The following is a 57671-nucleotide window of genomic DNA, read 5'->3' as shown; positions in this document are numbered from 1 at the left end:
CGCCGACCTGGCAACGCTGGTCGCGGCGGTCGAGGAGTCCGGGGACGTACCCGATGTGGTGCTGGACCTGCGCTCCGGCGCGGAGACGGACCCGCAGCGGGCCGGCGCGGCCGCCCACGACGCGGCCCGCGACGCGCTCGCGCTGGTGCAGCAGTGGTTGGGCGAGCCCCGGCTGGAGCGGTCCCGGCTGGTGCTGCACACCCGGGGCGCGGTCGGCGCGGCCCCGGGCGAGGCCTCGCGCGACCTGGCCCGGGCGAGCCTGTGGGGGCTGGTGCGCTCCGCGCAGTCCGAGCACCCCGGCCGGTTCACGCTGCTCGACACCGACGACGCCGCCGCCTCCCTGGCGGCCGTCCCGGCGGCCGTCGCCTCCGGCGAGCCGCAGCTCGCGCTGCGCGACGGCGTGTCGCTGGTGCCCCGGCTGGCCCGGGCCCGCGACGCCGGGGTGCTGCCGCTGCCCGCCGACGAGGTGCCGTGGCGCCTCGACGTCACCGAGAAGGGCACGCTGGAGAACCTGGCCCTGCTGCCCGCCCCCGAGGTTTCCGGGGAGCTGCCGGCGGGCCACGTCCTGGTGGGGATGCGCGCCTCCGGGCTGAACTTCCGCGACGTGGTGCTGGCCCTCGGCATGGTCCCCGACCAGGAGGTGCTGGGCAACGAGGGCGCCGGTGTGGTGCTCGGCGTGGGGCCGGGGGTCACCGACCTCGCCCCCGGCGACCGGGTGATGGGCATCTTCTCCGGCTCGTTCTCCTCGGCGGCGGTCACCGACCGCCGGCTGCTCACCCGCATCCCCGACGGCTGGTCCTACACCGACGCCGCCGCCGTGCCCGTGGTCTTCCTGACCGCCTGGTACGGCCTGGTGGAGCTGGCCCGGCTGCGCGCCGGGGAGTCCGTGCTCGTCCACGCGGCGGCCGGCGGCGTCGGCATGGCCGCCGTGCAGATCGCCCGCCACCTCGGCGCGGAGGTCTACGGCACGGCCAGCCCCGGCAAGTGGCCGGCGCTGCGCGCCACCGGCTTCGACGACGCGCACCTCGCCTCCTCCCGCAGCCTCGACTTCGCCGACGAGTTCGCCCACCGCACCGGCGGGCGGGGCGTCGACGTGGTGCTCAACGCGCTCAGCGGCGAGTACGTCGACGCGTCGCTGCGGCTGCTCGCCGACGGCGGCCGGTTCGTCGAGATGGGCAAGACCGACAAGCGGGACCCGCAGCGGGTCGCCGCCGACCACCCGGGGGTCAGCTACCAGGTCTTCGACCTCATCGAGGCCGGCCCGGCGAAGATCGGCGCGATGCTGGCCGAGCTGATGGCGCTCTTCGCCGCCGGTGCGCTGCGGCCCCTGCCCCGGCGCACCTGGGACGTCCGGCGCGCCCCCGAGGCGTTCCGCTTCCTCAGCCAGGCCCGGCACGTCGGCAAGCTCGCCCTGAGCGTCCCGCAGGCGCCGCGGCTCGACGGCACGGTCCTGGTCTCCGGGGCGACCGGCACCCTCGGCGCGCTGCTCTGCCGGCACCTGGTCACCGCGCACGACGCCCGGCAGTTGCTGCTGGTCAGCCGACGCGGCCCGGACGCCGAGGGCGCCGACGAACTGCTCGCCGACCTCAAGGCGCTCGGCGCGGACGTGTCGATCGTCGCCGCCGACCTGGCCGACCCGGACGCCGTGGCGGACGTGCTCTCCATGGTGGACCGGCGGCACCCGCTGCGCGCCGTCGTGCACGCCGCCGGCGTCCTCGACGACGCCACCGTCGAGTCGCTCACCCCGGACCGCCTCGACGCGGTGCTGCGGCCCAAGGTCGACGTGGCCTGGAACCTGCACCGGGCGACCCTCGGCCACGAGCTGAGCGCGTTCGTGCTCTTCTCCGCCGCCGCCGGCGTGTTCGGCGGCCCCGGCCAGGGCAACTACGCCGCCGGCAACGCGTTCCTCGACGCCCTCGCCGAGCACCGGCGGGCCCTCGGCCTGCCGGCGGTCGCGCTGGCCTGGGGCCGCTGGGCGCAGGCCAGCGGCATGACCGGGCACCTCGACTCGGCCGACATCCGCCGGCTCGACCGGGGCGGCATGGCGGCGCTCTCCAACGAGGAGGGCCTCGCCCTGTTCGACGCGGCCTGGCGCTCCGAGCGGGCGACGCTGATGCCCGCCAAGATCATCACCGGGGTGGCCGCGCCCGGTGCGCCCGTGCATCCGCTGCTGGCGAACCTGGTGCGCGCCGCCGGCCGCCGGGCCGCGGCCGGCGAGGCCGCCGACGGGCAGGCGTACGCGGAGACGCTGCGCGCCCTGCCCGCCGACAAGCGGGTACGCGCCCTGCGCGACCTGGTGCTGGCGCACGTGGCGGTCGTCCTCGGCCACGGCGACCCGGCCGGCATCGAACCGACCCGGGCGTTCCGGGAACTCGGCTTCGATTCGCTCACCGCCGTCGAGCTGCGCAACCGGCTCGGCGCGGCCACCGGGCTGCGGCTGCCGGCGACGCTGGTCTTCGACAACCCGACGCCCGAGGCACTCGCCACCCACCTGGCCGGTCAGTTCGCCCCGGCGACCCCGGCGGGCGAGGCGTCGACGGCCGGCCGGGAACTGGACCGGCTGGAGGCGGCGCTCGTCGGGCTCGACCCCACCGACGACGAGTTCCGCAAGATCACCGACCGGCTGCACGGCCTGCTGGGCCGGCTGACCGAACGGCAGGCGGACGCGGACGGTGACGACGACCTGGAGTCGGCCACCGCCGAGAACATCTTCGACCTGATCGACCGCGAGCTGGAGACGTCGTGACCACCAGCCGCAACGACATCAGCCGCAACGACATCGGCATGCCGAGTGAGGTAGGTCCACGGTGAGCAACGAGGACGAGAAGTACGTCGAGTACCTGAAGCGTACGACCTCGGAGCTGCGGCGTACCCGGCGGCGGCTGCGCGAGCTGGAGACCCGGGACTCCGAGCCCATCGCCATCGTCGCGATGAGCTGCCGCTACCCGGGCGGGGTCGACAGTCCCGAGGCGCTGTGGCAGCTCGTGCACGACGGCGGCGACGGGATCGGGCCGTTCCCCGCCGACCGGGGCTGGGACCTGGAGAACCTCTTCCACCCCGACCCCGACCACCCGGGCACCAGCTACGTGCGCGAGGGCGGCTTCGTCTACTCCGCCGCCGACTTCGACGCCGACCTGTTCGGCATCTCGCCCCGCGAGGCCGTCGCCATGGACCCGCAGCAGCGGCTGCTGCTGGAGACCTCCTGGGAGGCGTTCGAGCGGGCCGGGCTGCCACTGCCGGCGGTACGGGGCAGCCGTACCGGCGTCTTCGTCGGGGCGTCCTCGCACGGCTACGACGGCATGATGGCGCAGGCCGAGAACGGCGAGGGGCACCTGCTCACCGGCAACGCCACGAGCGTCATCTCCGGCCGCGTCGCGTACACCCTCGGGCTGGAGGGGCCGGCGGTCACCGTCGACACCGCCTGCTCGTCCTCGCTGGTCGCCGTGCACCTGGCCGCCCAGGCACTGCGCAACGGCGACTGCGAGCTGGCCCTGGCCGGCGGCGTGACGGTGATGCCCACCCCGGCGGTCTTCGTCGGCTTCAGCCGGCAGCGCGGCCTCGCCGCCGACGGCCGGTGCAAGGCGTTCGCCGCCGGCGCGGACGGCACCTCGTGGTCCGAGGGCATCGGCATGCTGCTGCTCACCCGGCTCTCCGACGCGCAGCGGCACGGCTACCCGGTGCTGGCCGTGGTGCGGGGCAGCGCGGTCAACCAGGACGGCGCGTCCAACGGGCTCAGCGCCCCGCACGGCCCGTCCCAGGTCCGCGTGATCCGCCAGGCCCTCGCCAACGCCCGGCTCACGCCCGAGCAGGTGGACGTGGTCGAGGCGCACGGCACCGGCACCCGGCTCGGCGACCCGATCGAGGCGCAGGCCCTGCTCACCACGTACGGGCAGGACCGCGACGAGGCCGCGCCGCTGCTGCTCGGGTCGGTCAAGTCGAACATCGGGCACACCCAGGCCGCCGCCGGTGTCGCCGGTGTCATCAAGATGGTGATGGCGATGCGGCACGGCGTCGTGCCGCCGACCCTGCACGTCGACGAGCCGTCCCCGCACATCGACTGGACCGCCGGGGCGGTCACCCTCGCCACCGCCGCCACGCCGTGGCCGGCCGTGGACCGGCCGCGCCGGGCCGCCGTGTCGTCGTTCGGGGTCTCCGGCACCAACGCGCACACCATCATCGAGCAGGCCCCGGCTCCCGCTGAGGTCGAGGCCGAGACCGAGGCCGAGCCGACCGCGCCGGCGGCCCGCACCGTGGCCCCCGTGCTGCTCTCCGCCCGCTCCGACGCCGCGCTCGCCGCGCAGGCCGGCCGCTGGGCCGCCCGCCTCGCCGCCGACGACACCCTGCGCCCACTCGACGTGGCCTTCTCGTCGGTCACCTCCCGCTCCACCCTGGACCGGCGCGCCGTCGTCTCGGCGACCGGCCGCGACGACCTGCTCGCGGGGCTGCGCGCCCTCGCCGCCGGGGAACCGGCCGGCACCGTCGTGCTCGGCGCCGGGTCGCCGCGCGGCCAGCTCGCGGTGCTCTTCTCCGGCCAGGGCGCGCAGCGCGCCGGCATGGGCCGGGAGCTGTACGCCGAGTTCCCCGTCTTCGCCGCCGCCCTCGACGAGGTGTGCGGGTACCTGGACCGGGCCCTGCCGCGCCCCCTGCGCGAGGTGCTCTTCGCCGCCGAGGGCTCGGCCGACGCCGAACTGCTGGACCGGACGGTGTTCACGCAGGCCGGCCTGTTCGCCGTCGAGGTGGCGCTGTTCCGCCTCGTCGAGTCGTTCGGCATCGCCCCCGACCTGGTCGCCGGCCACTCGATCGGCGAGGTCACGGCCGCGCACGTGGCCGGGGTGCTGTCGCTGGAGCACGCGTGCGCGCTGGTGGCGGCGCGGGGCCGGTTGATGGAGGCGCTGCCCACCGGCGGTGGGATGCTGGCCGTCGCGGCCACCGAGGTCGACGTCCTCGCCACGCTGGACGGCCTGGCCGACGTGGGGATCGCGGCGGTCAACGGGCCGACGTCGGTCGTGGTCTCCGGTGCCGTCGAGGCCTTGGACGAGGTGGAGCGGGTCTGGCGGGAGCGGGGCGTACGCACGCGCCGGCTCACGGTCAGCCACGCGTTCCACAGCCCGCTGATGGAGCCGATGCTCGCCAGGTTCCGCGCGGTGCTCGACAAGCTCACCTTCGCCGCGCCGGCGCTGCCGGTCGTGTCGAACGTGACCGGCGGGCTCGCCGACGCCGACGAGATCCGCACCGCCGACTACTGGGTGCGCCACGTGCGGGAGGCCGTCCGCTTCGCCGACGGGGTCGCCGCGCTGCGCGCCGCCGGGGCGGACACGTTCCTGGAGATCGGGCCGCGCAGCGTACTGACCGCGATGGTCGGCGACGCCCTGCCGGACGGGGACGGCGTGCTCGCCGTGCCGGCGCAGCGCGGGGACCGGCCCGAGGCGCACGGGCTGCTGGCCGGGCTTGCCGAGCTGCACGCGCGCGGGGTGGCCGTGGACTGGCAGCCGTGGTTCGCCGACACCGGCGCCCGGCGGGTGGACCTGCCCACGTACGCGTTCCAGCACCAGCGCTACTGGCCCGAGATCGGCGGCACCGCCGCAGCGGCCGCGCCGACCGACACGGCCGAGGGGGACTTCTGGGCGGCCGTGGAGCGCGGCGACCTGACCGGGGTCGCCGCCCACCTGGCCGTGCAGGACGACCCCGCGGCGGTCGAGGCCCTCGCCCCGGCCGTACCCGTGCTGTCGTCGTGGCGACGGGCCCGGCAGCGCGACGCCGTGGTGGACGGCTGGACGTACCGGGTCGAGTGGGAGCCCGTCCGCCCCGCCGCCGCGCCGGCGCTGACCGGCCGCTGGCTGGTCGTCACCGCCGACGCCGACGACGCCGGGGTGGCCGGCACGCTGACCGGCGCCGGCGCCCACGTCGACACCCTCACCGTCGCCCCGGGCGTCGACCGCGCCGAGCTGACCGGCCTGCTGCGCGGCCACGGCGACCAGGGCTGGGCCGGCGTGCTCTGCGTGCTGCCCGCGGCCGACCGGGCGCTGCCGGACGCCCCGGCCGTCTCCGTCGGCGCCGCGCTGCTGCTCACCCTCACCCAGGCGCTCGCCGACGCCGGCCTGCCCGGCCGGCTCTGGTGCCTCACCCGGGGCGCCGTCCGCGTCGGCGGCGACACCTCCGCCGACCCGTGGCCCGCCCTGGCCTGGGGCCTGGGCCGGGTCGTCGCCCTCGAACAGCCGGACCGCTGGGGCGGCCTGGTCGACCTGCCCGCCCGCGCCGACCGGACCGCCGCCGACGCGCTGCTCGCCGTCCTCGCCGACGCCGGCCACGACCAGGTGGCGATCCGCCCGCAGGGCATCCTCGGCCGGCGGCTGGTGCCGGCCGCGCCGCCCGCCGGGTCGGGTTGGCGGCCCGCCGGGACGGTGCTGGTGACCGGCGGTACGGGTGCCCTCGGTCGGCACGTGGCCCGCTGGTTGCTGGCCAACGGGGCGGCCGAGGTGGTCCTCGCCTCGCGGCGGGGTCCGGCCGCGCCGGGCGCGGCCGAGCTGGTCGACGCGCTGGGCGCGGTGCGGGTCGTGGCGTGCGACGTCACCGACCGGGCTGCGGTCGACGCCCTCGTGGCGGACCTGCCCGGGCTGACCGCCGTCGTGCACACCGCCGGCGTGGTCGACGACGGCGTCCTCGACGGGCTCGACCTGACCCGGATGCAGGCCGTCCTCGACGGCAAGGTCCGCGCCGCCCGGGTGCTGCACGAGGCCACCGCCGACCGGAACCTCGACGCGTTCGTGCTCTTCTCCTCCCTCGCCGGGGTCATCGGCAGCGCCGGACAGGGCAACTACGCGGCGGCCAACGCCTACCTCGACGCGTTCGCGGCCTGGCGACGCGAGCAGGGCCTGCCTGCCACCGCCATCGCCTGGGGTGCCTGGGCCGAGGACGGCATGGCCGCCGCCCTGACCGCCCGGCTCGCCCGGGGCGGGGTCGACGCGCTCCCCGCCGCCGAGGCCGTCACCGCCCTCGGCCGGCTGGTCAACACCGCCGAGCCGGCCGTCACCGTCGCCGACGTCGACTGGGGACGCCTCGCCGCCTCCTGGGGCCGCCCGACGCCACTGATCGCCGCCCTGCCCGGCGTGCCCGCCGTGCCCACCGGCCCCGCCCGCGCCGTGGTGGTCGGCCGGTCCCTGCCGCAGCTCGCCGACCTCGTACGCACCCAGGCCGCCGTCGTGCTCGGCTACCCGGCCGGCCAGCCGCTGCCCGAGCGCACCTTCCGCGACCTCGGCTTCGACTCGCTCACCGCCGTCGAGCTGCGCAACCGGCTCACCGCCGAGACCGGCATGACCCTGCCCGCCACGTTGGTCTTCGACCACCCCACGGTCGCCGAACTCGCCGCGCACCTGCACGGCCTCACCGCCGGGCACACCACCGGCGAGGTGGTCGCCGACGGCACCGGCCGCGACCGCGAGCCGATCGCCATCGTCGCGATGAGCTGCCGCTTCCCCGGCGGCGTCACCTCGCCGGAGCAGCTCTGGGACCTGCTGGCCACCGGCACCGACGCGCTGAGCCTCATGCCCGGCGAGCGCGGCTGGAACCTCGCCGAGCTGTACCACCCCGACCCCGAGCACCTCGGCACCAGCTACGTCCGCGAGGGCGGCTTCGTCGCCGGGGCCGGCGAGTTCGACCCGGCGTTCTTCGGCATCAGCCCCCGCGAGGCCCTCGCCATGGACCCGCAGCAGCGGCTGCTGCTGGAGGCCACCTGGGAGGCGTTCGAGCGGGCCCGGATCGACCCGACCGCCCTGCGTGGCAGCCGCACCGGCGTGTACGTCGGCACCAACGGCCAGGACTACGGCTCGCTGCTGATGGCCGCCGGGGACGTCGACGAGAACTACCTCGCCACCGGCACCTCCGCCAGCGTCATCTCCGGCCGGCTGGCGTACACCTTCGGGCTGCACGGCCCGGCCGTCACCGTCGACACCGCCTGCTCGTCGTCGCTTGTCGCGATGCACCTGGCCGCGCAGGCGCTCCGGACGGGCGAGTGCGACCTCGCCCTGGCCGGCGGCGCCACCGTGATGGCCACCCCCGGCATCTTCGTCGGCTTCTCCCGCCAGCGCGGCCTCGCCGCCGACGGCCGGTGCAAGCCGTTCGCCGGGGCCGCCGACGGCACCGGCTGGGGCGAGGGCGTCGGCCTGCTGGTGCTCCAGCGCCTCTCCGACGCCCGCCGCGACGGCAACCCGGTCCTCGCCGTGCTGCGCGGCAGCGCCGTCAACCAGGACGGCGCCTCCAACGGCCTCACCGCCCCCAACGGCCCCGCCCAGCAGCGGGTGATCCGGCAGGCCCTCGCCAACGCCGGGCTCACCGCCGACCAGGTGGACGCCGTCGAGGCGCACGGCACCGGCACCACCCTCGGCGACCCGATCGAGGCGCAGGCGCTCATCGCCACCTACGGCCAGGACCGGCCCGCCGACCGGCCACTCTGGCTCGGCTCGATCAAGTCGAACATCGGGCACACCCAGGCCGCCGCCGGCGTCGCCGGGGTGATGAAGATGGTCCTGGCCATGCGGCACGGGGTGCTGCCGCCCACCCTGCACGTGGACGAGCCCACCCCGCACGTCGACTGGAGCGCCGGCAGCGTCGAGCTGCTCACCTCCGCCCGCCCGTGGGAGCCGGCCGACGGCGTACGCCGCGCCGCCGTCTCCTCGTTCGGCATCAGCGGCACCAACGTGCACACCATCCTCGAACAGGCCCCCGCCGACGAGCCGGAGCCCGAGCCCGAGCCGGCGGCCGACGGGCCGACCGGGGAGCTGCCCTGGGTGCTCTCCGGGCGCACCGTCGACGCCCTCACCGCCCGCACGCGGGACCTGCTCGACCACCTCGACACCGTCGACGACGGCGTCCTCGCCGACGTCGGCTGGTCGCTGGCCGCCACCCGCGCCGCCCACGACCACCGGGCCGTCGTTTTCGCCGCCGACCGCGACGACCTTGCCGCGTCCCTCGACGCGCTCGCCGCCGGCCGGCCCACCCCGCAGACCGTCACCCGCGCCCCCGGCACGCCGGGCGAGGTCGCCTTCGTCTTCCCGGGCCAGGGCTCCCAGTGGGTCGGGATGGCCGCCGAACTGCTCGACACCGCCCCGGTCTTCGCGGAGAAGTTCGCCGCCTGCGCCGAGGCGCTGCGTCCGTACGTCGACTGGTCGCCGACCGACGTGGTGCGCGGCGCGCCCGACGCCCCGTCGCTGGAGCGCGTCGACGTCGTGCAGCCCACCCTGTTCGCGGTAAGCGTCTCGCTCGCCGCGCTCTGGGAGTCGTACGGGGTGCGCCCCTCCGCCGTCGTCGGCCACTCGCAGGGCGAGATCGCCGCCGCGCACGTCGCCGGCGGCCTCACCCTGGACGACGCGGCGGCCGTGGTGGCCCTGCGCAGCCGCATCATCGCCGGCATCGCCGGGGACGGCGGCATGGTCTCGGTCGCCACCACCGCCGACGAGGCCACCGCGACGATCACCCGCTGGGCCGGCCGGGTCGCCCTGGCCGCCGTCAACGGACCCACCTCCGTCGTGGTCTCCGGCGACAGCGCCGCCCTCGACGAGCTGGTCGCCCACTACGAGTCCCGCGAGGTGCGGGTGCGTCGCGTCCCCGTGGACTACGCCTCCCACTCCGCCCACGTCGAGCAGCTGCGCGAGCAGCTCCTGGAACTGCTCGCCGGGCTGCGGCCCCGCACCGGCGAGGTCCGGTTCCGCTCCACCGTCGAGGGGGACTGGCTCGACACCGCCGCCCTCGACGCCGACTACTGGTACCGCAACCTGCGCCAGACCGTCCGCTTCGACGACGCGGTGCGCAGCCTCGTCGCCGCCGGCTACCAGACCTTCGTCGAGGTCAGCGCCCACCCGGTGCTGACCATGGCCGTGCAGGAGAGCGTCGAGCTGGCCGCCGCCGACCCGGACGCGGTCACCGTCACCGGCAGCCTGCGCCGGGGCGAGGGTGGCCTCGGCCGCTTCCTGCGCGCCCTGGCCGAGGTCTGGACCGGGGGTACGGCGGTGGACTGGCGGCCCGCGTTCACCGGCCTCGCCGGACGCCGCCTCGACCTGCCCACGTACCCGTTCCAGCGGCAGCTCTTCTGGCCGCAGCCGTCCACCGCGCCCGCCCCGGCCGCCGGCGTCGCCGGCCCGGCGCAGGACGACGAGGTCGACGCCCGGTTCTGGGCGGCCGTCGAGGCGGAGGACCTGGCCGCGCTCACCGCCGAACTCGCCACCGCGACCGAGTCGGAGCCCGTGCCGGACGCCGCGTTCGCGGACGTGCTGCCGGTCCTCGCCGCCTGGCGCCGCCGCCACCGCGACCAGGCCACCGTGGACTCCTGGCGGTACCGGGACAGCTGGACGCCGATCGCGGCCGACGCCGCCGGCGAGCCCGCCGTCACCGGCACCTGGTGGCTGCTCACCGGCCCCGACGACACCGGCGCTGCCGAGGCCGCCTTCTGCGCCGAGGCGTTGCGGCGGCACGGTGGCACCGTCGTACCGCTGGAGCTGGACGCCGACCGCACGGACCGCGCTGCGCTCGCCGCCCGGCTGCGCGACCTCGCCGACGGTGGCACGCCCGCCGGGATCCTGTCGCTGCTGCCGCTCGACGAGACGCCCGCCCCGGCGCACCCGTCGGTGCCGGTCGGCTTCGCCGGCACCGTGACCCTGGTGCAGGCGCTCGGCGACGCCGGCGTCCGCGCGCCGCTGTGGTGCCTCACCCGGGGTGCCGTGGCCACCGGCCCGGCCGACCCGCTGCCGCACCCGCTCCAGCAGCTCACCTGGGGCTTCGGCCGGGTCGCCGCGCTCGAGCACCCGGACCGCTGGGGCGGCCTCGTCGACCTCCCCGACGAGCTCGACGACGCGGCCGGCCGCCGGCTGGTCCGCGTCCTCGCCGGCGCCGACGGCGAGGACCAGGTCGCGCTGCGGTGGGCCGGCGCCTTCGGCCGGCGCCTGTTGCACGCCCCGCTCGGCGACGCCCCCGCCCCGCGCTCCTGGCGGCCCTCCGGCACCGCCCTGGTCACCGGCGGCACCGGCGCGCTCGGCGGACACATGGCCCGCTGGCTCGCCGCCAACGGCGCCGCGCACCTGGTGCTGGTCAGCCGGCGCGGCCGGCAGGCCGAGGGCATCGCCGACCTCGAGGCCGAACTGGTCGCACTGGGCGCCCGGGTCACCGTCGCCGCCTGCGACGCCGCCGACCGCTCGGCGCTCGCCGCCGTCCTCGCCGACCTGCCGCCCGAGCACCCGCTGACCACCGTCGTGCACACCGCCGCCGTGCTCGACGACTCGGTGATCAACTCGCTGACCCTGGAGCAGGTCGACTACGCGCTCAGCGCGAAGGTCACCACCGCGCTGAACCTGCACGAGCTGACCCGCGAGCTGGACCTCGACGCGTTCATCCTGTTCTCCTCGATGGCCGGCACCGTCGGCAGCTCCGGCGTGGGCAACTACGCCCCCGGCAACGCATTCCTCAACGCCCTCGCCGAGCACCGGCGGGCCCTCGGCCTGCCCGCCACCTCCATCGGCTGGGGCGCCTGGGGCGGCGGCGGCATGGCCGACGGCGAGTTCGGCCAGATGCTGCACCGCCACGGCGCACCCGAGATGCCCCCGCGGCTCGCCGTCGCGGCCCTGCACCAGGCCGTCGAGCACGACGAGACCTTCCTGACCATCTCGAACATCGCCTGGGACCGGTTCTTCGTCGCGTTCACCGCCACCCGGCCCGGTCCGCTGATCTCGGAGATCCCCGAGGCGCAGCGGTTGCAGGCCACCAAGGGCCTCGCCGAGACGAAGGAGACCGACGAGGCCGGTCCCGCCGGCGCGTTCACCCGGATGAGCGCCGCCGAGCGCCAGCAGGCGCTGCTCGACCTGGTCCGCGACCAGGCGGCCATGGTCCTCAAGTACGCCGACGGCCAGGCCGTCGACCCGCACCACGCGTTCCGGGACCTCGGCTTCGACTCGGTGACGGCGGTGGAGCTGCGCAACCGGCTGGCCACCGCCACCTCGCTGCGGCTGCCGGTGACCCTGGTCTTCGACTACCCGTCGCCGACCGCGCTCGCCCGGCACCTGCACGAGGAGCTGGGCGGCGAGGCCGCCGTGGCCGTCGAGGCCGCCCCGGTGACGCTCAGCGACGACGAGCCGGTGGCCATCGTCGCCATGTCCTGCCGCTTCCCCGGCGGGGCGAACGACCCGGAGCGGTTCTGGCAGATGCTGCACGCCGGCCGTGACGCCGTGTCCGACCTACCCGGCGATCGGGGTTGGGACGTCGAGAAGCTCTACGACCCCGACCCCTATTCCACCGGCACCTCCTACGTCCGCAGTGGCGCCTTCCTCTACGAGGCGGCGGAGTTTGATGCCGGTTTCTTCGGGATTTCCCCCCGCGAGGCGTTGGCCATGGATCCGCAGCAGCGGTTGCTGCTGGAGGTTTCGTGGGAGGCGGTCGAGCGGGCAGGGGTTGAGCCTGGGGTCCTTCGGGGTTCGCGAACAGGGGTGTTCGTGGGCACGAATGGTCAGGACTATGGGGCCCTGCTGATGGTGGCGGGGGACGAGGTGGAGGGCTTCGCGGGCACGGGCAACGCCGCGAGTGTGGTGTCGGGTCGGGTGGCGTACGCGTTGGGGTTGGAGGGGCCGGCGGTGTCGGTGGACACGGCGTGTTCGTCGTCGTTGGTGGCGTTGCACCTGGCGGTGCAGTCGCTGCGGCGCGGCGAGTGCGACCTCGCCCTCGCCGGCGGCGTGACCGTGATGTCGACCCCCGGGCTGTTCGTGGAGTTCTCCCGGCAGCGCGGCCTGGCCGCCGACGGCCGGTGCAAGGCGTTCGCCGCGGGCGCGGACGGCACCGGCTGGGGCGAAGGCGTCGGCATGCTGCTCGTCGAGCGGCTGTCGGACGCCCGGCGCAACGGCCACGAGGTGCTGGCGATCGTGCGGGGCAGCGCCGTCAACCAGGACGGTGCCTCCAACGGTCTGACCGCCCCGAACGGCCCCTCGCAGCAGCGGGTGATCCGGCAGGCCCTCGCGTCGGCGCGGCTCTCCACGGCCGACGTGGACGTGGTCGAGGCGCACGGTACGGGCACGACGCTTGGCGACCCGATCGAGGCGCAGGCCCTGCTGGCCACGTACGGGCAGGAGCGCGACGCGCCGCTGCTGCTCGGCTCGGTCAAGTCGAACATCGGCCACACCCAGGCCGCCGCCGGCGTCGCCGGCGTGATCAAGATGGTGCTGGCGATGCGCGAGGGCGTGGTCCCCGCGACGCTGCACGTGGACGAGCCGTCCCCGCACATCGACTGGAACTCCGGGGCCGTCGAGTTGGCGATCGAGTCGCGGCCGTGGCCGGCCGTGGGCCGGGCGCGCCGGTCGGCGGTGTCCTCGTTCGGCATCTCCGGCACCAACGCCCACGTCATCATCGAACTGCCCGAGGACCTCCCCGCCGAGAGCGTGGAGCCCGACGGCGAGGCCGCCGAGGGTCGCAGCCCGGGGCTCGTGGCCTCCGACGTCGTCGTCTGGACGGTGTCGGGGCGGTCGAAGGGCGCGCTGGCCGGTCAGGCAGCCCGCCTGGCCCAGCACGTCCGCGCGCACGCCGACCTCGATGCGGCGGCGGTGGGCTGGTCCCTCGCCGCCACCCGGTCGACGTTCGACCAGCGGGCCGCCGTCGTCGGGGCCACCGTGGCCGAGCTGCTGGCGGGGCTCGACGCCCTGTCCGCCGGCGCGCCGGCGGGGAACCTCGTCACGGGTACGGCCTCCGGAACCGGTGCGGTGTTCGTGTTCCCGGGCCAGGGTGCGCAGTCGGCGCGGATGGCGGCCGGTCTGGTGGGTCGTACGCCGGTGTTCGACGCGCGGCTTGCGGAGTGCCAGCGGGCCCTCGCCCCGTTTCTGGACGTCGATCTCGTGTCGGTGTTGACCGGTGACGACGAGTCGTGGTTGGCGCGGGTCGAGGTCGTGCAGCCGGTGCTGTGGGCCGTTGGCATGGCGCTCGCGGCGGTGTGGCAGCACGCGGGTGTGACCCCGGCGGCGGTGGTCGGTCACTCGCAGGGCGAGATCGGTGCGGCCTGTGTCGCCGGCATCCTCAGCATCGAGGACGCGGCGAAGGCCGTGGCGTTGCGGTCGCGGGCGCTGACGGTCCTGCGGGGCACCGGCACGATGGCGTCGATCGATCTCTCCGCCGAGGCGGTCGCCGAGCGGCTGCCGGCGTTCCCGGGTGTCGGGGTGGCGGCCGTCAACGGCCCGTCCACCGTCGTGGTGTCGGGTCCGCCGCAGCCGGTTGCCGACCTGGTGGAGTCCTGCCAGGCCGACGGGGTGCGGGCGCGGTTGATCCCGGTGGACTACGCGTCGCATTCGGCGGCGGTGCAGGAGGTCGCCGAGCAGTTGCGCGCCGACCTGGCCGACGTGACTCCGCGACAGGGCCACGTCCGGCTCGTCTCCACGCTCACCGGGGACTGGGTGGACCCGTCCTCGATGACGGCTGGCTACTGGTACGACAACCTGCGGCAGACCGTCCAGTTCGAGGCCGCCGTGCGGGTGGCCGTCGAGGCGGGTCACACCACGTTCGTCGAGATCTCCCCGCATCCGGTGCTGACGATGCCGGTGACGGCGATCCTGGACGACGCGGGCGCGAGCGGGCACACGCTGGGCAGCCTGCGTCGGGGTGACGACGACGCGACGCGGCTGCTGACGAACCTCGCCACCGCCCACACGATCGGCCTGCCCGTCGACCTGGGCACGGTCCTCGCCGGGACCGACGTCGTGGCGCTGCCCACGTACGCCTTCGACCGCAGCCGCTTCTGGCCGACCGCGGTGACCGGGCAGGGCGACACCGAGGAGACCCCGAGCGGCGTCGACTCCGCGTTCTGGGCGGCCGTCGAACGCGAGGACCTGGCCGCGCTCGCGGAACTCACCGAGCAGGAGGCGGCGGAGTCCCTGGAACGGCTGGGCGCGGCGCTGCCGGTGCTCGCCTCCTGGCGCCGGCAGCAGCGCAACCGGTCCGGCCTCGACGACCTGCGGTACCGCAGCGTCTGGCAGCCGTACACCGGGACGCCGGTCAGCTTCCTGCCCGGCGCCTGGTGGGTCGTCGCCGACGAGCGGCACCCGGAGGAGGGCGAGGCCGCGGTGGTCGAGCTGACCCGCCGGGGCGCCGACGTCCGACTGGTGCTGGTGCCGGAGAACCTGACCGACCGGGCCGCCCTCACCGCGCACCTGAGCGGTGCCGTCCGCACCCCCGACGGCGTACCGGCTCCGGTGGACGGGGTGCTGTCGCTGCTCGCCCTCGCCGACGGCGCGGTCGACGACACCCAGCCGGTGCCGCCCTTCCTCGCCCGCTCGCTGGCGCTGATCCAGACGCTCGGGGACCTCGACGTCGCCGCGCCGCTGTGGTGCGTCACCCGGGGCGCCGCCGGCACCACCCGCAGCGGCGCGCCCGGCCGGCCGGAGCAGTCGCTGCTCTGGGGCCTCGGCCGGGTCGTGGCCCTCGAACACCCCGAGCGGTGGGGCGGCATGGTCGACGTGCCGGCCACCCTGGACGACCACGGCTGGGACCTGCTCTGCGCCGCGCTCGCCGGCCTCGACGGCGAGGACCAGCTCGCGGTCGACGGCGCCACCATCCTCGTCCGCCGGCTGGTGCGGGCGCCCGGCGGTGAGGCGGCCACCGACGAGGCCGGCTACCCGGGCACGACCCTGGTCACCGGCGGCACCGGCGCGCTCGGCGCGGAGGTGGCCCGCTGGCTGGCCGCCCGGGGCGCCGAGCACCTGATGCTGGTCAGCCGCCGCGGCGCGGACGCCCCCGGCGTCGCCGAACTCGTCAGCGAGCTGACCGCGGCGGGCACCCGGGTGACCGTCGCGGCCTGCGACGTGGCCGACCGGGCGGCGCTGGCGAAGCTGCTCGACGAGGTACCCGCCGACGCGCCGCTGACCAGCGTGGTGCACGCGGCCGGCGTCCTGGAGGACGGGGTGCTCGACGGGCTCACCGCCGACCGCCTCGCCACCGTCCTGCGGCCCAAGGTGCTCGGCGCCCTGCACCTGCACGAGCTGACCGTCGGGCGGGAACTGCGCGCGTTCGTGCTGTTCTCCGCGCTGGCCGGTCAGCTCGGCGCCGCCGGTCAGGGCAGCTACGCCGCCGCCAACGCCTACCTCGACGCCCTCGCCGAGCAGCGGCACCGCCAGGGCCTGCCGGCCACCTCGGTCGCCTGGGGCCCCTGGGCGGCCGGCGGGATGGCCGCCACCGACCAGGCCGTGGAGGAGCGCCGCCGCCGCACCGGCGTGGCCCGCCTCGACACGGAAGCCGCGCTCACGGCCCTCGCGCAGTGCGTCGCGCGGGGCGAGCCGGCGACGATGGTGGCCGGCATCGACTGGGCCCGCTACGTGCCCGGGTTCGTCGCCGTGCGGCCCAGCCCGCTCATCGCGGGCGTCGCCGAGGCGCGGCGGGCCGTCGCCGAGCGGGCCGAGGACACCGGCGTCTCCGCGGAGTCCCTGGCCGCCCTGCTCGCCGGGCAGACCGACGCCGAACGCCGCAAGACCCTGCTGGAACTGGTACGCGGGCAGGCCGCCGCGGTGCTCGGCCACGCCTCGATGGACGCCGTCGAGCCGGACCGGGCGTTCCGCGAACTCGGCTTCGACTCGCTGACCGCCGTGGAGCTGCGCAACCGGCTCACCGCGGCGACCGGCGTCCGGCTGCCCGCCACGGTCGTCTTCGACTACCCGACCGCCGCAGGGCTGGCCGAGTACGTGCGGGCCGCGATCGTCGACGGCGGCGTGGTCGGGGTCGCGCCGGTCTTCGGTGAGCTGGACAGGTTGGAAGCGGCGCTCTCCGGCTCGGCGCCGGACCGCAGCGCCAGAATTCGGATCACCGAGCGGCTGCGGGCGCTGCTGGCCTCCCTCAACGAGGCCGACGCGCCGGCGGACGGCGACACCGTCGCCGAGAAGCTCCAGGACGCGACGCCGGACGAGGTCTTCGACTTCATCGACCGCGAGCTGGGGATGTCCTGACGTGATCGCTGCTGCGACGACGGGTCAACACAAGGAGTGCGCGGTCCATGGCTGACGAGGCGAAGCTTCTCGACTACCTCAAGCGGGTCACCGCTGACCTGCACCAGGTGCGCCAGCGCCTGCGCGAGGTGGAGGCCGGTGAACAGGAACCGGTCGCCATCGTCTCCATGAGCTGCCGCTTCCCCGGCGGGGTGCGGTCGCCCGAGGACCTGTGGGAGGTCGTCGCGTCCGGCCGGGACGTGGTCTCCGACTTCCCGGAGGACCGCGGCTGGGACCTCGGGTCGCTCTACGACAGCGACCCCGAGCAGAGCGGCACGTCGTACACGCGGCAGGGCGGCTTCGTCCACGACCTGGCCGACTTCGACCCGGGCTTCTTCGCGATCTCCCCCCGGGAGGCGCTGGCGATGGACCCGCAGCAGCGCTGGCTGCTGGAGACCTCGTGGGAGGCCCTGGAGCGGGCCGGCATCGACCCGCACTCGCTGAAGGGCAGCCGCACCGGCGTCTTCGCCGGCAGCACCGGCCAGGACTACGGCACCGTGCTGATGGGCGCCGCGCAGGGCCTCGAAGGGCACCTGATGACCGGCAACGCCGGCAGCGTGGTGTCCGGCCGGATCGCCTACACCTTCGGGCTGGAGGGGCCGGCGGTCACCATCGACACCGCCTGCTCGTCGTCCCTGGTCGCCCTGCACCTCGCGGGCCAGGCGCTGCGGCAGCGGGAGTGCACCCTGGCCATCGTCGCCGGGGTCACCGCCATGTGCACCCCGGCCGCCTTCGTCGAGTTCTCCCGGCAGCGCGGCCTCGCCGCCGACGGCCGGTGCAAGGCGTTCGCCGCCGCCGCCGACGGGACCGGCTGGTCCGAGGGCGTCGGCGTCCTGGTGCTGGAGCGGCTGTCGGACGCGCAGCGCAACGGCCACCCGATCCTCGCCGTGGTGCGGGGCAGCGCGGTCAACCAGGACGGCGCCTCCAACGGCCTGAGCGCCCCGAACGGGCCGTCGCAGCAGCGGGTGATCCAGCAGGCCCTGGCCAACGCCGGCCTCGCCGCCGGCGGCGTGGACGTGGTGGAGGCGCACGGCACCGGCACCCGGCTCGGCGACCCGATCGAGGCGCAGGCGCTGCTCGCCACGTACGGGCAGGACCGGGGGGACTCGGCGCCGCTGCTGCTCGGGTCGGTCAAGTCGAACATCGGTCACGCCCAGGCCGCCGCCGGTGTCGCCGGTGTGATCAAGATGGTCATGGCGATGCGGCACGGCGTCGTGCCGCCCACCCTGCACGTGGACGAGCCGACGCCCGAGGTCGACTGGTCGGCCGGCGAGGTGTCGCTGGTGACCGAGGCGACGCCGTGGCCGGCGGTGGGCCGCCCGCGCCGCTCGGCGGTCTCCTCGTTCGGGGTGTCCGGCACCAACGCGCACACCATCCTGGAGCAGGCCCCGGCGCCCCAGCAGCCCCCGTCGGCCGTCGCCGCGCCGGTGGTCGAGCGGCCGGTCGTGCCGGTGCCGGTGTCGGCCCGGGACGCGGCCGGCCTCGCCGCGCAGGCGGGCCGCTGGGCGGCCCGGATCGCCGCCGACGAGACCCTGCGCCCCCTGGACGTGGCGTTCTCGTCGGTCACCTCCCGCTCCACCCTGGACCACCGGGCCGTGGTCTCCGCGACCGGCCGCGACGACCTGCTGGCCGGGCTGCGCGCCCTCGCCGCCGGGGAGCCGTCCGGCGCGGTCGTCACGGGCCAGGCCGGCGGCCGGGGATCGCTGGCGGTGCTCTTCTCCGGCCAGGGCGCGCAGCGCGCCGGCATGGGTCGGGAGCTGTACGCCGAGTTCCCCGTCTTCGCGACCGCGCTCGACGAGGTGTGCGTGTACCTCGACGCGCTGCTGCCGCGCCCGCTGCGCGAGGTGCTCTTCGCCGAGCCGGGTACGGCCGAGGCGGAGCTGCTGGACCAGACCGCGTTCACCCAGGCCGGGCTGTTCGCGGTCGAGGTGGCGCTGTTCCGGCTCGTGGAGTCCTTCGGGATCACACCGGACTTCGTGGGCGGGCACTCGATCGGCGAGGTCACGGCCGCGCACGTGGCCGGGGTGCTGTCCCTGGCGGACGCGGCGGCGCTGGTGGCGGCGCGGGGCCGGTTGATGCAGGCGCTGCCGGTCGGCGGTGGGATGCTCGCCGTCGCGGCCACCGAGGTCGACGTCCTCGCCACGCTGGACGGCCTGGCCGACGTGGGGATCGCGGCCGTGAACGGGCCGACCTCCGTGGTCGTCTCCGGCGCCGTCGAGGCCCTGGACGAGGTGGAGCGGCTCTGGCGGGAGCGGGGCGTACGCACGCGCCGGCTCACGGTCAGCCACGCGTTCCACAGCCCGCTGATGGAGCCGATGCTCGACGAGTTCCGGGCCGTCCTGGCCGGGCTGGAGTTCTCCGCGCCGGCGCTGCCGGTCGTGTCGAACGTGACCGGGGCGCTCGCCGACGCCGACGAGATCCGCACCGCCGACTACTGGGTGCGCCACGTCCGGCAGGCGGTGCGTTTCGCCGACGGGGTCGCCGCGCTGCGCGCCGCCGGGGCGGACACGTTCCTGGAGGTCGGGCCGCAGAGCGTACTGACCGCGATGGCGGCGGACATCCTGCCCGGCGACGACGGCGTGCTGGCCGTCGCCGTGCAGCGCAAGGACCGGCCCGCCGTGCACGGCCTGCTGGCCGGGCTGGCCGAGCTGCACGCGCACGGGGTGGCCGTCGACTGGCAGCCGTGGTTCGCCGACACCGGCGCGCGGCGGGTGGACCTGCCCACGTACGCGTTCCAGCACCAGCGCTACTGGCCCGAGGCGGGCGCCGGGTGGACCGGCGACGTCACCGCGTTCGGCCTGCGGCCCGCGCAGCACCCCCTGCTCGGGGCCGCCGTCGGCGTCGCGCACGCCGAGGGCTTCCTGTTCACCGGCCGGCTGGCCCGGCGTACCCACCCGTGGATCTCCGACCACGTCGTCTTCGACACCGTGCTGCTGCCCGGCACGGGCTTCGTCGAACTCGCCCTCCAGGCGGGCGCGCACGTCGGCGCGGACCACGTCCGCGAACTCACCCTGGAGTCGCCGCTGATCCTGCCGGAGACCGGGGGCGTCGACATCCAGCTCTGGATCGGCCCGGCGGACGAGACGGGCTGCCGGTCCGTGTCGCTGCACTCCGCCCAGGACGGCGAGCCGGCCGAGGGCGAGCGGGCCTGGACCCGCAACGCCAGCGGCGTGCTGGCCAGCGGCCCGGCCGTGCCGAGCGGCCCCGCCGGCTGGTCCGACCTGACCACCTGGCCCCCGCCGGGCGCGACCGAGGTCGGCACCGACGACCTCTACCTGAACCTCGCCGCCCAGGGCTACGACTACGGCCCGTCGTTCATCGCCCTGCGCTCCGCCTGGCGGCGCGGCGACGACCTCTTCGCCGAGCTGGCGCTGCCCGAGGCCCCCGCCGCCGAGGCCGGCGGGTACGGCCTGCACCCGGCCCTGCTCGACGCGGCGCTGCACACCCTCGGCCTGACCACGCCGGCCGGGGAGCCGTCCGGGGCGGACATGCCCCCGGGGTACGGCCGGTTGCCGTTCTCCTGGAACGACGTCGCCCTGCACGGCGCCGGCGCCGCGGCGGCCCGCGTCCGGGTCTCGCACACCGGCCCCGACAGCATCTCGCTGCTGCTCACCGACGTCACCGGCGCGCCCGTCATCTCCGTCGGCTCCCTGGTCCTGCGGCCGGTCTCCGCCGACCAGCTCCGCACCGCCTCCGGCGGCGGCGCCGAGTCGCTGTTCCGGGTGGAGTGGGCCCCGCTCGCGCTGCCCGCCGGCCCGTCCACCGTCGACTGGGCGGTCATCGGCGACGCGGCGGCGCTCACCGACGCGGTCGCCGCCACCGGCACGACCGTGGCGGCGTACGCCGACCTGACCGCCCTGGCCACGGCGATGGACGACGGGACGGGCGCGCCCGGCGTGCTGGTCGTGCCGTTCCTCGACCCGCCCGCGTCGGCGGACGTGCCCGGGGCCGTCGCCGAGGTGACCCACCGGGCGCTCGCCGTGCTCCAGCAGTTCCTCGCCGAGGAGCGCTACACGGACTCCCGGCTGGTGGTGCTGACCTCGGGCGCGGTCGCCACCGAATGGGACACCGACCTGACCGACCTGGCCGGCGCGGCCGTGATCGGCCTGCTCCGCTCCGCCCAGTCGGAGAACCCCGACCGGTTCGTGCTGGTCGACGTCGACGACATCGCCGGCTGCGCCGCCGCGCTCGTCCCGGCCGTCGCCACCGACGAGCCGCAGGTCGTCATCCGGGCGGGCGTCGCCGCCGGCGCCCGGCTCACCCGGGTCCCCGCCGTGGCCGAGCCGCCGGCAGCCCCGTTCGACTCCGACGGCACCGTCCTGATCACCGGAGCCACCGGCACCCTCGGCCAGCTCATGAGCCGGCACCTGGTGGACACGTACGGCGTCCGGCACCTGATCCTCACCAGCCGGCGCGGCCGCGCCGCCGGGGGCGTCGCGGAGCTCTGCGCCGAGTTGGAGGCGCTCGGCGTGAGCGTCACCGTCGCCGCCTGCGACGTCGCCGACCGCGCCGCCGTGGCCGAGCTGCTGGCCGGCATCCCGGCGGAGCACCCGCTCACCGCCGTCATCCACGCCGCCGGCGTCCGCGACGACGGCGTCATCTCCTCGCTCACCCCCGAGCGGATGGACGGCGTGCTGCGGCCCAAGGTCGACGCCGCGTGGCACCTGCACGAGCTGACCGCCGACCTCGACCTGAAGGCGTTCGTCTCGTATTCCTCGCTCGCCGCCACCGCCGGCGGCCCGGGCCAGGGCAACTACGCCGCCGCCAACGCGTTCCTCGACGGGCTGGCCCAGCACCGCAAGGCGCGCGGCCTCGCCGCCCTCACCCTCGCCTGGGGCCTCTGGGCCGACCGCAGCGGCATGACCACCGAGCTGGACGACGTCCACCTCAACCGGATCTCCCGCTCCGGCGTCGCCGCCATGGAGGCCGAGGAGGGGCTCGCCCTCTTCGACGCGGCCTGCCGCACCACCGACGCCGCGCTCGTCCCGGCCCGGCTGGACCTCGCCGCGATGAAGGTGCAGTTCGCCGGCGGGAGCATCCCGCCGCTGTACCGGGCGCTGATCCGCATGCCCGCGCGCGCCGCCGCGGCCACCACCGGCGCGTCGCTCGTGCAGCAGCTCGCCGGGCTCGGCGACGCCGAGCGGGCCGCCGCGCTGGTCGAGATCGTCCGGGGCCAGGCCGCCGCCGTGCTCGGCTACCCCGACCCGGCGGCCATCGAGCCGCGCCGGGCGTTCAGCGAGTTCGGCTTCGACTCGCTCACCGCCGTCGAGATGCGCAACCGGCTCAACAACGCCTTCGGGATGCGGCTGCCGGCCACCCTCGTCTTCGACTACCCGACCCCGCACGACCTGGCGGGCTTCCTGGGTACGGAGATCGCCGGCACCCCGGTCCCCGTGCGGCCCACGACGACCGCCGTGTCGGTCGGCGACGACGAGCCCCTCGCGATCATCGGCATGGCCTGCCGGCTGCCCGGCGGCGTGTGGTCGCCCGATGACCTGTGGCGGCTGGTGGTCGACGGCGTCGACGCGATCAGCGACCTGCCGACCGACCGGGGCTGGGACCTCGACAGCCTCTACAGCCCCGACCCGGACGCCCCCGGCACCTTCTACGCCCGCGGCGGCGGCTTCCTCAGCGGCGTCGACCGCTTCGACCCCGGCTTCTTCGGCATCTCGCCCCGCGAGGCCCTGGCCATGGACCCGCAGCAGCGGCTGCTGCTGGAGACCACCTGGGAGTCCTTCGAGTCCGCCGGCATCGACCCGACCGACGTACGGGGCAGCAGCACCGGCGTCTTCGTCGGCACCAGCGGCCAGGACTACGGCTCGCTGCTCGCGTACTCGCCGGAGGCCGCCGAGGGCTACATGCTGACGGGGATGACCAGCAGCGTCATCTCGGGACGCGTGGCGTACACGTTCGGGCTGGAGGGGCCGGCGGTGTCGCTGGACACCGCCTGCTCCTCGTCGCTGGTCGCGCTGCACTGGGCCGGTCAGGCGCTGCGGCGCGGAGAGTGCGACATGGCCCTCGCCGGCGGCGTCATGGTGATGGCCACCCCGACCGCGTTCGTCGAGTTCTCCCGGCAGCGCGGCCTCGCCGCCGACGGCCGGTGCAAGTCGTTCGCCGCGTCCGCCGACGGCACCGGCTGGTCCGAGGGCGTCGGCATGCTGCTCGTGCAGCGGCTCTCCGACGCCCGCCGGCAGGGCCGCACCGTGTACGCGGTGGTGCGCGGCTCGGCGATCAACCAGGACGGCGCCTCCAACGGGCTGACCGCCCCGAACGGCCCCTCGCAGCAGCGGGTGATCCGCCAGGCCCTCGCGTCGGCGCGCCTGACGACCGCCGACGTGGACGTGGTCGAGGCGCACGGCACGGGCACCACCCTCGGCGACCCGATTGAGGCGCAGGCCCTGCTCGCCACGTACGGGCGGGAGCGGCCCGCCGACCGGCCGCTGCTGCTCGGCTCGATCAAGTCGAACATCGGCCACGCCCAGGCCGCCGCCGGTGTCGCCGGTGTGATCAAGATGGTGCAGGCCATCCGGCACGGCCTCGTCCCGGCGACGCTGCACGTGGACGAGCCGTCCCCGCACATCGACTGGACCTCCGGCGCGGTGGAGCTGGCGACGGAGTCGCGGCCGTGGCCGGCGGTGGACCGGCCGCGCCGGGCGGCGGTGTCGTCGTTCGGCATCTCCGGCACCAACGCCCACGTGATCATCGAGCAGGCCGACGAGCCGCAGGCCGTCGCCCCGGCCGAGCCCGGCCCCGGGCTCGTGACCTCCGACGCGGTGCTGTGGTCGCTGTCGGGGCGGTCGAAGGGCGCCCTGACCGGCCAGGCTGCCCGCCTGGCGGAGTACGTGCGCGAGCGCGGCGACCTCGACGCGGCGGCGGTGGGCTGGTCCCTTGCCGCCACCCGGTCGACGTTCGACCAACGGGCCGCCGTGGTCGGGTCGAGCCTGGAGGAGCTGCTGGCGGGGCTGGACGCCCTGGCGTCGGGGGCGCCGGCCGGCAACGTCGTCGCCGGCACCGCCACGTCCCACGGCGCGGGCCCGGTGTTCGTGTTCCCGGGTCAGGGTGCGCAGTCGGCGCGGATGGCGGCCGGTCTCGTCGGTCGTACGCCGGTGTTCGACGCGCGGCTGGCGGAGTGCCAGCGGGCCCTCGCCCCGTACCTCGACGTCGATCTCGTGTCGGTGTTGACCGGCGACGACGAGTCGTGGTTGGCGCGGGTCGAGGTCGTGCAGCCGGTGCTGTGGGCCGTTGGCATGGCGCTCGCCGCGGTGTGGCAGCACGCCGGTGTGACCCCGGCCGCGGTGGTCGGTCACTCGCAGGGTGAGATCGGTGCGGCCTGTGTCGCCGGCATCCTCAGCATCGAGGACGCGGCGAAGGCCGTGGCGCTGCGCTCGCGGGCGCTGACGGTCCTGCGGGGCACGGGGACGATGGCGTCGATCGACCTGTCGGCAGAGGCGGTGACCGAGCGGCTGCCGGCGTTCCCGGGTGTCGGGGTGGCGGCGGTGAACGGCCCGTCGACGGTGGTGGTGTCGGGTCCGCCGCAGCCGGTCGCCGACCTGGTGGAGTCCTGCCAGGCCGACGGGGTGCGGGCGCGGTTGATCCCGGTGGACTACGCGTCGCACTCGGCGGCGGTGCAGGAGGTCGCCGAGCAACTGCGCGCCGACCTGGCCGACGTGACGCCGCAGCCGGGGCACACCCGGCTGGTGTCGACGCTGACGGGGGACTGGGTCGACCCGACGTCGATGACCGCCGCCTACTGGTACGACAACCTGCGGCAGACCGTCCAGTTCGACGCGGCCGTGCGGGTGGCCGTCGCCGCCGGGCACACCACGTTCGTCGAGATCAGCCCGCATCCGGTGCTGACGATGCCGGTCACGGCGATCCTGGACGACGCCGGCGCGAGCGGGCACACGCTGGGCAGCCTGCGGCGCGGTGACGACGACGCGACGCGGCTGCTGACGAACCTCGCCACCGCGCACACGATCGGCCTGCCCGTCGACCTGGGCACGGTCCTCGCCGGGACCGACGTCGTGGCGCTGCCCACGTACGCCTTCGACCACCAGCGGTACTGGGTCGAGCCGCCGCTGCACCGGGCGCAGGACGTCAGCTCCGCCGGCCTCCAGGACGCCGGGCACCCGCTGCTCAGCGCCACGCTGACCTTCCCCGACAGCGAGCGGATGGTCTTCACCGGGCGGCTGTCGGTGCGTACCCACCCGTGGCTCGGCGAGCACCGGGTGATGGACAACATCCTGCTGCCCGGCACCGCCTTCGTCGAGCTGGCCACGTACGCCGGTGAGCAGGCCGGCTGCCCGACGGTGGAGGAGCTGACCCTCCTCGCCCCGCTCGTCCTGCCCGAACTCGGCGCGCTCCAGGTGCAGCTGATGGTCGGCGACCGGGACGACGACGGGCGGCGTACCGTCCAGCTCTACTCCCGGCCCTACCGGGACGGCTCTGACGAGATCCTGGCCGACGTCGCCTGGACCTGCCACGCCACCGGCCTGCTCGGTCCGCAGCCGGCCGACGCCGCGCCCGCCTTCGACCTGGGGGTGTGGCCGCCGCCCGGCGCGACGCGCGTCGAGGCCGACGACTTCTACTCCGGCATCGAGGCCACCGTCTTCGGGTACGGCCCGGCGTTCCGTGGCCTGCGCGCCGCGTGGACCCGCGACGACGAGGTCTTCGCCGAGGTCGAACTGCCCGCCGACCACCACGCCGAGGCCGGCCGCTTCGGGGTGCACCCGGCGCTGCTGGACGGCGCGTTGCAGGCCATGTCGATCGGCGGCTTCCTCGGCCGGATGGGCGACGGCGCCGACGCCACCGTGCCCCGCCTGCCGTTCGCCTGGACCGGGGTGTCGCTGCTCGCGGCCGGGGCCACCGCCCTGCGCGTACGCGTCGCCGCCGCCGGCGAGGTCGGCGTCTCCTTCCAGGTGGCCGACGCCACCGGCGCCCCGGTGCTGCACGTCGACTCGCTGATCATGCGCCGGGTCTCCGGCGACTCGCTCGGCGCGGCCCGCTCCGGCCGGCACGAGTCGCTGTTCCAGGTGGACTGGCCGGCGCTGCCGGTGCCCACCGGCCCCGTGCCGGCGGCCACCCGCTGGGTGGCGCTCGGCGACGACCTGGCGCTCAGCGCCGCCTGCGAGGCGGCCGGCGCCCGGGTGCGTACCGACGTCGGCCTCGACTCGCTGGGCGACCTGCTCGCCGGGGGTGAGCCGGCGCCCGAGGCGGTGATCGTGCCGATCGGCGACGCCGGGGACCCGACGGACCCGGCGCTGGCCGGGCAGGCGCGGGCCACCACGCACCGTACCCTCGCCGCGTTGCGGACCTGGCTCGCCGACGACCGGTTCGCCGAGTCCCGGCTGGTGCTGGTCACCCGCGACGCGGTCGCGGCGGGCGAGCAGCAGGTGGTCAACCTGCGCCAGGCCCCGGTCTGGGGTCTGCTGCGCACCGCCCAGCTCGAACACCCGGGCCGGTGCCAGCTCGTCGACCTCGACGACACCCCGGACAGCGCCACCGCGCTGGCCGCCGCGATCGCCTCCGGCGAGCCGCAGCTCGCCGTGCGGGCCGGGCAGGTGCGCACGCCACGGCTCGGGCGGGTCCCGGCCGGCGTGGAGCCGCTGCCCGGCGGGATCGACCCGGACGGCACCGTGCTGATCACCGGCGGCACGGGCGTGCTGGGCCGCATCCTGGCCCGCCACCTCGCCACCACCCACGGCGTGCGGCACCTGCTGCTGGCCGGGCGGCGCGGCGCGGCGGCCGAGGGGATCGACGACCTCGTCACCGAGCTCGCCGGCGCCGGTACGGAGGTGACCGTCGCGGCCTGCGACGCCGCCGACCCCGACGCCCTGTCGGCGCTGCTGGCCGGGGTGCCCGCGGCGCACCCGCTCACCGCCGTGGTGCACGCCGCCGGTGTCCTCGACGACGGCGTGCTGGAGTCGATGACGCCCGAACGGGTGGACGCGGTCGCCGTGCCGAAGATCGACGCGGCGTGGCACCTGCACCGCCTCACGGCCGACGCGAACCTCGCGGCCTTCGTCCTGTTCTCCTCGGCGGCGGCCACCCTGGGCAGCGCCGGCCAGTCCAACTACGCGGCGTCGAACGCCTTCCTCGACGCCCTCGCGGCGCACCGCCGGGCCCGCGGGCTCGCCGGCATCTCGCTCGCGTGGGGCCTCTGGGAGCAGGCCAGCGGCATGACCGGCCACCTCGGCGACGACGACGTGCGGCGGATGGCCGAGCAGGGCGCCGCCGGCCTCGCCACCGAGCAGGCGCTGAACCTCTTCGACGCCGCCTGGCGGCTCGATGCGGCGGCCGTCGTGCCGATGCGCCTGGACGTCGGGACGCTGCGGGGGCAGGCCGAGGCCGGCACCCTCGCGCCGATGCTCCGGGCCCTGGTCCGGGTGCCGCTGCGGCGCTCCGTCGACGCCACCGGGGCCCGCTCCGGCGGGGTGCAGCTCAGCCAGCGGCTCGCCGGCCTGGCCGGCCCGGAGCGGCTCAAGGTGGTGCTCGACGTGGTACGGGCGAACATCGCCGCCGTCCTCGGTCACGCCGGCGCCGACGCCGTCGACCCGAACCGGCTCTTCACCGACCTGGGCTTCGACTCGCTCACCGCCGTCGACCTGCGCAACCGGCTCAACGGCCTGTCCGGGCTGCGGCTGCCGGCGACGCTGGTCTTCGACTACCCGACGCCGACCGCGCTCGCCGAGAAGCTGACAAGCGAGATCGCCGCCGACGCGGCGCCCTCCACGCAGCCCCTCTTCCAGGGCATCGACACGGTGGAGAGCCTGCTCAACGCCATCCCGCTCGACCCGGCGGCCCGGGCCCGCTTCACGGCCCGGATGCAGGACCTGCTCGCCAAGGCGTCCGACCTGGCGGCCGGGCCCGCCGCCGAGCCGGACCGGCCCGACCTCGACTCGGCCAGCGACGACGAGATCTTCGACTTCATCAGCAAAGAGTTTGGAATCTCCTGAGATGACCAACCTTCCAATCGAGGCAGGTGCCCCCCGATGAGCGATGACAAGCTGCGGTACTTCCTCAAGCGGGTCACCGCCGACCTGCACGAGACCAAGCGCAAGCTGCAGACCGTCGAGGCGCGCGACCAGGAGCCCCTGGCCATCGTCTCGATGAGTTGCCGCTTCCCCGGTGGGGTCCGGTCGCCGGAAGCCCTGTGGGACCTCGTCGCCGACGGCCGGGACGCGCTCACCGAGTTCCCGGACGACCGGGGGTGGGACCTGGAGGCGCTCTACGACCCCGACCCGAACAAGCCGGGCAAGAGCTACACGCGCATCGGCGGGTTCCTCGACGGCGCCGGTGACTTCGACCCGTCGCTGTTCGGCATCTCGCCGCGTGAGGCCCTCGCCATGGACCCGCAGCAGCGGCTGCTGCTGGAGACGTCCTGGGAGGCCATCGAGCGGGCCGGCATCGACCCGCTGTCGCTGCGCGGCAGCTCCACCGGCGTCTTCGTCGGGCTGAGCACCTCGAACTACGGCATGGGTCTGCCGCACGTGCCCGAGGGCGTCGACATGTACATCGGCACCGGCAACACCACGAGCGTCGCGTCCGGCCGGATCTCGTTCACCCTCGGCCTCAACGGCCCCGCCGTCACCGTCGACACCGCCTGCTCCTCCTCGCTGGTGGCCCTGCACCTCGCCGTGAACGCGCTGCGCCGCGGCGAGTGCGACCTGGCCATCGCCGGTGGCGTCACCGTGATGGTCACCCCCGGCGTGTTCGTCGTCTTCTCCCGGCAGCGCGGCATGTCCGTCGACGGCCGGTGCAGGGCCTTCGCGGCCGGCGCGGACGGCACCGGCTGGGGCGAGGGCGGCGGCGTGCTCGTCGTGGAGCGGCTGGCCGACGCCGAGCGCAACGGCCACCCGATCCTCGCCGTGATCCGGGGCAGCGCCCTCAACCAGGACGGCGCGTCCAACGGGCTCACCGCCCCGAACGGCCCCTCCCAGCAGCGGGTCATCCGGCAGGCCCTCGCGAACGCCCGGCTCGGCACCGCCGACGTCGACATGGTCGAGGCGCACGGCACCGGCACCACCCTCGGCGACCCCATCGAGGCGCAGGCGCTCATCGCCACGTACGGGCAGGACCGGCCCGCCGACCGGCCGCTGTGGCTGGGCTCGGTGAAGTCGAACATCGGCCACACCCAGAGCGCCGCCGGCGTCGCCGGGCTGGTCAAGATGGTGATGGCGCTGCGCAACGGCGTCATGCCGGAGACCCTGCACGTCGACGAGCCCTCCCCGCACGTGGACTGGACCGCCGGGGCGGTGTCCCTGCTCACCGAGTCCAAGCCGTGGCCGGAGCTGGACCGCCCCCGCCGCGGCGGCGTCTCCTCGTTCGGCGTGAGCGGCACCAACGCGCACGTGATCCTGGAGGAGTACCGGCCGCGCGTCGCCGAACCGGCGTCCGTGGACGGCGGCGAGGCCGTCGAGGCCACCGCCGTCGCGCCCGCGCGACGCCCCGGCCTGGTCGGCTCGGACGTGACCCTCTGGCCGGTGTCGGCCCGGTCGCGCTCCGCCCTCGCCGGGCAGGCCGCCCGGCTCGCGCGGCACGTGCGCGAGCACGGCGACCTCGCCCCGGCGGCGGTCGGCTGGTCGCTGGCCACCACCCGCTCGACGTTCGACCACCGCGCTGCCGTGGTCGGCCTCGGCACCGACGAGCTGCTCGCCGGGCTGGACGCCCTCGCCGCCGGCCACCCGGCCGGCAACCTCGTCACCGGTACGGTCACCAGCGCCGGTGCCGGCCCTGTCTTCGTCTTCCCGGGCCAGGGCGCGCAGTCGGCGCGGATGGCCGCCGGCCTCGTCGGCCGGACGCCGGTGTTCGACGCGAAGCTGGCCGAGTGCCAGCGGGCCCTCGCCCCGTACCTGGACGTGGACCTCGTGTCGGTGCTGACCGGCGACGACGAGTCGTGGCTGGAGCGGGTCGAGGTCGTGCAGCCCGTGCTGTGGGCCGTCGGCATCGCCCTCGCGGCCGTGTGGCGCGCGGCGGGCGTCGTCCCGGACGCGGTCGTCGGCCACTCGCAGGGCGAGATCGGCGCGGCGTGCGTGGCGGGCATCCTGAGCCTGGACGACGCCGCGAGGACCGTGGCGCTGCGCTCCCGCGCCCTGGCGGTGCTGCGCGGCACCGGCACGATGGCGTCGGTGGACCTGTCGGCTGACGCGGTCGCCGAGCGCCTGCCGGCGTTCCCGGGCGTCGGTGTCGCGGCGGTCAACGGCCCGTCCACCGTCGTGGTCTCCGGCCCGCCGCAGCCCGTCGCCGACCTCGTCGCGGCGTGCCAGGCCGAGGGCCTGCGCGCCCGGCTCATCCCCGTGGACTACGCCTCCCACTCCGAGGCCGTGCAGCAGGTCGCCGAGCAGTTGCGCGCGGACCTGGCCGACGTCACCCCGCAGGCCGGCCACACCCGCCTGGTCTCCACGCTCACCGGGGACTGGGTCGACCCGGCCTCGATGACCGCGGACTACTGGTACGACAACCTGCGCCGCACCGTGCGGTTCGACGCCGCCGTCCGGACGGCGATCGCCGCCGGGCACACCACGTTCGTGGAGATCAGCCCGCACCCCGTGCTGACCATGCCGGTCACGGCGATCCTCGACGACACCGGCGTCACCGGCCACACGCTGGGCAGCCTGCGCCGTGGTGACGACGACGCGACCCGGCTGCTGGCCAACCTCGCCACCGCGTACGCCATCGGCCTGCCCGTCGACCTCGCGAACGTCCTCGCCGAGACCGAGGTGGCGCCGCTGCCCACGTACGCCTTCGACCACCAGCGGTTCTGGCTGGACGGCAGCGGCGGCCCCGACCTGCAGAGCCTGCTCCAGGGCGCGGCCGGCGGCGACCCCAGCGACACGAGCTTCTGGGCGGCCGTGGAACGCGGGGACGTCACCGCCCTCGCCGAGACCATCGCCACCGAGGACACCCCGGCCCACGAGGTTCTCGACGCCCTGCTGCCGGCCCTGCCGCTGCTCACCTCCTGGCGCCGGCAGCGGCGCCGCCAGTCCGACATCGACAGCTGGCGCTACCAGGACACCTGGAAGCCGCTGACCGGCGTCACCAACCGGGGCATGAGCGGCACCTGGGTCGTCGTGCTGCCCACCGGCGACATCATCGAGCCCTGGCAGGACGCCTGCGTCGAGGCGTTCGCGGCGGCCGGCGCGACGCTCGTCCCGGTGCCCGTCTCCACCCCCGACGTCGACCGCGACCAGTTCGGCAAGCTGCTTCAGGAGGCGCTCGCCGCCGCGCCGGGCGGCGCCGACGCCGCCGCCGAGGTGACCGGTGTGGTCTCGCTGCTCGCCTTCGACGAGCTGGCCCACCCGCTGCACCCGTCGGTGCCCGGCGGCTTCGCCGCCACCGTCGCGCTCTTCCAGGCCCTCGGTGACCTCGGCCTGCGCGCCCCGATGTGGAGCGTCACCTCCGGCGCCGCGTCCGTCGGCATGGCCGACCTGCTGCGCTCCCCGGTGCAGTCGCTGGTCTGGGGCTTCGGCCGGGTCGCCGCGCTGGAGCACCCGCAGCGCTGGGGCGGTCTCGTGGACCTGCCGGAGGCCGTCGACGAGCGCTGCGCCGACCTGCTGGTCGCGGCCCTCACCGCCGCCGGTGAGGAGGACCAGATCGCGGTACGCCCCGGCGGACTGCTCGCCCGCCGGCTCACCCGGGTCCCGCTCGGCGAGAGCCAGCCCGCGAACCCGTGGCAGCCGTACGGCACGGCGCTGGTCACCGGCGGCACCGGCGCGCTCGGTGGGCACGCCGCCCGCTGGCTGGCCCGCAGCGGCGTGGAGAACATCGTGGTCGTCAGCCGGCGGGGCATGGCCGCGCCGGGCGCGCAGCAGCTCGTCGACGACCTCACCGAGCTGGGCGCCCAGGCCACCGTCGTCGAGTGCGACGCCTCCGACCGGGACGCGCTGGCCGACCTGATCGACGCGATCCCCGCCGAGTACCCGCTCACCACTGTCGTGCACGCCTCCGCCGTGCTCGACGACGCCATGATCAACGACATCCGGCCGGAGCAGATCGAGCGGGTGCTCCAGGCCAAGGTCGACGTCGCGTACAACCTGCACGAGCTGACCCTCGACCACGAGCTGTCGGCGTTCATCATGTTCTCGTCCTTCGCCGGCAGCGTGGCCAGCTCCGGCGTCGGCAACTACGCCCCGAGCAACGCGTTCCTCGACGCCCTCGCCCAGCACCGGCGTGGCCTCGGCCTGACCGCCACCTCCATCGCCTGGGGGGCGTGGGCCGGCGGCGGCATGGCCGACGGGCCGCTCGGCGAGCTGCTGCACCGCCACGGCGTGCCCGAGATGACCCCCGAGGCGGCCATCGCCGCGCTGCACCAGGCCGTGGACCACGGCGAGGCGTTCCTGACCATCGCCGACATCGCCTGGGAACGGTTCTCCGTCGCCTTCACCGCCACCCGGCCCGGCCCGCTGATCAGCGACCTGCCGGACGTGCGGCGCCTCGTCACTGCCGAGCAGGTGGCCAGCGTGGAGGCCGGCGACGGCCCGGAGACGTTGCAGGACCGGCTCGCCGGCCTGCCCGCCGCCGAGCGGCTCGCCGTGCTGCTCGGCCTGGTCCGCAGCCAGGTCGCCGCCGTGCTCAACTACCCGTCCGCCGAGTCGGTGGACGAGCACCGGGCGTTCCGGGAGCTGGGCTTCGACTCCGTCACCGCCGTCGAGCTGCGCAACCGGCTCGGCTCGGCCACCGGCGTGGCCCTGCCGGTCACCCTGGTCTTCGACTACCCGACCCCGACGACCCTGGCGGAGTACCTCTTCGCCGAGGTCGCCCACGACGACGTGGTCACCCCGACCGCCCTCCTCGACGATCTGGACCGGATCGCCGACAGCCTCGACGTGGTGGCGCGGGACGAGGCGGCCCGGGTGCGGGCCACCGTACGCCTGCAGGCGATGCTGTCCCGGCTCGCCCAGGACAGCGGTGGCGCCGACATCGGCCGGCACCTCGACGACGCCACCGACGACGAGTTGTTCGCGATGGTCGACAAGGACCTCGGCATCTCCTGACCTTCCAGCTCCAGCTCTCTCCCGTCCCTTTCGAGGAAGCGGCACTCCGATGGCCAACGAAGACAAGCTCCGCGATTACCTCAAGCGGGTCATGGCTGATCTCCACGACACCCGCCGCCGGCTCAGTGAGGCACAGTCCCAGGAACTGGAGCCGGTGGCGATCGTGGCGATGAGCTGCCGGTTGCCGGGCGGGGTGCGCAACCCCGACGACCTGTGGGAGCTGTTGCGGGACGGCCGGGACGCGGTCACCCCCTTCCCCGACGACCGGGGCTGGGACCTGGAGCGCCTCTACCACCCCGACCCCGACCACCCGGGCACCTCGTACGCCCGGGAGGGCGGGTTCGTCGACGGGGCCGGGGACTTCGACTCCGCCTTCTTCGGCATCTCGCCCCGCGAGGCGCTGACCATGGACCCCCAGCAGCGGTTGCTGCTGGAGACGTCCTGGGAGGCGGTCGAGGCCGCCGGGATCGACCCGGCCTCGCTGCGCGGCAGCCGGACCGGGGTGTTCGTCGGCACCAACGGGCAGGACTACGGGACCCTGCTGATGATGTCGCCCGACGGCGACGAGGGGCACTCGATGACCGGGGGCGCGGCGGCCGTCGCGTCGGGCCGGGTGTCGTACACCCTCGGGCTCGAAGGGCCGGCCGTCTCCATCGACACGGCCTGCTCGTCGTCGCTTGTGGCACTGCACCTCGCGGTGCAGGCGCTGCGGGCGGGGGAGTGCGACCTGGCGCTGGCCGGCGGCGTGACCCTGATGGCCACCCCGGGCCTCTACATCGGATCCAGCCGGCAGCGCGCCCTCTCCACGGACGGGCGGTGCAGGTCGTTCGCCGCCAGCGCCGACGGCGCCGGGTTCTCCGAGGGCGTCGGCTGGCTGCTGGTCGAGCGGCTGTCGGACGCCCGCCGCAACGGACACCACGTCCTCGCGGTGGTCCGCGGCACCGCCGTCAACCAGGACGGCGCGTCGAACGGGCTGACCGCCCCGAACGGGCCGGCGCAGCAGCGGGTGATCAGCCAGGCCCTCGCCTCCGCCCGGCTCTCCACCGCCGACGTCGACGTCGTGGAGGCGCACGGCACCGGCACCAAGCTGGGCGACCCGATCGAGGCGCAGGCGCTCATCGCCACGTACGGGCAGGACCGGGGGGACGCCCCGCCGCTGCTGCTCGGCTCGGTGAAGTCGAACATCGGCCACGCCCAGGCCGCCGCCGGCGTGGCCGGGGTGATCAAGCTGGTGCTCGCCATCCGGCACGGCGTCGTCCCGGCGACGCTGCACGTCGACGCCCCGTCCCCGCACATCGACTGGACGGCCGGCGCGGTGGAACTGGCCACCGAGGCCCGGCCGTGGCCCGAGACGGGCCGGGCGCGGCGGGGCGCCGTCTCCTCGTTCGGCATCTCCGGCACCAACGCCCACGTGATCATCGAGCAGCCGGACGAGTCGGCCGAGGAGCGCCGCGCCGAATCCGCCCCCGGGCTGGTCGCGGCCGACGCGCTCCTCTGGCCGGTGTCGGCCCGGTCGAAGGCCGCCCTGGCCGGGCAGGCCGCGCGGCTCGCGTCGCACCTGCGCCAGCGCGACGGGCTGGAGCCGGCCGCGGTGGGCTGGTCCCTGGCGGCCACCCGGTCGACGTTCGACCACCGCGCCGCCGTGGTCGGCTCGACCGCCGACGAGCTGCTGGCGGGGCTGGACGCGGTCGCGGCCGGCCTGCCCGCCGGGAACGTCGTCAGCGGTGTGGCGTCGGGCCCCGGCGCGGGCCCGGTGTTCGTCTTCCCCGGTCAGGGCGCGCAGTCGGCGCGGATGGCCGCCGGCCTCGTCGGCCGGACGCCGGTGTTCGATGCGAAGCTCGCCGAGTGCCAGCGGGCCCTCGACCCGTATCTCGCCGTCGACGTGGTGTCGGTGCTGACCGGCGACGACGAGTCGTGGCTGGAGCGGGTCGAGGTCGTGCAGCCGGTGCTGTGGGCCGTCGGCATGGCGCTCGCCGCCGTGTGGCAGCACGCCGGGGTCACCCCGGCCGCGGTGATCGGCCACTCGCAGGGCGAGATCGGCGCGGCCTGCGTCGCCGGCATCCTCAGCCTCGAGGACGCCGCGAAGGCGGTGGCGCTGCGTTCCCGCGCCCTGACCGTGCTGCGCGGCACCGGCACGATGGCGTCGGTGGACCTGTCGGCCGACGCGGTCGCCGAGCGGCTGCCGGCCTTCCCCGGCGTCGGGGTGGCGGCGGTCAACGGCCCGTCCACCGTCGTGGTCTCCGGCCCGCCGCAGCACGTCGCCGACCTGGTGCAGGCGTGCCAGGCCCAGGGGGTCCGGGCCCGGTTGATCCCCGTGGACTACGCGTCGCACTCGCCCGCCGTGCAGGAGGTCGCCGAGCAGTTGCGCGCCGACCTGGCCGACGTGACGCCGCAGGTCGGCCACACCCGCCTGGTCTCCACCCTCACCGGGGACTGGGTCGACCCGATCTCCATGGGCGCGGACTACTGGTACGACAACCTGCGCCGGACGGTGCTCTTCGACACGGCGGTGCGGGTGGCCGTCGCCGCCGGGCACACCACGTTCGTGGAGATCAGCCCGCACCCGGTGCTGACGATGCCGGTCACGGCGATCCTCGACGACACCGGAGTCACCGGCCACACCCTGGGCAGCCTGCGCCGCGACGACGACGACGCGACCCGGCTGCTGACCAACCTCGCCGCGGCACACGCCATCGGCCTGCCCGTCGACCTGACGAAGGTCCTGCCCGCCGCGCCCACCGTCGACCTGCCCACGTACGCCTTCGACCACCACCGGTACTGGCCCGCCCCGCCGGCCTTCCTCGCCGCGCCCGACGGCGAGCCGGACCTCGACCGGTGGCGCTACCGGGTCACCTGGCAGGCCGTGCCCGACCTGCCGCTGACCTGGCTCGCCGGCACCTGGCTCGTCCCGGTGCCCGCGGCGCTGGCCGGGGACCCCCTGGTCGCCGACGTGCTGTCGGCGCTCGGCAACTTCGGCGCGGACGTCGTACCCGTGGAACTGGACGCCACCGACGACCCGGCGGCGCTGGCCGAACCGCTGCGCGCCGCGCTCGCCGGCCCGGACGGACCCGTCGCCGTGCTCTCCCTGCTGGGCCTGGACGAGCGGGCGCACCCGGAGCACCCGGCGACCTCGCTGGCCGTCTCGGGCACCGCCCTGCTGGTGCAGGCGCTCGGGACGCTCGGCGTCGAGGCGCCGCTGTGGTGCGCGACCCGGGGAGCCGTCGCGGTCAGCGCCGACGACCCGGCACCGAGCCCCGTCGCCGCCGCCGTCTGGGGGCTCGGCCGCGCGGTCGCCCTCGAACACCCCGCCCGCTGGGGCGGCCTGCTCGACCTGCCGCACACCCTCGACGCGCAGGCCGGCGCCCTGCTCTGCGCGGCGCTCGGCGCCGGCGGCGAGGACCCGTTCGGCGGTGGCGCCGACCAGTTCGGCGACGACGACGGCGCGGAGCAGTTCGGCGGCGACGAGGACCAGCTCGCCGTGCGCGAGTCCGGGGTCTTCGTCCGCCGGCTCACCCGGCTCACCGAACCCGAGCCGGCCGCGTCCGGCGACGCCGTCGACGACACCTGGCGGATGCGCGGCACCGTGCTGATCACCGGCGGCACCGGCGGGCTGGGCGGGCACCTGGCCCGCTGGGCGGCCCGCTCCGGCGCCGCGCACGTCCTGCTGGCCAGCCGGCGTGGCCCGGACGCCCCGGGCGCCGCCGAACTGGAGGCGGAGCTGACCGGCCTCGGCGTACGGGTCACCGTGGCCCGCTGCGACGTCGCCGACCGGGCGCAGGTGGCCGACCTGCTGGCCGCCGTCCCCGCCGACGCCCCGGTGACCGCCGTGCTGCACACCGCCGCCGTCCTCGACGACGGGATCGTCGACACCGTCACCCCGCAGCGCCTGCACACCGTCGCCGCACCCAAGTGCGCTGCCGCCGTCCACCTGGACGAGCTGACCCGCGACCTCGACCTCGACGCCTTCGTGCTGTTCTCCTCGGTCGCCGGCACCACCGGCAACGCCGGGCAGGGCGCGTACGGCGCGGCGAACGCGTTCCTCGACGCCCTCGCCGAGCGGCGCCGGGCCGAGGGCTTGCCCGCCCTCTCGGTGGCCTGGGGCGCGTGGAGCGGGGCCGGCCTGCCCGCCGACAACGAACGCGCCCAGCAGCGACTGCGCCGGGGCGGCATGCTCGGCATGGACCCGGACCTGGCCGTCGAGGCCCTCGCCCGGGCGCTGCGGCGCGGCGAGACCACGACCCTGATCGCCGACATCGACTGGGCCCGCTTCGCCCCCGCGTTCACCCTGGTCCGGCCCAGCCCGCTGATCGGCGACCTCGAAGAGGTGCGCGAGGCGACGCGGCCGGCCCCGCAGGAGGCCGCCGAGGAGGCGACGGACGTACCGTCGGCCCTGGCGCGGCGGCTCGCCGGGCTCGCCGCGACGGAGCGCGCCGCGACGCTGCTGGAGCTGGTCCGCCAGTGCGCGGCGACCGCGCTCGGCTACGGCGCGGCCGACGACATCCCGGCCACCCTGCCCTTCCGCGACCTCGGCCTGGACTCGCTGACCGCCGTGGACATGCGCAACTTCCTGGCCACCGCCACCGACCTGCGGCTGCCCGCGACGCTCGCCTTCGACTACCCGAACCCGACGGCGCTCGCCGCGCACCTCGACGAACTGCTCACCGGGGCCGCCCCGGACGTGGCCACCCCCGCCCCGGCCGCGCCGGCCGACGACGACGAGCCGATCGCCATCGTGGCGATGAGCTGCCGCCTGCCCGGCGGGGCGGACACCCCGGAGCAGCTGTGGCAGCTCCTCGCAGGCGGCGGCGACGCGATCGGCGAGTTCCCCACCGACCGGGGCTGGGACCTCGACCGGCTCTTCGACTCCGACCCGGAGAAGGAGGGCACCAGCTACGCCCGCGAGGGCGGATTCGTCACCGGGGCCGCCGACTTCGACGCCGGCTTCTTCGGCATCAGCCCCCGCGAGGCCCTGGCCATGGACCCGCAGCAGCGGCTCCTGCTGGAGGCGTCCTGGGAGGCGATCGAGCGGGCCGGGATCGACCCGCACGCGCTGCGCGGCAGCCCCACCGGCGTCTTCGTCGGCACCAACTACCAGGACTACCGGAACCTGATGTTCAGCGCCGAGGGCGCCGAGGGGCACCTGATGACCGGCAACGCCGGCAGCGTGCTCTCCGGCCGGGTGTCGTACACCCTCGGGCTGGAGGGGCCCGCCGTCTCGGTCGACACCGCCTGCTCGTCGTCGCTGGTCGCGCTGCACTGGGCCTGCCAGGCGCTGCGCCGCTCGGAGTGCTCCCTCGCCCTCGTCGGCGGCGTCACCGTCATGTCCACCCCCGGGGTGTTCGTCGGCTTCAGCCGGCAGCGGGGGCTCGCCCCGGACAGCCGGGTCAAGGCGTTCGCCTCCGCCGCCGACGGCACCAGCTGGGGCGAGGGCCTCGGCCTGCTGCTCGTCGAGCGGCTCTCCGACGCCCGCCGCAACGGCCACCCCGTGCTCGCCGTGATCCGGGGCAGCGCCGTCAACCAGGACGGCGCCTCCAACGGCCTGACCGCCCCGAACGGGCCGTCGCAGCAGCGGGTGATCCGGCAGGCGCTCGCCAACGCCGGCCTCACCCCGGCCGACGTGGACGCCGTCGAGGCGCACGGCACCGGCACGAAGCTCGGCGACCCCATCGAGGCGCAGGCCCTGCTCGCCACGTACGGCCAGCGGCCCGCCGACCAGCCGCTCTGGCTCGGCTCGATCAAGTCCAACATCGGGCACACACAGGCCGCCGCCGGCGTCGCCGGGATCATCAAGATGGTGCTGGCGCTGCGGCACGGCTACCTGCCGCAGACCCTGCACGTCGACGAGCCGACCGACCAGGTGGACTGGTCCGTCGGCGCGGTCGAGCTGCTCGGCGAGGGCCGCCCGTGGCCGGTCACCGACCACCCGCGCCGCGCGGCCGTCTCCTCGTTCGGCATCAGCGGCACCAACGCGCACACCATCCTGGAGCAGGCCCCGGAGCCGTCCGTCGTCGAGCCGCCGACGGGGGAGCCGGCCGGGCTGCCGGTGGTGCCGGTGCTGCTGTCGGGACGTACGGCGGTCGCGCTGGCCGCCCAGGCGGACCGCTGGGCCGAGCAGCTCACCGGGCTGGAGGCCCCCCGGACGGTCGACGTGGGCTGGTCGTCGGCGGTCTCCCGGGCCACCCTGGAGCACCGGGCCGTCGTGCTGGCCACCGACCGGATCGCGCTGGGCGCCGGGCTGCGCGCCCTCGGCGCCGGTGAGGACTCGCCGCTGGTGGTCACCGGCGTGGCCGCGTCCCGGCCGAAGGTGGCGTACCTGTTCTCCGGGCAGGGGGCGCAGCGGGCCGGGATGGGTCGCGAGCTGGCCGAGGCGTTCCCGGTCTTCGCCGCCGCGCTCGACGAGGCCTGCGCCGCACTCGACCCGCACCTGCCCCGCCCGCTGAAGCCGCTGCTCTTCGCCGAGCCCGACACCGGAGAGGCCGAGGCGCTGGACCGGACCGAGTTCACCCAGCCGGCGCTCTTCGCCGTGGAGGTGGCGCTGTTCCGGCTGTTCGAGGCGTGGGGGGTGCGCCCCGACGCGGTCGCCGGGCACTCCATCGGCGAGTTCGCCGCCGCCCACGCCGCCGGGGTGCTCTCCCTGGCCGACGCCGCCGAGCTGGTCGCCGCCCGGGGCCGGCTGATGCAGGCGCTGCCGGCCGGCGGGGCGATGCTAGCCATCGCCGCCACCGAGGCCGAGGTGACCGCCGGGCTCGGCGACCGCGCCGACCGGGTCTCCGTCGCCGCCGTCAACGGTCCCGCCGCCGTCGTGGTGTCCGGGGCCGGCGACGCCGTCGAGGAGCTGGCCGCCGAGTGGACCGCGCGGGGCGTCCGGATCCGGCGGCTGACGGTCAGCCACGCGTTCCACAGCCCGCTGATGGAACCGGTGCTCGACGACCTCGCCGCCGTCGCCGGACGGCTGCGGTACCAGGACCCGACCATCCCGATGATCTCCACCGTCACCGGCGCGCCGGTCGACGCGGCGGAGATCGGCACGCCGGAGTACTGGGTGCGGCACGCCCGCGACGCCGTGCGCTTCGGCGACGCCGTCGCGGCGCTGCGGGAGCGCAACGTCACCGGCTACGTCGAGATCGGCCCGGACGGGGTGCTCACCGCCCTCGCCCAGGCCGTCCTGGCCGGGGGCGCCCCGACCGGCGGCCGGGCCCCGCTGGTCGTGCCGGCCCTGCGCCGGGACCGCCCCGAGCCGACCACCCTGCTGCGGGCGGTCGCCGCGCTGCACACCCACGGCGTCTCCCCGGACTGGTTCGCCCTCTACGCGGGCACCGGCGCGCAGCGCGTCGACCTGCCCACCTACACGTTCGACCGGCAGCGCTACTGGCCGGAGCCGCCGCCGTGGGCCAGCCTGGCGGCCGAGGACGACCGCACCGACGTCGAGCGCCGCTTCTGGGCGGCCGTCGAGGCCGAGGACCTCGAGTCGCTGGCCCGCGACCTGGACGTCGACCGCGACCAGCCGTTCGGGACGGTGCTGCCCGCGCTCTCCGCCTGGCGGCGGCGCGGCCGGGAACGGTCCCTGGTCGACGGCAGCCGGTACCGGGTCGTCTGGGAGCCCATCGAGGAGACCCCGCAGGAGCAGGACCCGGGCCGCTGGCTGGTGCTGCTGCCCGCCGACCGGGCCGACGACCCCGACCTGAACTCCTGCACCTGGGCCCTGGGCACCGACGTGACGATCGTGCCCGTGGACACCGGCGCCGACCCCGACGAGCTGTGCGGCGGGTTCGCCGACGTGCTCACCGAGGCACTCGGCGAGGACGGGGGGCCGCTGTCGATCCTCTCCTTCCTCGGCCTGGACGACGCCCCGCACGCCGAGCACCCGGCGCTGCCGCGTGGCCTCGCCGCGACCGTGCACCTGCTCCAGCAGCTCGTCGACCTCGACGCCCCGGCCCGGCTCTGGTCCGTGACCCAGGGTGCCGTCGGGGTCGGCGACGGCGACGTCCCGGCCAACCCGCGGCAGGCGATGCTGTGGGGCCTGGGCCGGGTGGCCGCGCTGGAACAGCCCGCCCGCTGGGCCGGTCTGGTCGACCTGCCCACCGACCTCGAGCCCTGGACGGCGATGCGGCTCGGCGGCATCCTCACCGGCGGCGGCGTGGAGGACCAACTCGCCGTCCGCGAGTCCGGGGTGCTGGTGCGGCGGCTCGTCCCGGCCGTCACCGACGGGGAGCCCGCGCCGTGGCAGCCCCGGGGCACGGTCCTGATCACCGGCGGCACCGGCGCGCTCGGCGGGCACGTGGCCCGCTGGGTGGCCGGCGCCGGCGCGGAACGGGTGGTGCTGACCAGCCGGCGCGGCACCGACACCCCCGGCGCCGCCGAGCTGCTCGCCGAGCTGACCGGCCTCGGGGTGGACTGCCGGGTCGCCCGCTGCGACGCCGCCGACCGGAACGCGGTGGCCGAGCTCCTGGCCGACCTCGGGCGGGAGGGACCGCCGCTGCGCGCGGTGGTGCACGCCGCGGGCGTCAGCGAGGTGGTGCCGCTGGCCGACACCACCCTGGAGGACCTGGCGTACGTCATCGCCCCGAAGCTGTCCGGCGCCGAGCACCTCGACGAGCTGCTCGACGGCGTCGACCTGGACGCGTTCGTGCTCTTCTCGTCCATCTCGGCGGTGTGGGGCAGCGGCGGGCAGGGCGCGTACGCGGCCGGCAACGCCTACCTGGACGCGCTCGCCGAGCGGCGCCGCGGCCGGGGCCTGGCGGCCACCTCCGTCGCCTGGGGGCCGTGGACCGAGTCCGGCATGTACACCGAGGGGGCGGCGGAGCAGCTGCTCCGCCGCGGCCTGCGGGTGATGCCGCCCGGCGTGGCGATGGCCGGGCTGCGGCACGCCCTGGCCGCCGGCGACACCTGCGTCACCGTCGCCGACGTCGACTGGGCCACCTTCGCGCCGCTGTTCACCTCGCTGCGGCCCAGCCCGCTGCTGGCCGACCTGCCGGCCGTACGCGAGCTGGCCGTCACCCCCGCCGACGCGCCGGACGCCACCGCGCCCGTCGCGCGGGACCTGCTCGCCGAGTTGCGGGCGCTGCCCGGCGACGAGCGGCGGGCCGCGCTGCTGGAGATGGTGCGCGTCGACGCGGCGAAGGTGCTCGGCCACTCCTCCGGCGACGTGATCGAGACGGACCGGGGCTTCCTGGACCTCGGCTTCGACTCGCTCACCGCCGTGGAGCTGCGCAACCTGCTCACCGCGGCCACCGGGCACGACCTGCCCACCACTGTGGTCTTCGACTATCCGACGCCGGCCGGCCTGGCCGACCACCTGTACGAGGAGCTCTTCGCCGACGGCGACGGGGAGTTCGGCGAGGCCGGCGACGAGGAGTCGGTCCGCCGGGCCCTCGCCGCGATCCCGCTGGACGAGCTGCGGCGGACGGGTCTGCTCGACCAGCTGCTCCAGCTGGCCCGCACGAGCGCCGGTCCGCCGGCCGTGGCGTCCGCCGCCCCGGCCGCGCCCGAGGCGCAGATCCACGAACTCGACGTCGCCGGCCTGGTCCGGATGGCCCTGGAAGGCTCCGACTCGTGATCCGGCCGGCCCTGAGGAGCCCCCGATGAGTGTTTCACTGGACGAGGTCGTCGGCGCGCTGCGCGCGTCCCTGCTCGACAACCAGAAGCTCAAGCAGCAGAACCAGCAGCTCACCGCCGCGCTCAGCGAGCCGGTGGCGATCATCGGCATGAGCTGCCGGTTCCCCGGCGGCGTCGGGTCGCCGGAGCAGTTGTGGGACCTGGTGGCCGACGGCACCGACGCGATGTCGGCGTTCCCCGACGACCGGGGCTGGGACCTGGGGGCGCTCTACGACCCCGATCCCGACCCGGACAGCCGGGGCACGTCGTACGTGCGGGAGGGCGGGTTCCTCTACTCCGCCGGGGACTTCGACCCCGCCTTCTTCGGCATCAGTCCCCGCGAGGCCCTCGCGATGGACCCGCAGCAGAGGCTGCTGCTGGAGACCGCCTGGGAGGCGTTCGAGCGGGCCGGCATCGACCCGACCACGCTGCGCGGCGCGCCCACCGGCGTGTACGCGGCGACCAGCAGCCAGGGCGACTACGCCGCGCTGCTCACCGGGGTCAGCGGCGGCGTCGAGGGCTACCTCGGCACCGGTAGCGCCGCCGCCGTGGCCAGCGGCCGGATCTCGTACGCCCTGGGACTGGAGGGGCCGGCGGTCACCGTCGACACCGCCTGCAGCTCGTCCCTGGTCGCGCTGCACCTCGCCTGCCAGGCGCTGCGGCTGGGGGAGTGCACCATGGCGCTGGTCGGCGGGGTGTCGGTGATGGCCACCCCGACCGTCTTCGTCGAGTTCTCCCGCCAGCGCGGCCTGTCCACCGACGGCCGGTGCAAGTCGTTCGCCGCCGCCGCCGACGGCACCGGCTGGTCCGAGGGGGCCGGCATGCTGCTTGTCGAGCGGCTCTCCGACGCCCGCCGCAACGGCCACCCGATCCTCGCCGTGGTGCGCGGCAGCGCGGTCAACCAGGACGGGGCGAGCAGCGGGCTGACCGCCCCGAACGGCCCGTCCCAGCGGCGGGTGATCCGGCAGGCCCTGACCAACGCGGGGCTGACCGCCGACCAGGTGGACGTCGTCGAGGCGCACGGCACCGGCACGACGCTCGGCGACCCGATCGAGGCGCAGGCGTTGCTGGCCACGTACGGGAAGGACCGCCGCGCCGACCGGCCGTTGTGGCTGGGGTCGGTGAAGTCGAACATCGGGCACACCCAGGCCGCCGCGGGCGTCGCCGGGGTGATGAAGATGGTCCTGGCGATGCGGCACGGGGTGCTGCCGCCCACCCTGCACGTGGACGAGCCCACCCCGCACGTCGACTGGTCGGCCGGGGCGGTGTCCCTGCTGACCGGGGCGGAGCCCTGGCCGGAGACCGGGCAGCCGCGCCGGGCCGGGGTCTCCGCGTTCGGGATCAGCGGCACCAACGCGCACGTCATCATCGAGCAGGCCGCCGAAGCGGACACCGACGACGCCCGCCCGGCCGGTACGCCCGCCCCGCCGACCCCCTGGATCGTCTCCGCCCGCTCCGCGCCGGCCCTGGCCGGGCAGGCCCGGCGGCTGCTGGACCACCTGGCCGACCACCCCGACCTGGCCCCGGCCGACGTGGCGTACTCGCTTGTCACCACCCGCGCGGCGCTGCCGCACCGGGCAGCGGTGATCGGCGAGGACCGCGACGCGCTGCTGGCCGGCCTGCGCGCGGTCGCCGAGGAGCGCAACACGTCCGGCGTGGTACGCGGCGTGGCCCGCCCGGCCGGCAAGGTCGCCTTCCTCTTCACCGGCCAGGGCGCCCAGCGCCTCGGCATGGGCGCCGAGCTGTGCCGCCGGTTCCCGGTGTTCGCCGCCGCCTTCGACGAGGTGGCCGGGGAACTGGACCGGCACCTGAGCCGGCCGCTGCGGGAGGTGGTCTTCGCCGATCCCGACTCGCCCGAGGCGGCGCTGCTGGACCGTACCGAGTTCACCCAGCCGGCACTGTTCGCCTACGAGGTCGCCGCCTACCGGCTGGTCACGGCGTGGGGGCTGCGCCCGCAGCACCTGCTCGGCCACTCGGTCGGCGAGCTGGCCGCGGCGCACGTCGCCGGCGTGCTGTCGCTGGCCGACGCCGCGGCCCTGGTGGCCGCCCGGGGCCGGCTGATGCAGCAGCTGCCGGCTGGCGGGGCGATGCTGGCGGTGCGGGCGTCGGAGGCCGACGTGACCCCGCTGCTCGACGAGCGGGTGTCGCTGGCCGCCGTGAACGGCCCCCGGTCGGTGGTGCTCTCCGGCGACGAGGAGGCTGTGCTCGCGGCCGGTGCGCGGCTGGCCGCCGAGGGCCGGCGGTCCCGCCGGCTGCGGGTCAGCCACGCCTTCCACTCGGCCCGGATGGACGCCATGCTGGCCGACTTCCGGGTCGTCGCGGAGAAGGTCACCTGGCATCCGCCGACCCTGCCTGTCGTCTCCGACCGCACCGGCGAGCCGCTCACCGCCGCCCAGGCCACCGACCCGGGCTACTGGGTCGACCACGTCCGGGACACCGTCCGCTTCCACGAGGGCGTCGCCACCCTGGCCGCCGCCGGCGTGGGGACCTTCCTGGAGCTCGGCCCCGACGGCGCCCTGACCGCGCTGGCCCGCGAGTGCCTGCCCGACGTCGAGCCGGCGGCCTTCGTGCCGCTCGGCCGCCGGGACCAGCCCGAGCCGGCCAGCCTGCTCGCCGCGCTCGCCGCCGTCGACCTGCGCGGCGCCGGGGTGGACTGGCCGGCCCTCTTCGCCGGCAGCGACGCCGCGCGCGTCGAGCTGCCCACCTACGCCTTCCACCACGAGCGGTACTGGCCGGATCCGCCCGCCGTCGACCTCCGTCAGCCCGCCGCGCCGAGCGACGACGAGGAGTTCTGGGCCGCCGTGACCCAGGACCGGCCGGCCGTGCTGGCCGCCGCGCTCGGCCTGGACGCCGACCGGCAGGAGGCGCTCGCCGAGCTGCTGCCCGCCCTGGCGTCCTACCGGGACCGGCGGCGCCGCGGTTCCGCCCTGGACGGCCTGCGGTACCGCGCCGACTGGGTCCGCGTCGCCGCGCCCTCCGGCACCGCGACGACCGGCGGCTGCCTGGTGGTGGCCGGGACGTGGACCGACGCCACGGGCGTGCTGGCCGCACTGCGCGCCGAGGGACTGGACCCGGTGCTCGTGACCGTGGGCGACGACCCGGACGAGATCGCCCGGGCCGTCGCGCACGCCGGAGGCAGCCCGTCGGTCGTGGTCTCGCTGCTGGCGACGGAGGCCACGGGGACGGTCGCGCTGGCCGGGACCGCCGCGCTCGTCCGGGCCCTCGCCGGCACCGGGGGCAACGCGCCGGTGTGGACCGTGACCCGGGGCGCGGTGGCCGTCGACGCCGACGATGCCGCGCCCGGCGTCGCCGGCGCGTACCTCTGGGGCCTGGGTCGGGTGCTGGCGTTGGAACAGCCGCGCCTCTGGGGCGGGCTGGTCGACCTGCCGGCGGAGCCGGACGACGCCGCGCTCGCCGCGCTCGCCCGGCTCGTCGCGGCCGGCGGCGACGAGGACCAGCTGGCGGTGCGTTCCGGCGGGGTGTACGCGCGGCGGCTGTCGCGCGCCCCGGCCGGCACCGCCGCCGACGCCGACTGGCGGCCCCGGGGCGGGGTCCTGGTGCACGGGGCCGCGGCGGTGCGCACCCCGCACCTGCTGCGGTGGCTCGCCGACCGCGGCGCCACCCATCTCGTCCTCGCCGGTCCCGGGGTGCCCGCCGGCACGATCGGCCGGGACGTCGCCGTCACCGTCGTCGACGACCTCGACGGGCTGCCCGAGGCGCTGGACCGGCTGGCCGACGCCGGGACCGTGGTCCGCACCGTCCTGCACGTCGCCGACTCCGACGGGGCCGGCGAACCGGTCGCGGCGCTGGATCCGCGCGAGCTGGCCCACGCCGTGGCCGCCCGTACCGCCGGGGTGGAGCTGCTCGACCGGGCCTGCGCCGGGCGGCCCATCGACGAGTTCGTGGTCTTCACCTCCACCGCCGCCGTCTGGGGCAGCGGGGGAGCGGCAGTCGCCGCCGCCGCCGGCGCCGGGCTGGAGGCGCTGGCCGCCGGCCTGCGCGCCGCCGGCCGCCCGGCCACCGTCGTCGCGTGGGTGCCCTGGGCCGACGAGGTCACCGACCCGGCACAGCTGCGCCGCCGGGGGGTCCGTCCGCTCCCCGCCGAACTGGCCGTGTCCGCGTTGCAGCAGGCCGTGGGCCGCGGCGACGACCAGCTCGCGGTCGCCGACCTCGACTGGCCGGCGTTCGTGCCGGCCTTCACCGCCGTACGGCCCGCACCGCTGCTACGCGGCGTGCCCGAGGCGGCGGCAGTTGCCGACCGGGACGCCGGCCCCGCTGGCGAGGCGACCGACCCCGCCCTGGCCTTCCGGGACCGGCTGGCCGGCACCCCGGCCGGCGATCGGCACGGAATCCTGCTGGATCTGGTCCGCGCGCGCGTGGCCACGGTGCTCGGGCACGCCTCGCCCGGGGCGGTCGAGGCCGACCGGGACTTCCTGGAGCTCGGCTTCGACTCGCTGACCGCACTGGAGCTGCGCGACGCGCTGTGCCAGGAGACCGGGGCGGAGCTGTCGGCCACCCTGCTCTTCGACCATCCCACCCCTACGGCGCTCGCCCGCCACCTGCTCGGTCAGCTCGGCGGCGCGGACGCGGCCGGGGACGGCGCGGACGACGCCGGGGGACCGGCCGCGGAGAGTTCCGGCGGCGGACTGCTCGGCGGGCTGTTCAACCAGCCGAAGGCGCGCGAGGATCCCGCCGGGTACGCCGAACTCCTGGTCAAGCTCGCGCAGTTCCGCCCCAGCTTCAGCGAGCCGGCGCAGCTCACCCGCCCGGCCGGCATCCTCCGGCTGGCCGAGGGCAGCGCCGCGGCGCAGCTGGTGTGCTGCTGCACCATGTCCCTGCTCTCCGGCGCCCACGAGTACGCCCGGCTGGCCGCCGGCTTCCGGGGGGTGCGCAACGTCTGGGCCCTGCCCAACCCCGGGTTCGGCGTGGGCGAGGAGCTGCCCGCCGACCTCGACGCCCTGCTGCGGGTGCACGCCGACACGGTGCTGCGCGCCGTCGGCGCCGGCCCGTTCGTGCTGGCCGGTCACTCGGGTGGCGCGATGGTGGCCAACCTGCTCGCCGGTGAGCTGGAACGTCAGGGCCGCTCGCCGGACGCGGTGGTGCTGATGGACACCTACCCGGCCAACAGCGAGGTGCTCGGCGGGTGGGTGCCGCAGCTGCTCGACGGGATGATCGACCGGGAGACCGCGTACACGCCGATGGACGACTGGCGGACGACCGCGTGGGCCGGCTACCTGCCTCTGTTCCTGGACTGGCAGCCGATCGAGATGGCGGTGCCGACCCTGCTGGTCCGGGCCAGCGAGCCGTTGGGGGAGTGGAACGGCGAGGAGGACGGCTGGCGGTCCCGCTGGCCCTACCCGCACGAGGTGGCGGACGCGGCCGGTGACCACTTCAGCATGGTCGCCGACCGGGGGCCGGAACTCGCCGGCACGCTCCAGCGGTGGCTGGCCGCGCGGGGCCTGTGACCGTTCCCGCCCCTGGCGTGCCCCTAGCGCCCCCTATCGGCGCACACACATCTATCGAACCGACGTTGCAGGACGGAGCATGACGACGTGGACGAGGCAGTGGTGGTCACGGAGCTGGTCAAGCGGTACCAGCCCAACATGCCACCGGCGGTGGACGGGCTGAGTTTCTCCGTCGCCGCCGGTGAGGTCTTCGGCCTGCTCGGGCCGAACGGGGCGGGCAAGACGACGACGATCGGGGTGCTGACCACTCGGGTGCGGGCCACCTCGGGCCGGGCCCGGGTGTGCGGCGCGGACGTGATCGGCGCGCCCGCTGTCGCGCGGCAGTTGCTGGCGGTCGTACCGCAGCGGGTGAACCTGGACCGGGCGTTGACCGTCCGGCAGAACCTGCTGTTCCACGCGGCGTACCACCGCGTGCCCCGGGCGGAGCGCATCCGGCGGGCGGACGAGCTGCTGGACCAGATGGGGCTCAAGGACTTCGCGAACCACCGTACCGACTTCCTGTCCGGCGGCCTCGCCCAGCGCACGATGATCGCCCGCGCGCTGATGCACTCGCCCCGGGTGCTCTTCCTCGACGAGCCGTCCGCGGGCCTCGACCCCCAGTCCCGGCTCTTCGTGCACGACCGGGTCGCCGAGCTGAAGCGGTCCGGGGTGACCGTGGTGGTCACCACGCACGACATGGACGAGGCGGAGAAGCTCTGCGACCGGGTCGGCATCGTCGACCACGGCAAGCTGCTCACCCTGGACACCCCGTCCGCGCTGACCCGTACGCTGCCGGGCAGCAGCACCCTGACCCTCGTGGTGACCCCCGGTGCCCCCGCCGAGCAGGTGCGGGCCGCGCTCGACGCGATCCCGGACGTGGAGCAGGTGGAACACTTCAAGGTGACCGCCCCGGCGCCCGTCGCCGCGCCGGCGTTCCCGGGCATGCCGGCGATGCCGATGCCCGCGCCGGCCCCCGACGCCCCCGTCGACCCGGACGCCCCGCTCTCCTTCCGGGTCTACACCAGCGGCCAGCCGGCCAACGCCATCCCGATGGCGATGAAGATCCTCGCCGACCTGGGCTGCGAGGTCCGTGACCTGAACATCGGCCAGCCCAGCCTGGAAGATGTCTTCATCCACCTGACCGGAAGGGAACTTCGGTGAGCGTCGCCGCCCCCGCCCCCCCGTCCGCGCCGTCGCCGGCCTCGTCGCCGCCGCCGGTGCGCGCGCTGGACCAGTTCGCCACGTTCCGGGCGGTGCTCTCGCGGGACCTGTTCGTCACCGGCCGGGAGCTGGTCGGCTTCCTGCTCCAGGTCTTCATCCAGCCGCTGTTCATGCTGCTGATCTTCGGCAAGGTGCTCAGCGACCTGGGCTACGCCAGCGACGACTTCTCCAACGTGCTGCTGCCCGGCGTCATCGCGCTGAACGCCTTCCTGATCGGCCTGGAGAACACCGCGCTGCCGATGATGATGGACTTCTCCTTCACCCGGGAGATCGAGGACCGTCTCCTGTCGCCCATGGCGATTCCGCTGGTGGCCCTGGAGAAGATCGTCTTCGGTGGCATCCGCGGCCTGATCGCCGGTGTGGTGCTGATCCCGGTCGGCATGCTCATGCTCGGTGTCACCTGGCCCTGGGCGGTCGTGCTCAAGGTGGTCGGGGTGTTGGCGATCGGCGCGCTGGTCGGTGCGGCGGTGGGCCTCGCCTTCGGCACGCTGGTGCCGACGCAGCACATCCAGATCATGTTCACCGTGGTGATGACCCCGATCATGTTCACCGGCGCGACCCAGTTCCCGCTGCTGGGCCTGGACTCGCTGCGCTGGTACCAGGTGATCTGCTCGCTGAACCCGCTCACCTACATCAGCGAGGCGACCCGGTCGCTCGTCGGCCCGCCGGGGGTCGAGTCGCTGCCGCTGTGGCTGTGCATGTGCGTGCTCACCGGGGTCTTCGTGGTGTTCTCGATGATCGGCATGCGTGGCTTCATGCGCCGCGCCGTGGACTAGCCGAACCGCGGTCGCGGACCGCGCGGCCCCGGCAGGGGCGCGCCGGCCCGGCGATCCCCGTCCCCGTTTCCCGTACCACCTCGACGCCGATGGCCCGAGCCGCTTCCGCGGCCCGGGCCATCGGCGTCGGTGGTTCTACCCCATAGGCGGGCACGAATGTCGACATGGTAGGTTAGTCCGAAATAATCGGCACGTAACCCGCCTCTCCAGCGAGCGTTGCCATGCCAGCCGTGGCAGTCTGAGCAGAGGGCGCCAGCTCGAGGTCCCGGCTGTTCCGGAGTGCCAGCCCTTTCGACCCGAGCTTCGCCGCACGTTGCTGCATCGATGTGTATCGATGTCGATCCGCCGCCGACCGAACGGCTCCACGAACAGCCCGCCGGCGCGGCGTACTCCAGGGTCGGACGGCGCGGGTCGCCGCACAGGCGGAAAGGAGTGACGGACGGTGGACATGACCGGAAACGACCGTGACCGGGCGGTACTCGTCGTCGCCTACAACAGCGCGGGGATGTTCAACCCGCTGCTCAACATCGCGGGCGAGTTGAAGGCCCGGGGCGTCGGGAACATCTGGTTCGCATCGACCGAGGACCGCCGGGCAGACGTCGAGGGACTGCGCGGGCCGGGCGAGGTCTCGTTCGTCTCGCTCGGCCCGGCCCGGCCGCAGTCGTCACCGGACACCTGGGACGACGCGACGTACCGGCTGCTGACCACCGGCGACCGGGCGACCAGCTTCGCCCGGTACCTCGACGTCAGCACCGACTACGACCACGTGCGGCAGCTCCACCGGCGCTGCCTCCAGGTCATCGACGAGGTCGGGCCGGTGGTGGCCGTGGTCGACAGCCTCGCCAGCTGGGCGATGGACGCGGCGCAGACCCGGCAGCTGCCCTTCGTGGTCAGCATCTCGCTGCCGCCGTCCAACTTCTTCCAGGAGCAGCTGCCGACGCGCTACCCCGCCCCGTTCTCGGGGCTGCCGGAGCGGATGACGCCCCGGCAGCAGGCGGCCAACGTCGGCTTCCGCAACCGGCTGGTGCGGGCGCTGATGGAGCCGGAGCGGCTGCGGCGCAGCCTCGCCGCCGTGGCCGCCCGGAAGGCGGCCGGCATCCACAACCCGGAGATGCGCCCGGCCGGCTACGTCGAGGCCGCCGAGGCGCTCATGGCGTACACGGTGTTCGGCTTCGAGTACCCCTTCGCGACCGCCCCGGAGAAGCTGCGGATGCTCGGTCCCGTCGTGCCCCGGGAACTGCCGCCGGCCGACGGCGACGACGAACTGACCCGATGGCTCGACGCGCACCCCTCGGTGGTCTACGTCGGCTTCGGCACCATCATGCGACTGTCGCGCGGCCAGGTGGACGCGATCGTCGAGATCGCCGACCGGCTCGGGCCCGAGCACGCCGTGCTGTGGAAGGTGCCCGCGCGCCAGCAGCACCTCCTCCCGCCAACGCGGCGGCTGCCGGGCAACCTGCGGGTGGAGGCGTGGGTGCCGTCGCAGCACCGGGTGCTGGCCCACCCGCACGTGCGGGTCTTCTTCAACCACGGCGCCGCCAACGCCATCCACGAGGCGGTCCACTTCGCCGTGCCGCAGCTGGTGATGCCGTTCTGGCTGGACTGCCCCGACGGGGCGGTGCGCGCGGTCGACAGCGGGGTGGCCCTGTCCGTCGAGCGCGCCGACTCGCCGGACGTCGAGGACGTCCTCGCCAAGCTCGGGCGGCTGCTGGGCGAGGAGACGTTCCGGGTGCGGGCGCAGTTGTGGAGCCGGCGGATGCGCCAGGCCGGCGGGGTCACCGCCGCCGCCGACCTCGTGCTGGAACACCGCGACGAGGCGGCGGCCCATCGTACCGTCGGGCTGGCCGTCGGCTGACTTCCCGGTCGTCGTACGCGCCGCAGGGGCGCGGTGGGCCACACCCACCGCGCCCCTGCGACGTCGGTCAGGACGCGGCGCCCTGGGTCTCGTCAGCCAGCGCCTCCGCGTACGCGACGAGCCGGGACGGCAGGTCCGTGCGCCGCTTGACGTCGAGCTTGCGGTAGACCCGGGTCAGGTGCTGCTCCACCGTGCTCACGGTGATGAAGAGCTTGCTGGAGATCTGCCGGTTGGTGTGCCCCTGGGCGGCCAGCGCGGCGACCCGGCGCTCGGCGTCGCTCAGCCCGTCGTCCGGCTCCTGCAACTCGGCGGCGGCCGGGTACGCCGGCAGCCCGCTGCCCGGCTCCCGACGGATCAGCCGCTGGGCCAGCACCGACGCGCCGCAGTCCTGGGCGAGCTGGTAGGCGCGGCGGACGAGCAGTCGGGCGCGGGCGGAGTCCCCGGCACGTTGGAGCGTCTGGCCGGTGTCGCCGAGGGCCCGGACGAGTTCCAGCCGGTCGCCGCTGGACTGGAGCAGGTTGACCGCTTCGGAGAGCAGCTTGCGCCGGTGGTCCTGGGCGGCGGTGGTGGCGAGCAGCCGGAGCGTACGACCCCGGGTGCGGTCGTCGACCCCGTGCGGCACCCGCAGCTGTTCCTGGAGAAGCTGCGTGGCCTGCGCCTTGTTGCCGACGCTGAGCTGCACCCGGGCCAGCTCCAGCCGCCACGGCACCAGCCCGGCCGCGTCGATGCCCCAGGCGCGCATCAGCTCGCCGCACCGGCGCAGGTCGGTGGTGGCGGCGTGTGGCCGGCGTACGGCCAGGTGGTGCCGGGCCCGGGCGGCCAGGTAGTGCAGGCCCAGCGGGGTGCGGAACATGCCGGGCGGGACGGGGTGGGCGAGCCACCGTTCGGCCTCGGAGAACCGGCCCGACTCGGTCGCGCAGGCGACCAACGTGGCCAGGGGACCGGCGATGGCCACCCCCCAGGCCGGGGCGGGCATGTCCTCCAGGGCCGCCCGCGCGTGGTGCTCCGCGCCGGGCAGGTCGCCGACGCGCAACGCCGCCTCCGCCCGGACCGCCCGGATGACGGCCCGCCACACCGGGGCGTGCTGGGCCACCGGCCGGCCGAGCAGCACGTCTCCCCAGGCCGCGGCCCGGTCGGACCGACCCGCCCAGAGCAGCGCCAGCAGGGGAGCGGTCAGCAGACCCAGCGCGCCGTCGTCCGTGTGGTGGCGCTGGAGAAGCTGCTCCGCGGTTGCCACGGTGTCGTTGTCCGCGGCCGGCGTCAGCGCGGTGCCGAGCACCGTCACCGCCTGGAGCAGCGGGCTGATCGTGGTCGGCGCGCTCGCCGCCCGGCTCCAGGCGCTCGGGGTCTCCCGCACGGTGGCCAGGTGCTCCGGGTGGGAGAGGGAGACCAGCAGCTGCATCATCCGCAGGCGACCGGCCGTGCCGGCCGAGCCGTGCTCCTCGTCCGTCGGGAAGGCGCTGACCGCCTCGGTGGCCTCGTCCACCCGGCCCTGCCAGAGCAGGTAGGGCACGGCGGACAGGCCCGCGTCGGTGGACCACCCGGCGGCCCGCGCCGTCTCCACCAGCTCGGTCAGCTGCCCGTTCACGGCCAGCGGGTTGATCTGCCAGCGGGCGTTCACCAGCATCTCGGTGGTGGCGGTCCGCTGCTGCGCGTCGACCGGGGCGCGGGAGACCAGGCGCAGGCACGCGGCGGCCACGTCGGGCCGGCCCGACGCCAGCGCGTGGCCGGCGGCGTCCTGGAGCACCGGCACCACCCAGGGCGCGCTCGCCGAGCCGGCGGCCACCAGGTGCTCGGCGACCACGCTCGGCTCGGCGCCGTGGTCGTGCAGCACCTCGGCGGCGCGCTGGTGCAGGCTCCGCCGTTCGTCGGCCGACATGTCGCCAAGGATCGACCGCAGGATGCGCGGGTGGCGCAGCTGGTCGCCCTCCATCAGGCCCGAGGTGCGCAGCACCCGTACCGCCGGGGCCGTCGACTCGGGCACCACGTCGAGGAGGTGGCCGAGCAGTTCGGTCGTCGCGGGCCGGTTGAGCACCGCCAGCGCCTGCGCCACCCGGCGCACCCCCGGCTCGTGCCGGTAGAGGCAACCGAGCACCGCCTGGTCGAACGCGTCGCCGACCGGCGGGCCGTACTCGTCGTTCGTCTCCGCGCCGGCCCGCTCCTCGAGCAGCGCCCGGGTGAGCAGCGGATTGCCGCCGGTCATGCGGACGCAGCGTTCCGCCGTCCGCCGGGCGTCGGCGTTGTCGGCCTCGCCGCCGACCAGCCGGGCGACGGCGTCGACGGTCAGCGGCGGCAGGCCGATCCGGGAGAAGTGCGGCTGGCTGAGCAGCTCGGCGCGGAACAGCGGGTGCGGCGGGCGCAGCGTCGAGGCCTCCGCGAGCACGACCATGATCCGGGCGTGGCGCAGCCGGCGGGTCACGTAGAGCAGGCAGTGCAGCGAGGCCGGGTCCGCGTGGTGCACGTCGTCGACGACGAGGACCAGGGGGCCGGCGGCGGTCAGGTCGAGCAGGGCGGCGAAGAGACCGTGCAGCAGGGGGGCCCAGGCCCGGTCGCCGTCGGCCGCCTCAGCGCCGGGCTCGGGCAGCGGTACGGCGAAGGTGGCGTCCCGCATCAGCTTCTCGACCCGGGCCGCGGCCTCCGGCGTGAGCCGTGCACTGTGGAACAGCTGCCCGACCACTCCCAGGTGGAGCCCGCGCTCGGCCCGGGAGCCGGCGGCGCTCATCACCTGCCCGCCGGCGCCCGCCGCCCACTCGCTGAACGACTCCAGCAGGCTCGTCTTGCCGCTGCCCACGGCGCCGGTGACCAGCGCGACGTGTCCGCGCTGCTGGTCCTCACAAGCCTGGAACGCGTGCCGGAGACGGGTCGTCTGCTCCTCTTGCTGCACCAACACCAACGTGTCAGCCCTTCTCCTACGCGGCGCGGGACCGGGAACCCCGGTGTTGCCGACGCCGCCTCCCCCTTGCCGGACAGCCGCCCCTCCACCCGCGTCTTCCGGGTAGGGGTGGAGCGCACCGGGCCGCCGTGCCGGGTGGACCTGGAAATCCTTCGCCGGACCGGGGTTCTCGCCGTACGGTCCGGGTGCTCAGGGGAGTCTGGCACCGGCGTGGGTGTGCGACAACGGGCGCGAGACCCCATCGTTTCGCGCACAAACGTGCGGCCCTGAAACACATATAGGGGTTGCGCTAAGCGCGATGAAGGGGTGTCGGACTCGACCCGGTGGGGGAGATGGCGACACGGTGAGTGGCTGGTGTCGGGTGTGCGGCTTGATGGTGTCACATCGGCCTTCGCGACGCACGCCCGATTGCACGCTCAGTGCTGGGGTGCGGACACCCGGCGACGGTCGGCGCAGGTGGCGGCCGAGGCCAACCCTCCACAGTCGACTGAAAAGACCGGCGGAAGCCGGGGCGAACGGCGGCGGACGGCCGGCGGCGGCCCACGCCGGAGGGAGGTGTGAGGAAAGGGCCCTTGCTAAACGCTATGCGTTAGCCAACGGGCCCCTTCCTCACACCGTGGTGCCGCGGGGTGCCGGGCGACGTGGTGGCGCGGGCCCCGTGCGGCCGCAGGTCGACGAACCGGTCCGGGGACGGGCCCCAGGAGACCACGGCCGGCGGTGAGCCGTGGCCGGGACGGTCGGCGGGGCAGGAGCGGTGGTCTGCCCGCGAAGGTCAGCGCGGCCGGGGCCCGGCGGGCCGGTGGCCCGGGTCGTCCCTGCCTCGCGGCGGTGGGTCCAGGACCGTCGCGCCGGGTCGGTTCATGCGCAGCCGGGCGGCCAGCTCGCTGCGCGAGTTGACGTCCAGCTTCCGGTAGATCCGGGTCAGCCGCTGCTCGATGGCGCTGACGGTCAGGAAGAGCTTCTCGGCGATCTCGCGGTTGGTGTGGCCCTGGGCGGCCAGGGTGGCCACGTTGCACTCCGCGTCGGTCAGTCCCCGGACGACGGCCGTCGCGCCGGCGCCCTCGGCGCCGCCGCTCCTGGCGGAGAGGCCGGGTCGCAGCATCGGGATCCCGCACTCCTCGGCGAGGACCCGGGCCGACCGCGCCGCGACGCGGGCCTGCCGCAGGTCGCCGACCTGCTGGTAGGCCTGACCGAGGTCGGCCAGGTTGTGCGCCAGCTCCATCCGGTCACCGCACTGCCGCAGCAGCCGGACGGCGCTGCGCAGGTGCGGGATCCGGTCCGGCCCGTCCTCCGTGGCGGCCAGCACCCGCAGGGCGGCGGCCCGGTGCCGCACGTGCACGGGCCGCAGCCGGGCCAGCTCCTCGCGGACCAACCGGCCGGCCTGCTGGCGGCGGCCCATCCGGAGCAGCGCCCGTGCCGACTCGGTCCGCCACGGGACGAGGCCCGAGAAGTCCAGCCGCCAGCGGTTCATCAGCTGCCCGCAGAGCTGGAAGTCGGCCAGGGCCGCCTCCGGGCTCTCCGCGGCGAGGGCGTGCATCCCGCGGGCCTGCAGGTAGTGCAGCCCGATCGGGGTCTCGAACATCGCCGGGGGCACCGGCACCTGGAGGGAGGCCGCCGCCGCGTCGAGCTGGTCCATGAAGGTGAGGGCCCGTACCCGGACGGCGAGCGGAATCCCGATCACCACTCCCCAGCCCTTCGGCGAGAGCTGACCGAGCGCCTCGTCGGCCAGCTTCTCGGCGCGGGGCAGGTCGCCGAGCCGCCCGGCGACGGCCGCCCGGAGGGCCGCGAGCGTCGCCGACGGGGTGGGGTAGCGCGGGGTGGCGGGGTTGCGGCCCAGCCGGTCGCACCAGTCGTCGGCCAGGTCCAGCCGGTCGGCGTAGATCATGGCGATGAGTGCGCAGACGGCGGTCCACATGTTCGGCTCGTCGTCCAGCCCGGTGGTCGACAGCGCCCGCTCGGCCTGCTCGACGGCGCTGGCGTCACCACGGTCGAGCACGGCGGACAGCAGGGTGGCGCCCTCGATCCCGCGCTTGACCTTGGCCAGCGTGAGCGGGTCCCGGGCGGCCACGGCGGGTGCGGGGCGGTCGACCATCACGCCGGGGTAGAGGGTCGACATCCAGCCCGTGGTGACGAGCAGTTCGGCGGCGGACCTCGGGTCGACGCTGTCCGCCCGTTCGCTCAGGTGGTTGACGAGATCGACGGCCTTGTCGATCTCGCCGTGCCAGAGCAGGTAGTGGATGGCGCCAGCGGCCTGCTGGCTGCCGAGGTGCCCGGCGCGGATGGCGCTGACGACGCCGACCAGGTGGGGGATCGCGGCCTGCGGGTCGAGACGCCACTCGGCGCGGGCCAGCGCGGAACGGATCCGCGCCCGCAGGCATTCGCCGGGGCAGCTCCGGTGCGCGCGGCGCAGGTAACGCAGCGCGGTCTCCATCTCGCCGTCGCGCAACGCCTGCTCGCCCGCGTCCAGCAGGGTCTGCGCCATCCAGGGCTCGGCCAGCTCGTCGATCCCGACCAGATGCGGCGCGATCCGGGCCGGGGCCGCGCCGTCGTCGTGCAGCAGGCAGGCCGCCTCCAGATGCAGCCGTGCGCGTTCCTCGGCGGTCATGCCGTCGAGGACGGCCTGGCTCACCGCCGGATGGCGCAGCCCCTGTTCGGTGATCAGTCCCGCGCTGGTCGAGTCGTCGATCGCTCCGAGCGCGGCCCGTGACCGTGCGTCGACGAGGTGGGGCAGCAGGTTGCCGTGCAGCGGCTCGCCGGTCACGGCCAGCACCCGGGCGGCGTTGAGCACCAGTTGGTCGCAGCGGTACAGGCAGCTGAGCACGGCCTCCCGGAACGACTCCCCGGTCACGGGACGGTCAACGGGCCGGGGCGCGGCCGCCTGGTCCTCGGCGAGCGCCTGCACCAGCAGCGG

10 protein-coding genes and 1 pseudogene (2 of these 11 running past the window's edge) are annotated in these 57671 nt (G+C 75.7%); 9 read left to right on the top strand and 2 right to left on the bottom strand.

What is annotated here, in order from left to right; translation table 11 throughout:
• The 9 genes and pseudogenes from ACGFNF_RS19340 to ACGFNF_RS19300 all read left to right on the top strand — a co-directional run.
• Positions 1-2746, top strand: the 3' end of a protein-coding gene (locus ACGFNF_RS19340) for a type I polyketide synthase (protein WP_393169496.1). The gene continues 8438 nt to the left of window position 1, outside the view; only the last 2746 of its 11184 coding nucleotides appear in the window; its start codon lies off the left edge, out of view; the stop codon is at positions 2744-2746.
• 61 nt (positions 2747-2807) lie between these two features.
• A complete protein-coding gene (locus ACGFNF_RS19335; protein WP_393169494.1) occupies positions 2808-16946 on the top strand; it encodes a type I polyketide synthase in 14139 nt (4712 codons plus the stop codon).
• 47 nt (positions 16947-16993) lie between these two features.
• On the top strand, positions 16994-27940 hold the full coding sequence (locus ACGFNF_RS19330) for an SDR family NAD(P)-dependent oxidoreductase (RefSeq protein WP_393169492.1): 10947 nt from the start codon (positions 16994-16996) through the stop codon (positions 27938-27940).
• A 36-nt stretch (positions 27941-27976) separates the two neighbouring features.
• Positions 27977-32977, top strand: a complete 5001-nt coding sequence (locus tag ACGFNF_RS19325) for a type I polyketide synthase (RefSeq protein ID WP_393169490.1) — start codon at positions 27977-27979, stop codon at positions 32975-32977.
• A gap of 49 nt (positions 32978-33026) precedes the next feature.
• Complete coding sequence (locus ACGFNF_RS19320) at positions 33027-42533, top strand: type I polyketide synthase (protein WP_393169488.1); 9507 nt, start codon at positions 33027-33029, stop codon at positions 42531-42533.
• Between the two features lie 25 nt (positions 42534-42558).
• Positions 42559-48036 (top strand): annotated as a pseudogene (locus ACGFNF_RS19315) (type I polyketide synthase); the annotation flags it as partial.
• 87 nt (positions 48037-48123) lie between these two features.
• The gene (locus ACGFNF_RS19310; protein ID WP_393169486.1) at positions 48124-49176 is read left to right on the top strand and encodes an ABC transporter ATP-binding protein; all 1053 of its coding nucleotides are present in this window, start codon (positions 48124-48126) and stop codon (positions 49174-49176) included.
• Positions 49173-50012, top strand: a complete 840-nt coding sequence (locus tag ACGFNF_RS19305) for an ABC transporter permease (RefSeq protein ID WP_132240281.1) — start codon at positions 49173-49175, stop codon at positions 50010-50012. Before ACGFNF_RS19310 ends, ACGFNF_RS19305 begins: the two co-directional genes overlap by 4 nt.
• Before the next feature lie 448 nt (positions 50013-50460).
• A complete protein-coding gene (locus ACGFNF_RS19300; protein ID WP_393169483.1) occupies positions 50461-51867 on the top strand; it encodes a glycosyltransferase in 1407 nt (468 codons plus the stop codon).
• 67 nt (positions 51868-51934) lie between these two features.
• On the opposite strand, the gene ACGFNF_RS19295 is transcribed toward ACGFNF_RS19300, so the two are convergent.
• A complete protein-coding gene (locus ACGFNF_RS19295; RefSeq protein WP_393169481.1) occupies positions 51935-54751 on the bottom strand; it encodes an AAA family ATPase in 2817 nt (938 codons plus the stop codon).
• Positions 54752-55532: 781 nt separating this feature from the next.
• A protein-coding gene (locus tag ACGFNF_RS19290; RefSeq protein WP_393169479.1) for an AAA family ATPase crosses the window boundary here: on the bottom strand, positions 55533-57671 show its 3' portion. The gene runs 714 nt beyond the window's last position; only the last 2139 of its 2853 coding nucleotides appear in the window; its start codon lies off the right edge, out of view; the stop codon is at positions 55533-55535.

The sequence above is a fragment of the Micromonospora sp. NPDC048868 genome (assembly GCF_043198195.1).
Lineage (GTDB): Bacteria > Actinomycetota > Actinomycetes > Mycobacteriales > Micromonosporaceae > Micromonospora > Micromonospora reichwaldensis.
Note: the sequence above shows the minus strand (reverse complement) of the source record. Positions and strands in the feature narration are given on the sequence as shown.

Coding starts and splice junctions, on each gene's coding strand:
- ACGFNF_RS19320 (WP_393169488.1), top strand. CDS start 33,027: ATGGCCAACGAAGACAAGCTCCGCGATTACCTCAAGCGGGTCATGGCT.
- ACGFNF_RS19300 (WP_393169483.1), top strand. CDS start 50,461: ATGACCGGAAACGACCGTGACCGGGCGGTACTCGTCGTCGCCTACAAC.
- ACGFNF_RS19330 (WP_393169492.1), top strand. CDS start 16,994: ATGGCTGACGAGGCGAAGCTTCTCGACTACCTCAAGCGGGTCACCGCT.
- ACGFNF_RS19325 (WP_393169490.1), top strand. CDS start 27,977: ATGAGCGATGACAAGCTGCGGTACTTCCTCAAGCGGGTCACCGCCGAC.